This window comes from Ligilactobacillus ubinensis, assembly GCF_024160875.1.
Classification (GTDB): Bacteria; Bacillota; Bacilli; order Lactobacillales; family Lactobacillaceae; genus Ligilactobacillus; species Ligilactobacillus ubinensis.
Genome location: NZ_JAIULA010000014.1, coordinates 1 through 57,671 on the forward strand (window position 1 = coordinate 1; position 57,671 = coordinate 57,671).

Annotated in this window: 55 protein-coding genes and 1 riboswitch (1 of these 56 running past the window's edge); of the genes, 9 read left to right on the forward strand and 46 right to left on the reverse strand. The window is 34.6% G+C overall.

What is annotated here, in order from left to right:
• Positions 1–395: 395 nt before the first annotated feature.
• From LB941_RS07605 to LB941_RS07640, 8 genes are all read right to left on the reverse strand, one after another.
• Positions 396–1,019 carry a histidine phosphatase family protein gene (locus LB941_RS07605; RefSeq protein ID WP_253360863.1) on the reverse strand — a complete coding sequence of 208 codons (624 nt, stop codon included), beginning with the start codon at positions 1,017–1,019 and terminating at the stop codon, positions 396–398.
• Between the two features lie 100 nt (positions 1,020–1,119).
• Positions 1,120–2,391: a serine--tRNA ligase gene (serS, locus tag LB941_RS07610; RefSeq protein WP_253360865.1), complete on the reverse strand. Its 1,272-nt coding sequence runs from the start codon at positions 2,389–2,391 to the stop codon at positions 1,120–1,122.
• Between the two features lie 306 nt (positions 2,392–2,697).
• Positions 2,698–4,104, reverse strand: coding sequence for an amino acid permease (locus tag LB941_RS07615; RefSeq protein ID WP_425270529.1), 1,407 nt, complete (start codon positions 4,102–4,104; stop codon positions 2,698–2,700).
• A gap of 185 nt (positions 4,105–4,289) precedes the next feature.
• Positions 4,290–4,469, reverse strand: a riboswitch (Lysine riboswitch).
• A 63-nt stretch (positions 4,470–4,532) separates the two neighbouring features.
• Positions 4,533–5,255, reverse strand: coding sequence for an acetolactate decarboxylase (gene budA / locus LB941_RS07620; RefSeq protein ID WP_253360870.1), 723 nt, complete (start codon positions 5,253–5,255; stop codon positions 4,533–4,535).
• Positions 5,256–5,271: 16 nt separating this feature from the next.
• A complete protein-coding gene (gene alsS, locus LB941_RS07625; protein WP_253360872.1) occupies positions 5,272–6,954 on the reverse strand; it encodes an acetolactate synthase AlsS in 1,683 nt (560 codons plus the stop codon).
• A gap of 279 nt (positions 6,955–7,233) precedes the next feature.
• A complete protein-coding gene (locus LB941_RS07630; RefSeq protein WP_253360874.1) occupies positions 7,234–7,710 on the reverse strand; it encodes a GNAT family N-acetyltransferase in 477 nt (158 codons plus the stop codon).
• Between the two features lie 29 nt (positions 7,711–7,739).
• Positions 7,740–8,543: a zinc-ribbon domain-containing protein gene (locus LB941_RS07635; RefSeq protein ID WP_253360875.1), complete on the reverse strand. Its 804-nt coding sequence runs from the start codon at positions 8,541–8,543 to the stop codon at positions 7,740–7,742.
• 17 nt (positions 8,544–8,560) lie between these two features.
• Complete coding sequence (locus LB941_RS07640) at positions 8,561–9,427, reverse strand: LysR family transcriptional regulator (protein ID WP_253360876.1); 867 nt, start codon at positions 9,425–9,427, stop codon at positions 8,561–8,563.
• Positions 9,428–10,200: 773 nt separating this feature from the next.
• On the opposite strand from LB941_RS07640, the gene LB941_RS07645 reads away from it, so the two are divergent.
• On the forward strand, positions 10,201–11,289 hold the full coding sequence (locus LB941_RS07645) for an LCP family glycopolymer transferase (protein WP_425270528.1): 1,089 nt from the start codon (positions 10,201–10,203) through the stop codon (positions 11,287–11,289).
• A 181-nt stretch (positions 11,290–11,470) separates the two neighbouring features.
• Here the strand turns inward: LB941_RS07645 and LB941_RS07650 are convergent, their stop codons facing one another.
• From LB941_RS07650 to LB941_RS07695, 10 genes are all read right to left on the reverse strand, one after another.
• Positions 11,471–12,142, reverse strand: coding sequence for an ABC transporter ATP-binding protein (locus LB941_RS07650; protein ID WP_253360877.1), 672 nt, complete (start codon positions 12,140–12,142; stop codon positions 11,471–11,473).
• Between the two features lie 14 nt (positions 12,143–12,156).
• Positions 12,157–13,647 carry an ABC transporter permease gene (locus LB941_RS07655; RefSeq protein WP_253360878.1) on the reverse strand — a complete coding sequence of 497 codons (1,491 nt, stop codon included), beginning with the start codon at positions 13,645–13,647 and terminating at the stop codon, positions 12,157–12,159.
• A 286-nt stretch (positions 13,648–13,933) separates the two neighbouring features.
• On the reverse strand, positions 13,934–14,368 hold the full coding sequence (locus LB941_RS07660; RefSeq protein ID WP_253360879.1) for a threonine/serine exporter family protein: 435 nt from the start codon (positions 14,366–14,368) through the stop codon (positions 13,934–13,936).
• Between the two features lie 11 nt (positions 14,369–14,379).
• Positions 14,380–15,132, reverse strand: coding sequence for a threonine/serine exporter family protein (locus tag LB941_RS07665; RefSeq protein WP_253360880.1), 753 nt, complete (start codon positions 15,130–15,132; stop codon positions 14,380–14,382).
• Complete coding sequence (locus tag LB941_RS07670) at positions 15,113–16,336, reverse strand: MDR family MFS transporter (protein ID WP_253360882.1); 1,224 nt, start codon at positions 16,334–16,336, stop codon at positions 15,113–15,115. The genes LB941_RS07665 and LB941_RS07670 overlap by 20 nt, the downstream gene beginning before the upstream one ends.
• A 130-nt stretch (positions 16,337–16,466) precedes the next feature.
• Positions 16,467–16,667, reverse strand: a complete 201-nt coding sequence (locus tag LB941_RS07675) for a cold-shock protein (protein ID WP_253360884.1) — start codon at positions 16,665–16,667, stop codon at positions 16,467–16,469.
• A 166-nt stretch (positions 16,668–16,833) separates the two neighbouring features.
• The gene (locus tag LB941_RS07680) at positions 16,834–17,481 is read right to left on the reverse strand and encodes a metal-dependent transcriptional regulator (RefSeq protein ID WP_253360886.1); all 648 of its coding nucleotides are present in this window, start codon (positions 17,479–17,481) and stop codon (positions 16,834–16,836) included.
• An 84-nt stretch (positions 17,482–17,565) separates the two neighbouring features.
• Complete coding sequence (locus LB941_RS07685; RefSeq protein WP_253360888.1) at positions 17,566–18,465, reverse strand: RluA family pseudouridine synthase; 900 nt, start codon at positions 18,463–18,465, stop codon at positions 17,566–17,568.
• A 4-nt stretch (positions 18,466–18,469) separates the two neighbouring features.
• The gene (locus tag LB941_RS07690) at positions 18,470–19,342 is read right to left on the reverse strand and encodes a hypothetical protein (RefSeq protein ID WP_253360890.1); all 873 of its coding nucleotides are present in this window, start codon (positions 19,340–19,342) and stop codon (positions 18,470–18,472) included.
• Positions 19,343–19,364: 22 nt separating this feature from the next.
• Complete coding sequence (locus tag LB941_RS07695) at positions 19,365–19,559, reverse strand: hypothetical protein (protein WP_253360891.1); 195 nt, start codon at positions 19,557–19,559, stop codon at positions 19,365–19,367.
• A 273-nt stretch (positions 19,560–19,832) separates the two neighbouring features.
• Between LB941_RS07695 and LB941_RS07700 the strand changes: the two genes are divergently transcribed.
• Positions 19,833–20,498 (forward strand): phosphatase PAP2 family protein, encoded by a 666-nt coding sequence (locus tag LB941_RS07700; RefSeq protein ID WP_253360892.1) that lies wholly within the window; start codon positions 19,833–19,835, stop codon positions 20,496–20,498.
• A gap of 96 nt (positions 20,499–20,594) precedes the next feature.
• On the opposite strand, the gene LB941_RS07705 is transcribed toward LB941_RS07700, so the two are convergent.
• Positions 20,595–21,383, reverse strand: coding sequence for a hypothetical protein (locus tag LB941_RS07705; protein WP_253360893.1), 789 nt, complete (start codon positions 21,381–21,383; stop codon positions 20,595–20,597).
• Between the two features lie 199 nt (positions 21,384–21,582).
• Here LB941_RS07705 and LB941_RS07710 point away from each other — a divergent pair, with 199 nt between their 5' ends.
• From LB941_RS07710 to LB941_RS07720, 3 genes are all read left to right on the forward strand, one after another.
• Positions 21,583–23,277, forward strand: a complete 1,695-nt coding sequence (locus LB941_RS07710) for an oleate hydratase (protein ID WP_253360894.1) — start codon at positions 21,583–21,585, stop codon at positions 23,275–23,277.
• A 236-nt stretch (positions 23,278–23,513) separates the two neighbouring features.
• Positions 23,514–23,720, forward strand: coding sequence for a helix-turn-helix transcriptional regulator (locus LB941_RS07715; RefSeq protein ID WP_253360895.1), 207 nt, complete (start codon positions 23,514–23,516; stop codon positions 23,718–23,720).
• Positions 23,713–24,168, forward strand: coding sequence for a hypothetical protein (locus LB941_RS07720; protein ID WP_253360897.1), 456 nt, complete (start codon positions 23,713–23,715; stop codon positions 24,166–24,168). Before LB941_RS07715 ends, LB941_RS07720 begins: the two co-directional genes overlap by 8 nt.
• Positions 24,169–24,276: 108 nt before the next feature.
• Here LB941_RS07720 and LB941_RS07725 read toward each other — a convergent pair whose 3' ends face one another.
• The 12 genes from LB941_RS07725 to LB941_RS07780 form a co-directional block, all read right to left on the reverse strand.
• Complete coding sequence (locus LB941_RS07725) at positions 24,277–24,618, reverse strand: AzlD domain-containing protein (RefSeq protein ID WP_253360899.1); 342 nt, start codon at positions 24,616–24,618, stop codon at positions 24,277–24,279.
• Positions 24,619–24,620: 2 nt separating this feature from the next.
• Positions 24,621–25,403 (reverse strand): AzlC family ABC transporter permease, encoded by a 783-nt coding sequence (locus LB941_RS07730; RefSeq protein ID WP_253360901.1) that lies wholly within the window; start codon positions 25,401–25,403, stop codon positions 24,621–24,623.
• 291 nt (positions 25,404–25,694) lie between these two features.
• Positions 25,695–25,943 carry a hypothetical protein gene (locus LB941_RS07735; protein WP_253360902.1) on the reverse strand — a complete coding sequence of 83 codons (249 nt, stop codon included), beginning with the start codon at positions 25,941–25,943 and terminating at the stop codon, positions 25,695–25,697.
• Between the two features lie 172 nt (positions 25,944–26,115).
• On the reverse strand, positions 26,116–29,103 hold the full coding sequence (locus LB941_RS07740) for a YhgE/Pip domain-containing protein (RefSeq protein ID WP_253360977.1): 2,988 nt from the start codon (positions 29,101–29,103) through the stop codon (positions 26,116–26,118).
• A gap of 238 nt (positions 29,104–29,341) precedes the next feature.
• Entirely contained in the window at positions 29,342–30,682 is a 1,341-nt protein-coding gene (locus LB941_RS07745) for a D-alanyl-D-alanine carboxypeptidase family protein (protein WP_253360903.1), read from the reverse strand.
• A 113-nt stretch (positions 30,683–30,795) separates the two neighbouring features.
• Positions 30,796–31,959 carry a sensor histidine kinase gene (locus tag LB941_RS07750; protein WP_253360904.1) on the reverse strand — a complete coding sequence of 388 codons (1,164 nt, stop codon included), beginning with the start codon at positions 31,957–31,959 and terminating at the stop codon, positions 30,796–30,798.
• Positions 31,960–31,979: 20 nt separating this feature from the next.
• The gene (croR, locus tag LB941_RS07755) at positions 31,980–32,669 is read right to left on the reverse strand and encodes a response regulator transcription factor CroR (RefSeq protein ID WP_253360905.1); all 690 of its coding nucleotides are present in this window, start codon (positions 32,667–32,669) and stop codon (positions 31,980–31,982) included.
• A 315-nt stretch (positions 32,670–32,984) separates the two neighbouring features.
• Positions 32,985–33,941, reverse strand: a complete 957-nt coding sequence (locus tag LB941_RS07760; protein ID WP_253360906.1) for an ABC transporter ATP-binding protein — start codon at positions 33,939–33,941, stop codon at positions 32,985–32,987.
• Between the two features lie 24 nt (positions 33,942–33,965).
• Positions 33,966–35,009, reverse strand: a complete 1,044-nt coding sequence (locus LB941_RS07765; protein WP_253360907.1) for an ABC transporter ATP-binding protein — start codon at positions 35,007–35,009, stop codon at positions 33,966–33,968.
• An 8-nt stretch (positions 35,010–35,017) separates the two neighbouring features.
• Positions 35,018–36,043 carry an ABC transporter permease gene (locus tag LB941_RS07770; protein WP_253360908.1) on the reverse strand — a complete coding sequence of 342 codons (1,026 nt, stop codon included), beginning with the start codon at positions 36,041–36,043 and terminating at the stop codon, positions 35,018–35,020.
• Between the two features lie 5 nt (positions 36,044–36,048).
• Positions 36,049–36,978, reverse strand: a complete 930-nt coding sequence (opp3b, locus tag LB941_RS07775; RefSeq protein ID WP_253360909.1) for an oligopeptide ABC transporter permease — start codon at positions 36,976–36,978, stop codon at positions 36,049–36,051.
• 143 nt (positions 36,979–37,121) lie between these two features.
• Positions 37,122–38,750, reverse strand: coding sequence for a peptide ABC transporter substrate-binding protein (locus LB941_RS07780; protein WP_253360910.1), 1,629 nt, complete (start codon positions 38,748–38,750; stop codon positions 37,122–37,124).
• Positions 38,751–39,131: 381 nt separating this feature from the next.
• Between LB941_RS07780 and hflX the strand changes: the two genes are divergently transcribed.
• Positions 39,132–40,385, forward strand: coding sequence for a GTPase HflX (gene hflX / locus LB941_RS07785; RefSeq protein WP_253360911.1), 1,254 nt, complete (start codon positions 39,132–39,134; stop codon positions 40,383–40,385).
• 93 nt (positions 40,386–40,478) lie between these two features.
• Here hflX and LB941_RS07790 read toward each other — a convergent pair whose 3' ends face one another.
• Entirely contained in the window at positions 40,479–40,889 is a 411-nt protein-coding gene (locus tag LB941_RS07790) for a GNAT family N-acetyltransferase (protein WP_253360935.1), read from the reverse strand.
• A 288-nt stretch (positions 40,890–41,177) separates the two neighbouring features.
• Between LB941_RS07790 and LB941_RS07795 the strand changes: the two genes are divergently transcribed.
• On the forward strand, positions 41,178–42,512 hold the full coding sequence (locus LB941_RS07795) for an APC family permease (protein ID WP_253360938.1): 1,335 nt from the start codon (positions 41,178–41,180) through the stop codon (positions 42,510–42,512).
• 122 nt (positions 42,513–42,634) lie between these two features.
• On the opposite strand, the gene LB941_RS07800 is transcribed toward LB941_RS07795, so the two are convergent.
• The 7 genes from LB941_RS07800 to LB941_RS07830 form a co-directional block, all read right to left on the reverse strand.
• A complete protein-coding gene (locus LB941_RS07800; RefSeq protein WP_253360940.1) occupies positions 42,635–43,288 on the reverse strand; it encodes an amino acid ABC transporter permease in 654 nt (217 codons plus the stop codon).
• Between the two features lie 14 nt (positions 43,289–43,302).
• On the reverse strand, positions 43,303–43,941 hold the full coding sequence (locus LB941_RS07805; RefSeq protein ID WP_253360942.1) for an amino acid ABC transporter permease: 639 nt from the start codon (positions 43,939–43,941) through the stop codon (positions 43,303–43,305).
• The gene (locus LB941_RS07810) at positions 43,938–44,768 is read right to left on the reverse strand and encodes a transporter substrate-binding domain-containing protein (RefSeq protein WP_253360944.1); all 831 of its coding nucleotides are present in this window, start codon (positions 44,766–44,768) and stop codon (positions 43,938–43,940) included. The genes LB941_RS07805 and LB941_RS07810 overlap by 4 nt, the downstream gene beginning before the upstream one ends.
• Positions 44,769–44,782: 14 nt before the next feature.
• Positions 44,783–45,523 (reverse strand): amino acid ABC transporter ATP-binding protein, encoded by a 741-nt coding sequence (locus LB941_RS07815; protein ID WP_275980015.1) that lies wholly within the window; start codon positions 45,521–45,523, stop codon positions 44,783–44,785.
• A 446-nt stretch (positions 45,524–45,969) separates the two neighbouring features.
• Positions 45,970–46,872 carry a DUF6681 family protein gene (locus LB941_RS07820; RefSeq protein ID WP_253360946.1) on the reverse strand — a complete coding sequence of 301 codons (903 nt, stop codon included), beginning with the start codon at positions 46,870–46,872 and terminating at the stop codon, positions 45,970–45,972.
• Between the two features lie 24 nt (positions 46,873–46,896).
• The gene (locus LB941_RS07825) at positions 46,897–47,367 is read right to left on the reverse strand and encodes a hypothetical protein (protein WP_253360948.1); all 471 of its coding nucleotides are present in this window, start codon (positions 47,365–47,367) and stop codon (positions 46,897–46,899) included.
• A 102-nt stretch (positions 47,368–47,469) separates the two neighbouring features.
• Positions 47,470–47,919, reverse strand: coding sequence for a Fur family transcriptional regulator (locus LB941_RS07830; RefSeq protein ID WP_253360950.1), 450 nt, complete (start codon positions 47,917–47,919; stop codon positions 47,470–47,472).
• A 188-nt stretch (positions 47,920–48,107) separates the two neighbouring features.
• Here LB941_RS07830 and LB941_RS07835 point away from each other — a divergent pair, with 188 nt between their 5' ends.
• Entirely contained in the window at positions 48,108–49,508 is a 1,401-nt protein-coding gene (locus LB941_RS07835; protein ID WP_253360952.1) for an APC family permease, read from the forward strand.
• 152 nt (positions 49,509–49,660) lie between these two features.
• Here the strand turns inward: LB941_RS07835 and aroD are convergent, their stop codons facing one another.
• The 6 genes from aroD to LB941_RS07865 all read right to left on the reverse strand — a co-directional run bounded on the left by aroD (position 49,661) and on the right by LB941_RS07865 (position 56,095).
• A complete protein-coding gene (gene aroD, locus LB941_RS07840; protein ID WP_253360954.1) occupies positions 49,661–50,416 on the reverse strand; it encodes a type I 3-dehydroquinate dehydratase in 756 nt (251 codons plus the stop codon).
• A gap of 11 nt (positions 50,417–50,427) precedes the next feature.
• On the reverse strand, positions 50,428–51,312 hold the full coding sequence (locus LB941_RS07845; protein ID WP_253360956.1) for a shikimate dehydrogenase: 885 nt from the start codon (positions 51,310–51,312) through the stop codon (positions 50,428–50,430).
• Positions 51,313–51,352: 40 nt separating this feature from the next.
• Positions 51,353–53,053: an FAD-dependent oxidoreductase gene (locus LB941_RS07850; RefSeq protein ID WP_253360959.1), complete on the reverse strand. Its 1,701-nt coding sequence runs from the start codon at positions 53,051–53,053 to the stop codon at positions 51,353–51,355.
• Between the two features lie 18 nt (positions 53,054–53,071).
• Positions 53,072–54,259, reverse strand: a complete 1,188-nt coding sequence (locus LB941_RS07855) for an MFS transporter (RefSeq protein WP_253360961.1) — start codon at positions 54,257–54,259, stop codon at positions 53,072–53,074.
• Between the two features lie 141 nt (positions 54,260–54,400).
• Complete coding sequence (locus LB941_RS07860; RefSeq protein ID WP_253360964.1) at positions 54,401–55,228, reverse strand: SDR family NAD(P)-dependent oxidoreductase; 828 nt, start codon at positions 55,226–55,228, stop codon at positions 54,401–54,403.
• A gap of 24 nt (positions 55,229–55,252) precedes the next feature.
• On the reverse strand, positions 55,253–56,095 hold the full coding sequence (locus LB941_RS07865; protein ID WP_253360966.1) for a sugar phosphate isomerase/epimerase family protein: 843 nt from the start codon (positions 56,093–56,095) through the stop codon (positions 55,253–55,255).
• Positions 56,096–56,272: 177 nt separating this feature from the next.
• Here LB941_RS07865 and LB941_RS07870 point away from each other — a divergent pair, with 177 nt between their 5' ends.
• On the forward strand, positions 56,273–57,175 hold the full coding sequence (locus LB941_RS07870) for a LysR family transcriptional regulator (RefSeq protein WP_253360967.1): 903 nt from the start codon (positions 56,273–56,275) through the stop codon (positions 57,173–57,175).
• 94 nt (positions 57,176–57,269) lie between these two features.
• Here LB941_RS07870 and LB941_RS07875 read toward each other — a convergent pair whose 3' ends face one another.
• Positions 57,270–57,671, reverse strand: partial view of a peptide ABC transporter substrate-binding protein gene (locus LB941_RS07875; RefSeq protein WP_253360968.1) — the 3' portion only. Its footprint extends 1,215 nt past the window's final position; 402 of the gene's 1,617 nt are visible here — the last part of the coding sequence; its start codon lies beyond the right edge, outside the window — the gene reads right to left on this strand; it ends in the stop codon at positions 57,270–57,272.

Consider the following 57,671-nt stretch of genomic DNA (forward strand, 5'->3'; position numbering starts at 1 on the left):
GCCAGGATCAAACTCTCATTTTAGAATTTGTGACTCATTAATTTGTTACTAGCGAATTGACTTCGCAAATGTTTGTACCTATTCTTTCGAATAGATAGCCCTACACATTTGATTTGTCTAAAAACTTTGTTCAGTTTTCAAAGATCTACTTGTTAAAAACCAACTGCTAAATTATATCACCTATAAAAAGAAAGAGTCAATAGCTTTTTATAAAAATATTTTTGTATATCATCATCAATATTATAGTAAATAATCTTTACTTTTGTAGCATACCAACAGCTTATAAATTGCGATGTAATGTAACAGCAACGTTTACTATAATATCAATTATTGCAGTCTTGGTCAACTATTTTATTAACTTTTTTTATTTTTGTATAAAAACCGAATATTAGATTTTACAAATGCAAGAAATCAGTTTTATTCCACTCTTCTAATTGAAATTCAGAAAAATCATTCGTACTTAAAATAGTTACACTCGTATTATCAACTAAGCCTTCACGTCTAATATCATTAAACTTTTCTCCAGTTAATGTTTTTGCAGCAAAAGAAATCACTAATGCATGTGCTGCAATTAAAACATTATCATCTTTTTTTGAATACTGTTGAAAGATACCTTCCAACCCATTTTGTATTCGTTGAACAAATTCGTAGTAATCTTCACCACCGTTAGACTTATAGTTTTCTGGATTGTTCATAAATGTATTAAATATTGGATCAGTAATATATTTCTTAACTACATCACCATCCCATTTACCAAAACGCATTTCTCTTAAATTTGGTGAAATAGTCAACTCAACATTTGTTCTCAAATTCATGATAATGTTCTTTGCTGTTTCAACTGCTCGATTTTGTGGGCTGCAAAATGCATGACTGAATTTAATATTACTTAAATAACTACCAACTTTTTGCGCATTTTTTATACTTTCAGGCAATAATGGAGAATCAACATCTCCCCCCTGAAACCGTCCTTGTTGGTTAAACTCTGTTTTTCCATGACGCACAAGATAAAATTTAGTCATTTATATTCTTCCTTTCTAAATCTAATTATCTTAATCTTAACATTTTCACAAAAAAAATAGGAAACTAGTACACCTAAATGTACTAACTTCCCTATTAAATTCATTTCGTAATCTTTTTTAGTCCGCCTAGATAAGGAACGAGTACATCTGGCACTGTCACGCTTCCATCTTCATTTTGATAGTTTTCTAAAATAGCAGCTACCGTACGTCCTACAGCTAATCCAGAGCCGTTTAATGTATGCACAAATTGTAATTTACCGTTTTCGTCGCGATATTGAATATGTGCTCTACGCGCTTGGAAATCTTCACAGTTTGAACAACTAGAAATTTCACGATATGTGTCTTGCGCTGGCATCCAAACCTCTAAATCATGAGTCATAGCTGCACTAAAGCCCATATCTCCTGTAGATAATGTTATTACATGGTATGGCAAGCCTAATTTTTCCATGATATTACCTGCATTTGTTGTCATCTTTTCCAATTCATCATATGAGTTTTCTGGTTTTGTATATTTTACCATTTCAACTTTATGGAATTGATGTAGTCTAATTAAACCTCTAGTATCTCGACCAGCACTGCCTGCTTCTGAACGAAATGATGGTGACATTGCTGTAAAGTATACAGGTAGTTTTTCTTCTGGAATAACTTCATCACGATAATAATTAGTTAAGGGCACTTCTGCAGTAGGAATCAAAGTCATATCTTGATCCTTGATTGAATAAACATCTTCCGTAAACTTAGGAAATTGGCCCGTTCCATACATTGAATTATGGTTAACCACATATGGTGGAATAATTTCTGTATAACCTTCTTTAGCATGTTCATCTAACATAAAGTTATAGATAGCACGTTCTAAGCGTGCTCCCCATCCCTTATAAAAAACAAATCTTGCGCTAGAAACCTTGGCTGCTCGACTAAAGTCTAAAATATCCAAATCTTCGCCAATATCCCAATGTGCTTTAGGTTCAAAATCAAATTTCCGCGGTGTGCCAACCTTACGTAATTCAACATTAGCTTCTTCATCAGCTCCAACTGGAATTGTTGGATTAGGTAAATTAGGTAACCGCGCTGCTATATCGTGTGTTTCATCTTTTATAACAGTCAACTGTTCGTCTAATTGTTTAATCTTAGCGCCAACTTCTTTCATTGCTTGGATTTGTTCACTTGCATCTTGTTTATTACGTTTGGCTTGTGCAATCGCTTCTGAAACTGTATTACGTTCTTGTTTTAGAGCTTCTGATTCAACGACTAATTTACGACGCAAAACATCCTTTTCAATCAATTTATCAATTGTTTCTTCTTTAACCCCTCGCGTAGCAAGACGTTTTTTAATCACATCAGGTTGTTGGCGAATCATCTTTATATCTAACATTTCTAAATATCCTCCTCGATAATAATTTAATAAGATAAAATAAAATGAGCCTTTCATCCCACTGTAATTGGGACGAAAAGACTCATTTCGCGGTACCACCCAAGTTCAATATATTGCTATACTGCCCTCATTAAAAAGATAACGGCTACCCGTGTGGAATTACCCACCCATACACAAATTCACTGGAGTTTCGATATTACAGTTTACACCTACCACTGTATCTCTGATTTTATCTACTTATGGCGAATCATGATGTTTCGATTATTGCTATGTTAATAATAATATTTTTTTTCAAAAATAGCAACTTTATTTATTTGCTTTCTCATCTGACAATTCATGTCTTGTCAAATCAATTTCTTCTAATGGAATTAATTTAGTCTTATATTTAATTTTGTAGTAGAAAAACAAAATCAAAAATAATGGCACTGACATATAGGTCACAGAAATTGCTTGCCAATCGAAGTTTGCGAAAGATTTCAAATCTTGACCTACAATAACTAAAATACAAATTACTAATGCTAGGATTGGTCCGAATGGAAACCACTTTGCTTTATAGCGTAGCATACCTAAATCCTTACCCTGTGCCTTAAATGCTCTTCTAAAGCGATAATGAGCTAACGCGATCCCTATCCATGCTATAAAACCTGTCAACCCACTTGCACTAACTAAGAAAGTATAAATTCTCCCTCCAAAAATACTGGATAAAAATGTCAACAACCCTACAAATGTCGTTACAATTAAAGCTGGCATTGGAATTCCACGCCCGTTAACTCTCCCAAAAATTCTAGGTGCATCGCCAGTTGCACCTAGCGCAAACAGCATTCGAGTAGATGCATACATCCCTGAATTAGCAGCTGAAACAACCGATGTTAAAATAACAGCATTCATGACCGATGCCGCAGAAGCCAATCCCGCCCGTTTAAAAACTAAAGTAAATGGACTAATCGTAATATCACTCGCACTAGAACCTAGTAAATTAGGACTTGTATATGGAATTATACAAGCTATTACGAAAATAGATAGTATATAAAATAATAAGATACGCCAAAAGACCTGTTTGATTGCTTTTGGGATACTCTTAGCCGGATCTTTAGATTCACCTGCCGTTATCCCAATTAATTCCGTTCCTTGAAATGAGAATCCAGCAACTACAAAGACACTTAATACGGTTGGAAGTCCACCCACAAAGGGAGCTTTTTTATAAGTTAAATTGTCAAAAAATGTTGCATGACCACCCATAATTCCAACTATCGTCAAAAAGCCAACCACTAAAAATACAATTACTGTTACTACTTTAATTAGTGCCATCCAATACTCTGTTTCTCCAAAAGAAGACACTGACAACGCATTAATTAAAAAAATTATTATTAGTGCTGCTAAACTGAAAACCCAACCTGGAACATTCGGAAACCAGTAGCGTAGAACAATTGCTGCTGTAGAAATATCAACAGCTAGTGTAATCGCCCAATTAAACCAATAATTCCATCCCATTGCAAAACCTAATGCAGGATCGACAAATCGCCGTGAATAAGTGGCAAATGAGCCCGTTACCGGAAGATAAGTTGCCATTTCGCCTAATGAAGTCATCAAAAAATACACCATTAACCCAATTCCAATATAAGCAACTAACGCTCCGCCTGGTCCAGCAGTTGAAATCGCTGAACCACTAGCTACAAAAAGTCCTGTTCCAATACTTCCACCAAGCGCTATCATCGACAAATGTCTTGTCTTCAACGCTCTTTTTACATTATTATGTTCTGCCACAAGCAAGAACCCTCCTAAATAAAAATATTTAGAGGTATTACACCAACAAGAAAATAACCCTTCAATAAAAACAAAAAAGCGCATCTTTCAAGTAACCGAAAGATGCGCCCATCTATTATCTATCAATTATTAAACATCTCGATAGCGCTCCGCAATATATTATTGCGACAGTCTCTAATTTCTTAAATTAGAGCCCAGCCTGATTAAGGTAAGGTATAATCAAACTTCGGCATTTGTCCCTTTTACTAAAGTCTAACATCACCTTACTGACAATCCTTTAGCTACTCTTAACAAATGCAACCTCTTTTCGATAATATTCATTATAGCTGAGATAATTAAAAAAACAAGTAATTTCTTAATATTTCATTAATAAAATATTATTCTTCCGCTTTTTTAATCTCCTCGCTTAATCCATCCATATCCAATTTATGATGCATAAAATCAGCATTATCCAATGGTAAATGTTGTTCAATTGTTGCAAATGGCTGTAAAAAGACTTTTGCATCTGTAATGCCAAAACTCAAAATATGACCACCCATTGTCTTAGCTTCATCTAAATAATGCAAATGATATCCAGCAGCTGCCATCCCTTGGAATAATTCTGGTGAAAAATAACCAATAACTGTCCCTTTACTGTCTTCTTCGTAGAAAATCGCCTGTTCACTTGCTACTTCCGCCAAAGTTGGATAAGGTTTCTTTTGCCCTTTAACTGCACGTGTTTGCATGTACTTAAAATTACCTACAATCTTAACTGCAAAAAAGATATTGTGATATGGGTAGTTCGCTAAAATATGCTTGCTTAATTGCTTCATATCAAGATCATGAACTTCAAAACCATCTTCAACATTTTGATCATCAAAATGAACTGTCGCAAATGGAATTAATGTATCTGGTCCAAGTACCTTTACTTCTCCAGTACTTCTCACTAAGTACGCTACCCCATCTAACATAATCATTTCGCCATCTAAACCAGTAGCAGTTCCAATTCCTGCATCGCCATGCTTTGCTAACTCATCTAAGCGAATAGTGCCATCTAATAACCCTGGAACTAAAGTTGCTAACGTTCCATGCTGAAAAACTCTTGTTGTATCCTTTGTCATTGTAACTCCCTCTTAATTAATGTAGTTGATCATCTAGAATTTGCTTGCCTAACTCTTGATTATAGCTATAGTCAACCGGAATATCTACAATAACTGGACCCTTTGTTGCAAATGCTGCATCAAGAACTTTTTCTAAATCAGCTGCTTTTTCTACTCGCATACCTTTAGCACCAAAACTCTCAGCATATTTTACAAAATCAACTGGTCCAAAATTAACTGCGGCTGAATCACCATATTTCATTTCTTCTTGGAATTTAACCATATCATAATGCCCATCGTTCCAAATAATGTGCACAATATTAAGATTTAACCGAACGGCCGTTTCAAGATCTTGCGCTGAAAACAAGAAGCCACCATCACCAGACACAGATACAATTTGTGTTCCTGGACGAACTAATGCAGCTGATATTGCCCATGGTAAAGCAACACCCAGCGTTTGCATCCCATTACTAAACAATAAGTGCCGTGGTTCATAACTTCTAAAATGACGTGCCATCCAAATATAAAAGCTACCAACATCAACTGTCACAGTCATATCATCAGTAATTCTATCTTGCATTGCTTGAATAATACTTAATGGATGATTTAAAACTTGACCATCTTCAAGTGCAGGTGGTTCATCACGCAAAGCTGCTTCTTTTCTAATTTCATCCAAAAATGATTGTGACTCAGCTGGTAATTGGTATCCACCCATATAAGGCAATAAGAAATCAAGCGTCTGTGAGATATCACCCACTAATTCTCTTTCAGGTTGGAAATTCTTATCTATCTCTGACCGCATTGAATCAACTACAACAATATGCGATGTTCTTTCATTGTTCCAGTTCCGTGGTTCATATTCAATTGGATCATAACCAATGGCAATAACTAAATCACTCTTTTTAAGCAATTTATCACCTGGTTGATTGCGGAATAAACCTACTCGACCAAAGAAGTCGGCTTCCATATCGCGCGGTATTATTCCGGCACCCTGGAATGTTTCCACAACAGGCAAGTGGGTGGCAGCAATTAAATTACGAATTGATTCTGTTGTTTCAGGATCAGAAGCACGCATTCCTAATAATAAAACCGGCAACTTAGCTGCTTTAATTCGTTGAGAAAGTAGTGTTGCCTCAACTGGACTGGCAGGACCCAACTGTGGTGGTTGGCGTGGTGTAATTACATCTGTTTCAACCTCAGCATCCGTTACATCTTGGGGTACAGATACAAAACTGGCCCCTTGCTTTGATGCTTCAGCTTCTTGGTATGCATTTGCGATAACTTCTGAAATATTTTCAGGTTCTTGTACTTCTGCACTGTACTTTGTAATTGGTGCAAACAAAGCTGCATTATCCATACTTTGGTGTGTTAAACGCAACAAATCCGTTCTTTGTACTTGTCCAGAAATAGCTAGCACTGGATCTCCTTCTGCCGTTGCCGTTACAAGACCTGTTGCTAAATTTGATGCTCCTGGACCAGATGTTGTAATAACAACACCTGGTTTCCCTGTGATTCTACCTATACCTGCAGCCATAAACGCAGCATTTTGTTCATGGCGTGTCACAATAAGTTTGGGTGCCTTAGGGTTAACCGGATGTTCTAAACGTTCAAAAACACGGTCAATCTTAGCACCAGGTATACCAAAAACATATTCCACATCATGATTTGCTAGGCTATCAACAATGGCATCAGCGCCAAAGCGTTTGTTCTCTTTTGTCATTATTTTTCCCTCTAAGTTTAATTTATTTATGAACAGACTTACTATTAATAACTATATAATTTAGTGTTCTTCACAATCTTAGCACCTTGAAAATAATAATTCCAGCCTCAAGAATTCTTGTGAAATACTTAATTATAAAAGTGTTGTTTGCCTTACATACATAGAGAATAAAAGGATTGCAAAACTTTGTGAATTTGTGTAAAATCGCACTTTTTAAGATAGCGGTTTCAAAAATGAATATAGAATAATAAGATTTTTAATTTCATCACTATAAAAATATTATTCTACATTATCTATTTGGCGCGTATACAAAAAAATATTCTGTTTAGTATACGATACTTTTTTAAAATCACATTTTTCAAGAACTCGTATAGATGCTCGATTATTACCCTTAACAAATGCCTCTAACTTATCCACGCCTTCCAACGAACTTTTGCAGATTGCTTGTAATGCTTCGGCCATATAACCATTTCCCCACACTTCTTTATTGAGTGCATATCCAATTTCAAAAACACGTTGTTGTTTTGTGGAATACAAACAAATGTTACCAATAACCCGTTGCTGTCGCTTATTAAAAAGCGCATATGCATCTTGTTTTTGTAAATCATTTAAAAATAAAACACTGGCTTGAATCGTTGTACAAGGGGGAAAGCCTGCTGCATTAGCCACTACAAATTGGCTAGCATAGCTATAAACATCTTGTAAATCATCTAATTCAAATGGACGTAAAATCAAACGTTTAGTTTCTATCTTCATTAGCTTCCCCCATTTGAAAAAAATAAATATTATTTATGCCCCTTTTTTCGTAATTCACGTACCGGATCTATAAACGTATATTTATCATTTGTAACTGATTGCTCTTTTGTAGCCAAAATCAAGGCTAAAATCTCCCCAAAAACCGGCACAAAGTACAACAAAATTGCATACCAAGGCAGCTCAGCATCATGATATCGGCGACATAAGCCTGTTCCAATGGCAATAAAGTAAAAAGCCAAATACAATCTAAAAAGAATTGTATAAACCGTTTCAACTGCGCTTGGCATTATCGCTTGAACAACACTCAGACTTAACTCAAGTAATATTGCAAAAAGAGCTGTGATGATTATCATTCCAACAAAGCCCCACCAAAAATCTGCTCTGCCGACACGCTTATTAATTGTCAGCCAATCTTGCAAAAAAAGCTTTGTAGATGCAACTAAACCCGGTTTCTCAGTTTCATTTTTTGAATTGACCGTACCCTTAATCTTATTTAACTCTTCATTTTCTTCTTTAGCTGTTTGTGCTAGTTTTTCCATAAATGAATTATAATTATCTAAATTTCCCGAAATTGGTTCGTCTACCTGTTCTTTGTCTTCTGACACTTTTTTTGTTTCCTCTTGTTTTGAATCAAAATCCAATGTATAGAGTTTCGCTTGATCAGCGGCACAAAAAATACAATAATTTGAATTCACTGGTATTTGCTTTCGACAGTTTTTACATGGTTTAGTTTCTTCTGTGGTATCAAACCTATCTTGTGCAACACCACAAGAGCTACAGATTCTAGCTTCTGCATCAATTTTTCGACCACATCTTTGACAATAATATTTCAAAATTCTCACTCATTTCTCTAAATGTTTAATTCTTTAAATTGTTCAACAAATTCTTTTAAAATTGGTGTTAATCTTCTTCCTTTACCCCAAATCAAAGCCATTTTTGTTTCCCATTCTTCACAATCAATTTTAGCTACATAATCTACTTTTTCTAACCAAGCAATTGACTCAGGTACAATTGCAATTCCAAAACCTGTTTTTGCCCAGTCAATTGCCATTCGTGCATTTTCGCATTGAACAACCATATTAGGTTCAACACCATACTGTATAAAAGTGCTCCTAAACAACGTTTGAAATGAACGATATATAATAAGCGGGTACCTACTTAGTATGGTAACATCAATTTCTTGTGGTATGTTATCTATTTTATATACTTTTGGGAAAACAGCAACCATCTGTTCATTAGTTAAATATTCAACGTCTAATCCATCTGAATTAAAAGGCGTTCTTATAATGGCTAGATCGAGCTGCCGCCGTTTTATTTTTTCAATAATATCATAAGCGTTATCTTCATAAACATCAAAATTAACCCTTGGCTCCAACTTATGAAACTGCTGTAATTGTTTTTCTGGCAATATCGCACTCGTAAGCAAATCAACACCTAGAGATATTGCTAGATTATCTTGATCGATTTTTCTCACTTTATTTTCTGTTAATTCTGTCAACTCTATTATTTGACGTGCATATTTCTCCAGCAAACACCCAGCATCTGTTAGTTCAATACCTCTTGCCGTCCGCTTGAATAGTTGCACATTAAGATTCTTTTCTAGTTTTTTTAACTGATAACTCAATGGAGGCTGTGCTATATTCAATCTTTTAGATGCTGCTGTAATTTGATGTTCTTCAGCAACCACCAAAAAGTATTGTAATTGTTTTAAGTTCATAAACACTTCCCCCTATGTTAATGACAAACTCATAATATACAATTTTTGTATATCATAAAGTATAAATTAGTATTTTTGATATATCAATTAAAAAGTTGGGATTTGAATATAATTTAAACTAAATAGGAAAGTTTTTTAAGATATGCTAACGACCGCTCTAACTATATTGGCAGTAGTAATATTTACTGGTACAATAAGTTCAATTCTAGGAAGCAATTATCCATATTGTCCTTCCTAGTAATGTGGCTTGATATTAAATATGCAATTAATATAAAATAACCACTGCTATCACTACTGCCTTATAATGTAGCGTTTAACAGTATTATTAATAGTGTTGACTTTTTTTATTTTTAATTACTAACCATCATTACAAAGCATCTCTATATTTCGTAAAAGCAGAAATTGTTACTCAACTTTCATTTTTAGACAAGAAAAGTAACAGCACTTATCATAATGAATGAGGCTAATAATTAGATTAAACATAAAATGCTAGTCTGCCCACTTACCGAGAGCATTCAAACTAAAAATCATAACTTGTTTAATTTAGGGACTAACAAGTCATTTTATACAGTGATAGAATTAATATTTTCCATCACTACTTTTGAGTGCTTTTATTTACTAGCAACACTATTTTGCTACATAGCGATTTTTAATTATTATCTGCGTTTATTTTCATGACAAAACGCAGATAATAACTAACGTTTTTTGCTTATTTTTTAATACAACAAGTCCAATTATATTGGGTATTAGTTTTAAACTAAAGGAGGAATTAGATGTCTGAATCTAATTATCACGACAACGAGGTGCCAAAAAGGCAACATAACCAGACTGATATGCCTGAGCAAAAATTACGACGACCTCAAAAACATCATAAACCTAGACCACATAAAAGTGGTTGCTTTTTTTGGGCACTACTCGTTTTTGTAATCTTAGCCATTATCGGTAGTATCTACATCAAAGATAGATATGATGCTGCCAAAAAAACGGCTAATAAAATTTATAATGCAAGCAATATTACAAAAGCACGTGATGTTAACGCTGTTTTAAAAGAAGGAAAGCCTGTATCGATCCTGTTAATGGGAACTGATACAGGAGCATTAGGCCGAACCTTCCAAGGTAGAACCGATACCCTGATGGTCGTTGTTCTTAATCCCACAAAAAAAACAATGACGATTGTTAGTATCCCTCGTGACGCTGAAGTTGCTGTTTACGGTTACGAACAGTATTTCCCAAGTAAAATCAATTCTGCTTATGCATATGGGGGTTCTGCAACTGCTATTAAAACTGTTCAAAAGTATCTAAATGTTCCAATTGATTTTTACGCAACTGTTAATATGGGAGGCTTAGAGAACCTTGTTAATGCTGTAGGCGGTGTTGATGTTAATCCACTATTAACATTCTCATATGATAATCAGAGTTTCACCAAGGGGACTACAACTCATATGAATGGTACACGTGCTTTAGCCTATGTGCGCATGCGTGATGACGATCCTTTAGGCGATTACGGTCGTCAAGCTAGACAGCGGCAAGTATTAACTAAACTTGCTTTTAAGAGCACTAAGCTCGTCAATTTACTAAATGATGGTTTCTTAAAGACCTTAACTAAACAAATGACTACAGATTTAACGTTTAATGATTTGCTTTATCTAGGTACTAAATATCGTGTAGCTACACATCACATGAAAACATACTCGTTGCAAGGTAGTACCGAGCTTATCGATAGCCAAGACTTTGAAGTTGTTAGTACCTCTGAAAAACAGCATATAACCAATATCTTACGTAAGTCACTTGGTTTGGTTCATGCCACAACTGGCAGTACCTTGTCCAGTTCAAATAGTATTAATACAACAGATAGTAACTAGCCTACTTAAAAGCACTAATCAGTACAGCTTTAGATACTGCATGTTCCTTGTTTACAACTTAATTGTTATTTTAAAATCGACCTCCAAAAGTTAGCTTTCTTTTCTAACTTTCGGAGGTCGATTTATTATTTATGTTATTTTAAACCTAAATTGATTATAACCATATCTATCTAAAATTAGATTACGCTTTAATCGCTGATTTAGTCGTAAATTCTTTATTTTTCAATTCAATCGTTTCATCACACATTTTAGCTACTTCTGGCTCATGGGTAACAATAATTACACATTTTCCTTGTGCATGCGCCAATTCTTGAAAGAGCTCAATTGTTTCTCGTGTGTTGGTTTCATCTAAATTACCTGTTGGTTCATCGGCCACAACTACCTTAGCATCACAACACATTGCTCGTACAATGGCTACACGTTGCTGCTGTCCACCTGAAAGACGTTGAACATTTTTCTTAGCCATATCCTGATCAATCCCTATTTTACTGAGCATATCAATAGCGTATTCTTTATCGCCCTTATGCTGTGAATTAGTAATTGCCATAGCTGTCAAAACATTGTCTAATGCCGACATATACGTAAATAGATTATATGACTGAAAAACAATTGACACGTATTTATTTCGGTAATTGGTTAACCCTATCTTATTTATCGCACGGCCATTATATAAAACCTCACCTTCACTTGGTTTATCTAGACCCGCAATAAGGGATAAGAACGTCGTTTTACCAGATCCACTACTACCCACAATTGCATACGTTTTACCTTCTGCGAATTGGAGATTAACATTACGATATAAAGCATTAGCTTGGTGATCATACCAATAACCGATATCTTTTGTTTCTAGCATTCTCATGCTCCTTTCTAACTAATCAAAATTTTCTTAGGCTCTAAGCGCATAATTCCAATTGAAGCTAACATAATTGACAAGAATATAATTGATAAGCCAAACCCACCTAATTCAGCGAGTGATAATATATCCACATCTGTGCTTAATTGTGATGAAAGTTGACTTGAACTAGTACTTGAGGCTGCTGTTGTCATCATATTACCGCCACCACTTTTACCACTTGGAGCAGAGTTGCCACCGCCGCCACCGCTTGGAGCGCCGCCACCACTTGGTGCACCACCGGTTGAATTGCCTGTCGTTGATGTTGTTGTCGCAGTAGTCGTTGTTTGCTGACTTACTAATTGCTTGCTCAAAGCACTTCCAACAAATTTGCCACCAATACCGGCAATTACAAGTGAGACAATCATAATCATAAACATCTCGGCAAAGAATTGTGCGATAACTTTCCAACGTTTCTCACCCAAAGAGAGAAGAACACCTATTTCGTACCGCCGTTCACGAATCATTAATATTATGATTAATGCTAGGATGATAGTTCCAGCAATTGCTACTAACCAAACAATCTTATTAGCAAAACTCTTAATATTATTCAATGGTGTCAGCATTGATTGATAAGTACTATCATCTTTTGAAACTGAGAACTTGTTTGTATTGATCAAAGACTTAGCATATTTGATGAATTTATTTGCCTTTGCAGGATTGCTTAAATTGAAGACAACAGAATCAGCTGTTCCTGAATATTTGCTACCTTTTAGTTTATTAGCAAATGTATATGCTGTATACAAAGTATTAGACGGATCTGATTGCATCGTACCTGTACTTGTAGATGAAGTTGATGAGGCTTTATAAATACCAACAACTTTTAAAGTATATTTTGTTCCAGATGTTGATTTGATTTTGATTGTACTACCAACAGAAATATTATTTTCCTTAGCCAATTCTTTTTCAATAACAACATTATTTGTCCCTGCATCTGAACTTCTTATTCCACGACCACTAGTGATTTTATATGAGCCACTAGAAAATGAGCTAACTGTACTTGTCGCCGATACACCAGAAATAGTTAGATCACCTGTCGAATTTGAACTTGAACTCGAGTTAGACTTTCCGCCAGGGCCACCACTCATACTGCTATTAGATGAACTAGTCTCAATTGCATCAAATGATTTTGCATTTGCTGTTGTAGAAGTCGTAATATTATACGACTTTATATATGATGAACTAGCAATCTTCTTCGCAGTCTTAACAGAAACACTAGCTAAAGAGAGTTTCTTTGACTTTGAAGATGAGGAGTTTAGTTTTTTAAAGGCATTTTCACGATTTGCAGATAAGGTAACAGTTGCCCCTGCACTTTCCTTTGCATTTTCGGCTGCCGTCGTCGCGGCATTTTGAATCAAAATACCCGCTAAAACAAACATTAAAATTGCCGAAAGCACTAATGTAAGCAAAAGTGTGCGCCCTTTCTTGGCCTTTACATTTAAAAAGGCTCTATTCATAAAATTCATATTTTCGCATCCTCCAAAAAGATAATTTATAATAGCACTGCGTTTTAGCAATAATGTAAGCTTATTTTATAAATATGAAATTTCTTAGAAGTATATACGAACTTATTCGTTATAAAATGCAAAATTTTGCCTAAAATACTTTTTTATAACAAAAATAGGATAAAAAAACGGTTACTTTCACTTAAAAAAAACAATGCATCTAACTGCTTGTTTTTCTAATTAAGTTTCGTAATTCCTTTTTTATCCCATATCTTATGTTTTAAATCTTTTTTATTTGAATCTATAGTCAACGATTGCTAATTTTAAAATAGAGCTGTCCAACTAGTTCAGATAGAAAGAAACCCATAGCTATTGCACCCGCAATCATCGCTACTTGAACAAGATAACTAATTGCTAAAATATTATTGTTTAAAGCAAAAAAGCGGACTGCTTGATAGGCCTGACCCCCAGGTACTAATGGAACTAGGCTTGGAATATTAAATAAAATTGTCGGCATTTTTTGCCAACGAGCAACAAAAATTGAACAAACTCCGATAGCTAAAGCAGAAACTAAGTTAGCCATCATTACTCCACCTTCGATTTGCTTAACAAACATATAAGTCAACCAACCAAACATTCCAACAAAACCACAAGCGTGTAATGCACGTCGTGGAATATTAATAATGACACCAAATGCAATTGATGCTAAGTAACTAAAAAGAGCATTAATAATCCATGTCAATTATTTTCACCTCACATAAAACGTAAAATAAACGCAATGCCTAATCCAAGCGCACAAGCAGACAAAGCTGCTTCAGCACCACGTGCAATACCACTTAAAATATGTCCCGCCAACAAATCACGTACCGCATTAGTAAGTGGAACTCCTGGAACTAGTGGCATCAATGCACCAATTGTGATTTGATTAACAGTTGTACCAAAATGCATTCGGACAAATATCACTGCAAAAAAGCCAATCACTAACGCTGCTATAAATTCACTTACAAAACGAATCTTAAAGCGCGTATTAAAAAAGTAAAAGCAACTAAACCCTAATGCACTAACAATTACGGTTGGCAAGAAATCTTCCCATGATGATCCATACATAATTACAAGCAACGCCCCCATCAATGCGGCTGCGATTAATTGCCAGTAAAAGGCAAAAAAGGGAGCTGCCGTATCAATTTCAACCAACTTATTATAAAATTCCTGTAACGTCATTTTATGCGCTTGGAATGCTCGTGAGGCTTCGTTTACCCGAGAAACTTTTTCTAAATCAATTGTTCTTTTCGTAATTGGTTCAACCTGTGCTTGATATCGCCGTGGAATAGACATGGTAATTCCTGTTGTTGTTTCAAAAATTTTAGGCTCATCAATCCCAGCATTACAAGCAATTCTCTTTAAAGTACTATCAACTCGAGCCATATCAGCCCCATTTTCAACCATAATTTTTCCAGCAAGCATTACTGTTTCAATAATCAAACTATCATCTTGTGTGGTTGCCATGTCTTTCACCAGCTTTTAAATTAATTTTAGTGCAGATTATAAGTGCTACTTCCCCTAAAAGCACTCCCAAAACCATAAGCAAAAACAAAATATTATAAGAAAAAAGTTCAATAATTATTCCACCAAACAACGGACCTACAGCATGACCTAATGAAGATGCAATTGCCAAGCGACCTTGGTACTTTCCCTTTTCGCTTAGACTACTAAATCTATCAACAATCGCCGGAATCGTTGGAAATACACAAACCTCTCCTACGGTTGCCAATACCATCGACAGGATAAACATTATATATGTATGTGCAAAAATTAAAGATCCAAAAGCAACTATAAATATTCCGATTCCAAAATATAATTTATTAAAAATATTAATCTTGTAATGTTCATCTAACCAACTAATAAACGGTTGCAAACAAACAATTATTACCCCATTTATCGTCCATAATAAACTATAGCGTGCTAACGGGATCTTTAAGCTTTCCATATAAACTGACAAATTACTTTGCCATTGTGAATAGCCTAATGAAATCATCAAATAGGTTATCAAGATAGCCATAATTACAATAACAAAACGGCGACTGGTTTTGTCACCAGTTTGACTAACTTGCATTTTCTTCTTTTTAACATGTTCTGGCACTACAAAAAAGGCCGCTGCAATTAGCATAAAAAGAGCAAACATCACAAAGTTTATAACAAAAATCAACCTAATACTAATTTCTACAATAAATCCAACGGATAACGTTCCAATAACAACACCTAAGTTAGCCATAAAATAAAGCAAATTAAAAACATAACGTGAGTCGTATTTTTCAATCGCCGTAGCAAGCGAATTCGTAATCGTTCCTGAAACACCTATCGCAAAACTATTGATTACAATTAATATCGGATAATACGGCCAACCATTCTTAAAAATCAAGATACCTAATGCTAGCAATGATACGCCTAAAGATACAAGCAACGCTTTATATGCATCTTTATTGTCATATATATAGCCCCCTAAATAATTGCCACCAATCATTGACATTGAACTGCAAAATAGAACAATTCCTGCCATCGTTAACGTTTGATGCAAATAATTGTGCATATAGATCGTTGTTAACGGCCACATGAAACTCATACCAGTTGATTCAACCAAATTACCGATTAATAGCCAAATTAGATGCAACTCTCTTTTTTTGCGTATGATAGTCCCCCCCCTTTTTTTCAAATAGTATAACTGATTATATCAGAAACTAAGAAAACGTAAAGACTATGCTACCGTAAAAATATTTTTATACTACAAAAAAGCCAAGGATTACTCCTTGACTTTTTCTTGCTATTAAAATTTAATATTTAAATTAAGCTTTTACAACGTTAACAGCTTGTGGTCCACGATCACTTTGTTCAACGTCAAATGTAACTTTTTGGCCTTCATCTACAGTTTTGAAACCGTCGCCTTGGATAGCTGAGAAGTGAACGAATACGTCACTACCATCTTCGCGTGTGATAAAACCAAAACCTTTGTCTGCATTAAACCATTTTACTGTTCCTTGTTCCATTATAGAAATCCTCCTATTGCGCCAAAAGGCACTTAATAATAATTTTTGTAGTTCTGAATTGGTGCAATGGAGAAAGTTAATTGAAACATCCTAACCACATAACCCATGCAAAAGTACATAAGTAAGTATAGCATATAGATTAAATAAAAGATAGATGTATTTACATTTATTTTACAAAAATATAATGCGCAGCTTTATAGCCAATATCCATTTCTTCATTGGTGTTTTTTACAAATATTTTTACTGGGCCTTCAAACGGTGTATGTTCCAAGATTTTAATCTGATCACCGATATTTAGTTTAACATCTGACAAATACTCCAATAAATCATGATTATCTATAAAACGGTCTACAACTGCTTGCTTTCCATCTTGTAGACTTGCTAACACTTGATGTGTGTCTTCTTCATATTCTCCATCTTTAGTCGGGATAATCCCACCATGTGGACAACGCTTAGGATGACCCAAAAAGTCTTCTAAATGATCCATTAATTCACTACTTGTTATATGCTCTAGCACTTCCGCATCAGTATGCACATCTTGTAGCTTATATCCCAATTTGTCCACTAAAAAAGATTCCCACAGGCGATGACGTCTAACTAAATCTTCTGCTACCTTAGCGCCCTTAGGTGTTAATGATATTCCTGCATAAGGTTCATGTTCTACTAAATCACCTTCAACTAATTTTTTTATCATTTCAGTAACAGATCCTGCAGCTACATTTAAACTAAATGCTACTTGTTTATTGGAAATCTTTTTTCTCTTTCCACCTAGTTCAAAAATAATCTTGAGATAGTCTTCTTTTTTGGGTGTCATCCTTTCACCTCATTTACCAAATCACATTTATCAATACTGTGGCTGTTTGTCATCTTATTTACCTCTCTTGCTAGCAAGTTATCATCAAAGCTCTCTCTTCGCATTTTCTAAAACTATCCGCATGTCCATGGGAAGTTTATCCTTAAAAGTCAATGTTTTTTGCGAAAACGGATCAGCAAAACTTAATTCGTAAGCATGCAAAGCTTGTCTTTTAATTCCCATATTTAATGGGCCTCTATACAGCATATCTCCCACTAACGGGTGACCTATGTATTGAAAATGCACTCTAATCTGATGTGTTCGCCCTGTATGCAGCTTAACGTCAACTAAAGTCATACTTTTACCAAAATGTTGCTTAACCCAATACTCTGTTTTAGCACTTTTCCCCTCTGCTGAAACCTCCTGATAAGCCTCTCCTTCTTTACGTCGCAAGGGTTCTTCAATAAAGCCATGTTCTTTTGCTACATATCCGCTAACAAGTGCATAGTAACGTTTATCAAAACTATGATTAACCACTTGCTTATCAATTAGACCTTGTGCAAAACCGTGTTTAGCTAATAAAACAATTCCACTTGTATATCTATCTAAACGTGTAATAATATGCGGAATCGAATTTTCAGCTTGCTGCTTTATCAGATAATACTTCACCCTATTAACTAAAGTGTCAGTCCGATTGCTTGGTCCAGGAACACTAGTCAATCCAGCTGGTTTAGAAACAACTAACCAATTTTGATCTTCATACAAAACGTCAATGTTTTTTTCACTTGGCTGAATAGCAACAACTTCCTTTTCTACTGGCAATTCTAACGTGATTTTATCACCCTTTGCTAGTATATGCTGTAATTCTTCTTTTTCGTTATTAAGCAAAATAGTTCCTTGACCCCGGCGTATTTTACCAAGTAGTCGATGACTAACACCTTTACTCACCAAAAAGCGTTTTAGTGTTTGCTCTTGTTTATCTTCTTTTTGCCATGTAAACTCCATGCACCTACCTCTTTATTCGTGATCCTACAAGGCCTACTATTAGCACAATAAACGATATAGCTGCAACCCACAAAGAATAAGTTTGGAACACATCCAAAATTGCATTACCAAATTTTTCGAGCATATTGCTAAAGATTCCTGCGGATGTAGGGACAACAGTTCCCACAAAATCAACAGCCTTTAATCCAGTTAGAACAAAAACCGTAGGAATGCCAAACCAGACACCTGCAACACCAAGATAATATAGCCATCTTAAAAAATTAAATGATTGTAAGACCAACAATAGTATTACTAGAATAATACTACCAATCACACCTATCATAAAACTTTTATTTGCAATTGATCTTATTGTCTGAAGCATTGTCTGTAATTTTGTAAGTGGTCCATCACTGGAAAGCTCTGTACTAACTTCACTTTGAATCGTTGTAATAAAGCTACTGCGTAAACTAGTATAGTATTCCCCCGTTATAGATAAGCCCTTTGCTTGAGCCTTTTGATCAATATTTTTTCCAACTTGATTTGCAATTGTAGTTGTATTAAACAACGTTTTTTTATTTGCATATAAATTATTTAATGCTTGTTTAAAATCTATCTTAACTTGTTTTTTCGTAATCAAATCGCTTGTCATACTACTAGGAACTCCTGCTGAACTAGCCGCATTACTAATTTCACTATTTAAATTTTGATATAATTCATTAATATATTTTGATTGAAATAATTGATTAGTTGAAAAATCTGCATCTAATATGGTTTTCTTTAACGAAAATCCAATAAATGTACAGCCTATTGTGATAATCAATAAAAATGTTACAAACCATGTGATCCCCTTATGTGTACCACTATCTTTTGGTATTCTATTGCTTCTTGACATTTGCATAGCAACATTTCCTTCCTAACCATTAACGACGCCAATAACTCATAATTAAAATATCCCCTACCATTACAAACAGTAATAACATGCTCATCAACTGCATATAGCCACTGCTATCAACTACAAACAGATGTTTTAAAAAATCTGGACTAATCGAATACACTACAACCCAAACTAATATCGCTAACATCTCAGCATAATTTCTTCTAGGTAATAGTCGCATTTTTTTCACCTCTAACCCAACTTTAGCATCTTCACATAGTAAATGAAATTAATGTCTAAAACCACGGATGTAATTCTATCCTACTTAAACTAAATTTCAAGAATATGAAAATACTAATTTAGAATTCTATTTTTTATTATACCTTATTTTTTATTATCAACAAGTTTTTTAAGTTCATTAAATCCTGACTAAGATTACTCTATACTGTCATTTTTTTAGAATAACTATGCTAGAATTTTTAGGATACATCAAAAAAAGGGGATTATTTTTATAATGTACACTACAAGATCTATGAATAAGTTTCGTCTAGGTTTAATCGCCAGTTACTTATTTTCTTTTTTGGTTTTAGCTTTCTTAGTAAAAAACAGCAATACACTCATTTCAACATTTGATTCAAAAATTCAAAATGTATTTGTGCCTTTTACTACTCCAACGACTACTAAAATTGTTCACTTTATTAGCAATTTAGGTAGTCCAGCTGTTTCGTTTATCTTTTCGCTATTTGCCTTAACTTTTACATACATTATGTATTCAAAAAAAGAGGCTATCTGGGCCTTAATTGTTTTAATAAGCGGAGAATTGCTCGTCCATATTATTAAAAATTTAATGGCACGTCCACGTCCTTCTGATAAATTAGTTTCAGCTACTGGTTTTAGCTTCCCTAGCGGGCATACATTCGGGACGGCACTTCTAGTCTTAATTGCCATTTACTTATTAGTACCTCATCTACACAATAAAACCCTACGCATTTCTTTAATTATTGGGGGACTTGTTTGGATTGGTATAATTGGTCTAACCCGTATCTACCTACATGACCACTATCCAACCGATGTTTTAGCAAGCTTATTACTAGTTGGAACTATTTGGGAAATTGCACGTATTTATCAACCGCAAGTTTCTAATCTTACTCATAAACACTTTGCTCACTTTAAATACTAGAATATATAAAAAGACAATCTTTCATCTAACTTAAAAGATATATGTAGCTAATACCTATCTCTTTTAAACTAATCGATGAAGAATGTCTTTTTTTTATCACTTATAATAATGTGCAATTTGTTTTACCGTCTTATTTTGACGACGAGCCCGTAAAACAACATCACGTAATTTGGTGGGAGTAAATGTTGTTGTATCGACATTTTGACTCTTTAAATCCTTTTTAGCCTGCTCAATTTCTTTTTGAGTAACTGTAACATTTGGTTTTTGCGAAACCTTGGGACTACTGTTATCAGCGTCACTATCAACTGTATAGCCTAAGCGTCGTAGAATTCTATTATTGTAGGTTTGTAATTTCTTTGCTTTTTTTCTAATTTCTGTATAATAGCTCTGTTTAATGTTCCCATATCCTAAAATAACTGCTAATTTTGTATTCGAAGCCGTATACTGATATTTTTGCGAAAGCTTTTTAGCCTTCGTGTATGTTTTATTAAATAACTTAAGTTCCTTAATTACTTCCTTTAATTCAGTTTGTTTCTCTGAGGCTCGGCGCACTAGCACACTTGATCCTCCATCAATTGATGCAACCACTTGAAAATTCAGTCGGCTCTTGGCATAATCTTTTTTCTTTAATTGCTCTAAACTTTCTTTATAAATTCGAGTTTGTCGTAAATATATCTTTGCCTTTTCGTCAGATTGTTTCTTTTTTAATGCATCCCGAAAATTTAGCATCGCTGCATCATATTGGCCCTTTTCAATGTCTTTTTGGCCTCTTTGCATCATCATGTTGTAATTTTTTTGTGTTTCAATACCTTTGGTATATCCAAATCCTATAAAAACTATAGCAACAGTTATACCCACAATCGTCCACCATAACCAACGTTTCATTTCATCACCTCGGTTTTATATAATGCATCATAATATATTGATTTTATTATACCATTTCAGTGCTATTGTGGAAAAGAAAGTTAACTGGATCTTTATAATGATGCAAAAACGCTTTATTGTCGCAGTGCTTTAGATTTCAACATTTGTTTAAAAAGGATTATAATTAGTTTGTAATCGATATCACAAGGAGGCACTTATTATGAAAAAAAGTAAAGCAGTAATGATAGGCGCTGGATTAGCTAATATGGCTGGTGCAGTTTATCTGATTCAGGAAGGAAATTTCTTAGGAAAAGATATTACATTTTATGCTCTCGATACTCATGGCTCTAATGATGGCTCCAGTGTTTCGCAAGCAACTACCGAATATTGGAATAAAAACCATCCGCTTGATAATACTTTAGGCTATGTCGCACGAGGCGGTAGGATGTTAAATTATCGTACCTATGTTGACTTGATGGACCTACTTAGTCGTATTCCTTCTGTAACTGAAGAGAATATGTCTGCTGCTAAAGATACCCGTGATTTTGATGCCAAGCATCCTACTTATGATAAAGCACGTCTTTTGAAAGCTGGTGTTGGAATTGTTGATGGTCATAAGTTAGGTTTAAACAATACAGATCGTTTATTGTTAACTAAACTTGTAACTATGCCTGATAACGAAGAAACAAAGTTAGATAATGTTTCAATTGCAGAATACTTTAAAGACGATCCGCATATGTTTGAAACAAACTTCTGGTTTATGTGGGAAACAACTTTTGCTTTTAGAGTACAATCTTCTGCTCAAGAATTACGTCGCTATATGCATCAGATGATTTATGAATTTACCCAAATAGAACACTTAGTTGGTGTTAACAGAACCCGCTACAATCAATACGAAAGCATCATGCTTCCTTTGATTAAATATTTGGAAAGTGAAGGCTGCAACTTCGTTATGCACAGTCGTGTAACTGATTTTCAATTTAAAGAAACAACTATGCAAGACGAAATTACAGTAACCGGTCTAGAGATTCTTAACACCGATACGAATGAAGCTCATCATCTAGAAATAGATGATGACACTGCGGTCTTCTTTACAAATGGTTCCATTACTGATTCAGCAACACTAGGTGATTTGAATACTCCAATCGTTGAAAATCCTGATTATGGTGCTGCTGCCAGTCTCTGGAAAAAGGCCTGTGAACACTTCTATAATCTTGGGTCACCTGATAAGTTTTTTGCAGATCGCAATGCTTCTGAATGGATTAGTTTTACTTTAACTACTAAGAATCATCTATTATTAAATGAAATTACTCGGATAACAACTCAACTACCTGGCAACGCACTAAATTCTTTCTTATCAACTAAGCCAGTTACTGAAACAGGTCTCACTGATGTAAATATGTCAATTGTCGTTCATCATCAACCACACTTTACAACTCAAAAACCAAATGAAAGTGTTATCTGGGGATACTTCTTATATCCTCGTCGCACTGGAGAATTTGTCAATAAACCTTATATTGAAATGACTGGTGCTGAAATGGTAGAAGAACTTCTCGGTCAACTCTCAAAAGTTGATCCTGGTCCTGTTAACATAAAAGAAAAAACTGATGCCATTATGGATAGTATCATCAACTGTATCCCTGCATATATGCCATATGCATCAGCATTGTTTAATAATCGTGCCAAAAGTGATCGTCCAGAAGTAATTCCAACACACTCAACTAACCTTGCTTTTACAGGTGAATTTGTTGAGCAACCATATCAAATGGTCTTCACTGAACAAAGTGCGGTTCGTTCAGGTGAGATTGCTGCCTATTATTTCGCTGATGTACCTATGAAAAACTTAGTTAAGAATCCACGTTTTGATAAAGATCCTCGCGTTCTCGCACGTGCCTTAAAACGCATGTTCATCTAAAGTTTGCGAAAACTAGAAAAAACTCTTTGAGTTGAAGTGCCCCATAATTGTTAGTCATGGAAACTAACAATTATGGGGCACTTCAAGTCTAACTTAACTTGAAGAGTTCTTTTATTATTATCATAAAATCTTTCTCAAAATTTCCAGCATAAATGTAAAACATATTTGATATAAAAAGTAAAATATGTTTTACTTTTTATGTGCCTAACATATTAATTCTTAAGGACGGTATTCATATGAGAAATCGAATTAAAGAATTACGCAAAGAAAAACATTATCCCCAAGCACAACTTGCTAAGCTTGTTGGTGTCACTCGTCAGACGATCATTGCCATTGAAAATGACAAATATGACCCATCTTTGAGCCTTGCATTTAATCTTGCTCGTATTTTAAACGTGCGAGTTGATGAGTTATTTATTCAGGAGGAAGAATATCATGATTAATACTAAAAGAAACATTTTATTAACCACACTTTATGGTAGTTGCGATTTAGTTGGTCTCTGTCTTTTACTAGCAACTTTATTTCTAGATTCGTACTATCTATATTTTTTTAGCATATTGCTGATAATTATACCCTTCATTTTCATAGCAACTAAACTACGAAAAAACAAGAAACACTCTATCAAAATATTTGATTTATTGGAAAATGGTTATCCTTTAGATATGGAACACAATGACGAACGCGAATGGCGAATAATGCTAACTGCCACTTATATTAGTTACCGAATCACATTAGCTACCGCTTTGGTATCACTTGTTATTCTGCTATTATTGCTTAAACTTAGTTCTTTATTTTCAGCTTTCTTATTTATCGAATTAGCAGTTGTCGTCCCAATTATTACTGGTCAATGGACTTATCTAATTACATATTACAAGCTTGACCGTTTCTAATAATTATTTTTATCTCCACCAATTGTCTACAATTTTAAAAACACGATTGAAAATGCTCAGCTAATGAGAACTTTCAATCGTGTTTTTTTAATTTTTTATCTACTTAAATTATACAGCCACAAACATTGACAAAATCATTACTGCAACAAGTCCCACCACAACAGATAGACCCATCGACCTCGTTTTGTATGCTACACCTATTACGATAATAGCAGCTATAATTTTTGCAACATTACTAGCACCAACAAAGGTATAGTTGCTCGTATTCATAAACATATCTTTTACAACTAAAGCTGTAAATAAAGAAACAGGTACATACTTCATCCATTCATTAAACCAATTTGGAATTTTACGCGTTGCAAAAATTCTTAATGGTATTAATCGTGGCAAAAACGCTGCTACCATAGAAAACAGGACCAATAAAAAATGATCCATCGTTGAATATCCCATTGTTATTCTCCTTCTGAATCGCTCTTAGGCACTGAAACTCGTCTACCTTTGCTATGGTGCTTAATCTTACCCAACAAAAAGCCTCGTTCATGCCCGTGTTTGACCAAATAATCTTCAACTGCAAAACCTACTAATGAAGCAATCAACGTTGCAATGATCAAACCCATCGTACTTTTTAAAAGACACATTGCAACAATTGCAACAATTGCAGATAATAAGCTTACTAAAATAGTCAATTTGTTTTTTACCTGCATAATTATCATATACAAAAACATTGCAGTTAATGCAAAATCTACAATCGAAAGATTAATCTCAATCAAACTGCCAATAAAACTACCAATCAAGTTTGCGACAGACCAAAATAACAAAGAATAGTGTTCTACCATTAAAGCATCACTGGGTTTCCATTCTTTGTCTGTTGCAAATTTTAAATAGTTAACAGCATAGTTTTCATCATTCATGTGCATCGCAAAAATATAAAGGAATTTTCTGCTAGTCCCCCGTAAGTACTGAGACAAGCTTGATCCTAGCAGTGCATACCGTAATTCAAGGAAGAAAAGCATCAACACTATCGTGTGTATTGGCGCATTAGTTACCAACATTGATGCAATTAAAAATTGCGCTCCACCAGAAAAAACAAGCAGCGAGACCAAGAGTGTCAAAATTGCATTGAAGCCTGCTTTATTCAATAAGATACCGCAAGCCAATCCAATAGGGACATAACTTAAACACAAGGGCAAGGCAACACGTAGTACTTCCACCCAACGTGGTTCTTCTTTTTTCACCAAATTAAGCCTCCATCAAAAAATAAAAAGTTCCCTTAACATTGATTATAACATAGCTATTATCAATAAGTATTAATTCTTTTAAAGTATGAGAATAACTTTAGCTTCATTCTTCCTATACAATTTAAGCATCTCTAGCATTATGTTAAGTACTCTTTTTAAATGAGTTGCTACATTCTTTTATCATTAAATGACACCAAAATAAAAAGCACGCATAATTAGCGATAAATAATTTAAACAATTATTATTAGCAACAACTATTGTGCTTTTATTATGACAATATCATTATAGTTATTTCTCCTCTAAAAACTGTATTTTAGAATAACTAATAACTATTTTTTGTTTCATATCCATTGCCGTCATCGTTTTAGCAAATTCCTTATCAAAAACTAGGATTGCTGAATTCTTTAATTGTTTTTCAACTGTTCCGACAAAGTGATGGCGATGAAAGGTAAATGCCACATGTGAACCCTTGACAAAAGGTTTTCCTAGTTCGCTTACCTCTATCTCTTTGACATTTGTCCTACTTTTTTCGCTCATTAATTTTCCTCCTCGAATATGAAAAACAACTGTAACAATTCTTGTAACCTCTTTATTATAACTCATTTTGCGTGTTAATAGCTATCAATGCGATTTTCTCACTCAAATTGCCAACAAAAAAAGCCGCAGAAAACCTACTTAAATAGATTTTTTACGACATTTTTTACAATTTCTAATTTTGTTTTTGATAGTTGTTAATATCTACTTCTTCAACATAGTTAACACTTGGACGCACAATGTGCATAGCAGCATACAAGAGAATTAACGAAACAATGATAAATATCCACTCGACCGTGAACGACGTCAGCATTTGACCTGAACCTAAACCTGATGTCAGAGCCTGACGGAAGCCATATACAGAATAGGTCATTGGTAAGAATGGGTTAATTGCTTGGAAGAATCCATTCATACCCTTAGTTATTTCAATTGGGAATGAACCACCACTGGCACCTAATTGAAGAACTAATAAGACCATACATACGAAACGACCTGGGTTTTGGAATGCTACCGAGAAGAACATAATCAAGTACATCATCGCAAGTGAGAAGAAGATCCCGTTAGCTAACATTGCTGCTAAATTATCTGGTTTCAATCCAACTGCTACCATTAATAGACTTTCTAACACAGCATTTCCAATAGCAACTAAGCCACCTAATGTTACTTTAGCTAAGAACCATTCTGTTGCTGTTTCATCTTCTGTTTCAAGACGACGAATTGGGTAAACCAAGTTGAAGACCATTGCTCCGACAAATAGAGCTACAGATAACATATATGGAGCAAGAGCATAGCCATAGTTTGGAACATAACTATAATGTTTAGCCGACAAATTAGATGGTGCTGCAAACATTGAAGCATTTTTATTAGTCAATTTAACTGAGTTAATTGTATTTGCACCACTCTTCAAACTCTTAGCTAACTTCTTGTTACCCTTTTGAATTTTCTTAGAGCCTGAAGACAATGTATCATTATTAGCAACTAATTGCGATGTCCCTGAAGCAAGCTGGTTAACACCACTTGATAGAGTTGGAACTTCACTATTCAAGGTACCTAATCCACTGCTTAATTGGTTTGCACCAGATGTTAAAGTACTGTTATTAGATGCTAATGTTGCTGTCCCTGATGCTAATGTTGAGATTCCACTTACAAGGGTTGGCACGTTTGAGTTAAGCGTCCCTAGACCACTTGAGAGTTGTGAAGCTCCACTTATTAAAGCTTGAGAGTTAGCATTTAATGTGCTTGAACCAGCAAATAATGTCGATATTCCAGACGTTAATGTTGGAACTTGACTATTTAATGATGTTAACCCTGAATTAAGTGTAGATGCACCGCTAGATAATTCAGAAGATGTACTATCAAGAGAGCTTGCCCCGCTTGACAATTTATCTACTCCTTCTGTATAGCTATTAACGCCACTAATCAATTCATTTATATTTGTGCCTGTAGCATTTTCAGCTACAGCTGCTGCAATTTTTGATTCATCTGTCAAAGTCGTAATATCAAAATTGGAAGTGTTCCCTACACTTGTATTCAATTTTTCAGCCGTATCTACTGAAGATTGTGAAAGTTTACTTAACTTAGTAACACTTGTAGATAACTTTCCAAGATTATCTGAAGCAGTAGCTAATTCTTCTAATTTTTCTTTCGTTAAATCAGCATTCGCCATCAAAGTATTCAAATCATCTATAGCATTTTTGATATTATCTATATCAATTCCTGATAGACTATTTTGTAAGGTTTGCAATTCCTGTAAATTACTATTATTGCTATTAGCAATAGTTGAAACAGCTGCTTTATCTGAATCACTCAAACTAGAATCTGATTGTAATATTTGAACTGCTGCTGCAATGTTTTTACTATTTGAGCCTATACTTTGTAACCCCGTTGAGACAGTATCTAAACTCTGCTCTAAGTTACTTAAACTACTAAGCGTAGTACTGTATGTTTGATAATAAGTAGCTAGATTTTGTAACATAGTTATAGCTGATTGTAAATCTGCTATATTGCTAGATGATAACCCCTCGTTAATTTGGCTAATACCACTATTTATTAATTCATTAGTAATATATAGTGCAGATGCTGCCTTAGGAAGATCTTCCAAATTAGCAACACCTTTTCTTAAGGACTCAGAATTTGAACTTGCACTTGATAATCCCTTACTAATAGTAGATACACCTGTAAAATACTGATTTAGATAAGAATTTAAATTAGTAGAACCAGTAGCTAAACTACTTATGCCACTACTCAATGCACCCGTTTTACTATTTAATGTACTCAATCCTGAATTTACTTGACTTACTCCATTTGTATATGTTGTAATTCCACTGGATAATGTATTTGAGCCTGTAGCTAGCTTACTTACTCCACTAGCTAGTGTGCCTGTACTACTATTAAGTTTTTGCACACCTGTATTAACAGTTGCGACACCATTTGTATAAGTTGTAAGTCCGCTAGCTAATGTGCTTGCACCTGTAGCCAGTTTTTGCACACCTGTAGCTAGTGGTTCAACACCTGTTTGTAATTCAATAACTCCATCGTTAACCTTTGTTACACCAGCTGTATAGGTATTTATACCATTAGTCAACGTTTTAGAACCATTCGCTAGTTTCTTTGAACCTGTCGCGGCTTTCGTAAACCCTTTACCGACCTTTTTCACTAATGTAAACATCGTATTTGCATATGCTGTTGATACTGTTTTACGAATACCACTATTCAATTGTGTTACTGCTGTTGTTGAAATAACTTTACCAATATAATTTAACGAATCATTTGTTTTATAAGTTAATTTCATTTTTTTAGGATTGCTCTTCAAAACCGTTGTTGCATTTTTAGAGAAATTCTTAGGAATAGTTATTACCATATAATATTTTTTATGGCTTAACCCTTCCTGTGCTTTTTTAGCTGAAACAAAATGCCAATCTAAATCGTCATTCTTTTTCAATTTTTTGACCAAGTTATCCCCAACTTGAAACTTTTTTCCTTTGTAATAAGCCGTCTGGTCCTTGTTGACAACTGCAACTGGTAAATAACGTGTGTTACCATAAGGATTCCAAACTGACTTTAAGAAGAATAATGAATAAAGAAACGGTAACGTCATAATACCCAAAATAGTAGCTATCAATATCTTATGACGTTTTAAATTTCTAAATTCTTCAATAATCATTCTCAAAGCGTATTGCCCCCTCAATTATTTTTTTGTTATCTCTATTAATATATCATAATATACGCTTAATGTTTTAAAAACTCAAAGAACGAAATGAACCATCTGTCGCAAAAATACTTTTTCCATAATAATAAACAAATACTTATTTTAGCTAATAAATAAATGCTTATTTTACACAAAAAAATCTAGGCTGTACTCGAAGTAACTCCAGCCTAGATTCTTTATTGAGTAAATTTTTTTACTTAAATAGTCCAGTAATTGCGCGCCAACCTATTACAAAAATATTTGCTTTACTTGTTGCTGACTTAGTTACTGCATTTGTTTTCAAGCTTGTAGAACCATCTAAGAAGTATAACGACTGTCCTTTAACCTTGAAGGAATATGTTCCAACAGTCTCACCCTTCTTCAACGGTGCTTGTAATCCACTGTCTTTATATAGACTCTTCTTGCCAGAAACTGAAGCTGTCAAGTTTGATGAAGATGTACTATTCTTTAACCAAATATGTGTAGCTGTTCCTGTTGCAACATTTGTTGTCAATGTTTTACCATCATGAACTGGTAATGTCTTAGCAGAGGAATACGTGCTCCCTGAATTAATCTTCGTGTAGGTATAATTATTATATACATATGACATTAATTTTTGCGTTTGAACAAAACGTGATGTATCTGTATCACTTGTATGCTGTGCACCTAAGACAACTGTAATAATACGATGTCCATCCTTGTTAACAGTCCCTGTAAAACATGCACCCGCTGTATCAGAAGTTCCTGTCTTTAGCCCATCAACTGGTAGTTCCGAATATGATTTAGCTAAACCTTTTAACATCCAATTCCAGTTAGACATTAATGTTTTGCCTGTACCGTTGTTAAAGTACTTCTTGGTAATCGAAGTTGTTTTTAAAACTTCTGGATATTTCTTCAATAATTTTGTAGCAATAATTGCCATATCTTTAGCTGAGAATTTGTTTTCTGCTGTACTTGAAGCGCCTGGGTAAGCAGCATCACCTACTTCACCATTAGTTAAACCATTAGCCGTATAGATTGATGCATCTGTAATTCCAAATTCTTTAGCCTGTTTACGCATCATATTAATAAAGTTCTTATATGAGTTGCCGCCTACTTTGTAAGCTAAAGCCATCGTTGCACCATTAGCCGAATAAATCAACATAGCTTGATATAATGATCTTACTGTATAACTATGTCCGCTTTCTAAAGGTACATTAGATAGGCTTGTATCTTGGCTGACTGATTGGGCTGCAGAATCAGGTGTTATTTTTTGATCCCACGATAACTTGCCCGAGTGAATAGCCTTTAAAATAAGGTATGTAGTTAATAGTTTTGACATTGAAGCAACTGGCAATGCGGTTTCCGCGTTCTTTGAGTATAAAACCTGGCCTGTTTTAGCATCAACTGCAATAGCAGCTTTAACATCCAAACTAAGTGAACTATCACTATTTGATGATAATGAAGCTGCCGAGACAGATGCTATTCCTCCAAATCCAGCGGCACCAGCTGTAAATAAGGTTACACCTGTTATTATGCCAATAAATGTTTTTTTCAAATTTTTGAAAAATTTCATAATATTGTTCCTCTCCATAAATGATTTCAAGTACTAGCATACCCAAAAAAGCTCGGGCATTCAAGCTTAAATCGATTAATTAAATAATCTTAATATAAGCTTATCCGAACTTTTTAACTATTATTTTCTTTTCTTACAATTTTATCACTGTGATTAACTGGAAAATGCATAATAAAGCTTGTTAATTTCTCGTTTGAAGTTACATAGATATATCCATGATGCATCTCAACAATTCCATGAGCAATCGCCAAACCCAAGCCCGTTCCTCCAGTTTCCTTTGACCGCGATCTTTCAACACGATAGAAACGTTCAAATACCTGATTTAAAGCTTTCTGTGGAATTGGCTGTCCGTCATTTGAAACACTTACTTCAAGTTCCTTACTAGAAATACTCTCAACTTTAAGAATGATATTCTTTCCACCCTTGCCATACTTCAAGGCATTTGAAACAAGATTATTAAATACGCGTACCAACTTTTCTGGGTCTGCTTCCATCATTACCGGCTTATCTGGAACTTGAACCTTAATTTGCATCTGCTTTTTCTTTGCTTCAAGCTCAAAGCTTATGCTCAATTGTTCTAGCATCGCACCCATATCAATTCTTGTCGTATTCAACGGGCGATCAGCTTGTCTTACTTTAGTATATTCAAATAAATCATCTACTAAAACCTTCATCTGTCCTGCTTTAACATAGGCTGTATGTGTGTATTTTAAGATTTCTTCTTCACTATGATATTGCTTGTTTTCAATCAAACCTAAATAACCAATAATTGAAGTTAAGGGTGTTCGTATATCATGACTAACATTTGTAATTAATTCATCTTTAGAACGCTCAATTTTCCGTTCTTCTTCCATTGACTTAATTGTACTATCTACTAATGCATTCACACTAGAAACTACTCGTTGCATCTGGCCTTTTAAAGTGAAAGGAATTCGATGACTAAAATGTCCTGAAGCAATATAATGCAATTCTACAATAATATGGCGCAACTGCATCTGACTATAACGCCGCATTAAGCGCCAATATAAAATGAAGCAATCAATTACCACCATCACTAACATAAAAATCCAACCCCAACTCCAAATCTGAATATTGTTAGGGCCAAATTTTAAAGACATTTTTATCTGAAAAATGCCGCTACGCAATCCTGGATTACTCGCAATTATTTGATTCAAGATTACATATATTGACATATTTAAAAGTAACAGCAAGATAATAGTAACAACACCTTCACCAAACAACTCACTTTTCTCACGTGCTGTTAATTTAAACTTCACTTAAAAAAGCCTCCCCTTTTTTAACGTGCTTCGATTTTATAACCAACACCCCAAACAGTTTGGATAACCTTTTCACCATTTGTAGCTTCTTCAATCTTATCCCGCAAATGACTAACATGAACCATAACCGTCTTAGCTGAAACAACAGATTCTTGTTGCCAAACACGTTCAAAAATTTCATCTGCTGAAAATACTCTATTAGGATGGCTCGCCAATAAGTATAAAATTCCAAATTCAAGTGCTGTTAATTGGATAGAATTACCACCAACTGTTTCGACTTCATGTGAGTCTTTTTTGATAACCAGTGGCCCAATTTCAATTTGGTCCGGTTCATCATTTTTAACATCATGCTGTGATCGTCTTAATAATGAACGTACTCGTGCCATTACTTCTAGTGGATTGAATGGTTTAGTAACATAGTCATCGGCGCCTTGAATTAATCCTTGAATTTTATCTAAATCATCCGTTTTAGCAGATAACATCAACACTGGAATTTGTGATTCTTTTCTCACCTCACGGACGACTGAAAGTCCATCCATTTGTGGCATCATAATATCAAGAATCATTAATCCAATATCTGGATTTGTATTTAATTTTGTGATAGCTTCTTTACCGTTATAGGCCTTTTCAACTTCATAGCCTTCATTGTTAATATATATGCTAAGTAATTCAACTATATCTTTGTCGTCATCTACAACTAAAATTTTCATAGTCTGGCTCTCCTTTATATAAACTATCGTAAAAAATCTGCTTTTTAGTACTTTCATTTATTATTTTAACAAATTTCGAAATAATCTTACACAAAGAATCCGTTAAAATCAAGGAATTGCACTGTTATTTCAGAAAAATTTCAAAATATTTACAAAAAATGCATAAAAGTTTAGAGAAAACTTTTATTAATCACTTCTTAAGTATAACCTACTATAACAATTTAAAACAGCTTAGTACCACAATAAATAAAAATATCGCCCCTCCACACGTTAAAAATAACTTTCTGAAAGGACGATATATTTTAAATTAAAATACTATTTTTGTTCAAATTGTGCAGCACGTTCTTTGTACATTGCAATTTCATCTTCTGCACAACGAACAAAGTGATGTGGGGTAATTTCGTGTAATTTACGTGGCTTACCCTCTTTGTCTTCTTCGATTGATGCGTCATATTCTATTTGCTTACGATTTCTTTCGAATTCGGGATCTGGTACCGGTACGGCTGAAATCAAACTCTTCGTATAATCGTGTAATGGTTTTAGATATACATCATCAGCTGGTCCAACTTCGAGAAGACGACCATAATGCATAACACCAATTCGATCAGAAATATACTTAACCATCGACAGGTCATGCGCAATAAACAAATACGTAAGATTACGTTCTTTTTGCAGATCCTTTAATAAGTTAACTACTTGTGCTTGAATCGAAACATCTAAAGCTGAAATAGGTTCATCAGCAATAATAAATTTAGGTTCAACTGCCAATGCGCGTGCTATACCAATACGTTGCCGCTGTCCACCTGAAAATTCATGTGGATATCGACTAGCATGATCTCTATTTAGTCCAACCGTTTCAAGCAACTCTTCTACACGATTGCGTCGTTCTTCTTTGTTCTTCACTAAATGATGAATATCCAAGCCTTCAGCTACGATATCTTCAATTGTCATACGTGGATTAAGCGAAGCATATGGATCTTGAAAAATCATTTGCATTTTGCGTGTGAATTCTAGATATTGCTGTTTTGTGTGCAACTCACTTACATCGTTGCCATCAAAAACAATTTTTCCATCTGTTGGTTTATAAAGATGAATAATACTGCGACCAGTCGTTGTTTTTCCTGAGCCTGACTCACCTACTAATCCAAATGTTTCACCTTCATAAATATCAAAAGTAATATCATCGACAGCCTTGACCATATCAGGCTTGCCCACACCGAAATACTGTTTCAAATGCTTAACTTCGAGAATTTTTTTACGTTGTTCTGGCATGTGGTTTATTCTTCCTTCCTTGGTCTAAATTTCTTTTTTGGCTTCTAATTGTTCAAATAGCTTTTGGCGGCGAACAATTTCTTCTGGTGGAGTTATTTTTGGAGCATCTGGATGTAATAACCACGTAGCTGCATAATGCGTATCTGAAACTTTGAAAAACGGTGGTTGTTTTTCTGCATCAATCTTCATTGCATATGGATTACGTGCTGCAAATGGATCACCAACTGGTGGATCTAATAGATCTGGCGGTGTTCCTGGAATTGCCTCTAAATTAGTACTATCTAATGTTGGCATTGAATTCAATAAGCCCCACGTATATGGATGTTTAGGATTATAGAATATTTCATCAACAGAACCGTATTCAACTATTTGTCCAGCATACATAACAGCTACTCGATCTGCCATCCCTGCAACAACACCTAAATCGTGTGTTATAAAGATAATCGATGTTTCAATCTTTTCTTGTAATTCTTTCATCAAATCCAAGATTTGCGCCTGAATTGTTACATCTAACGCAGTTGTTGGTTCATCAGCAATCAATATTTCAGGATAGCATACTAATGCAATTGCTATCACAATACGTTGGCGTTGTCCACCAGAAAACTGGTGAGGATAGTCATTAATTCTTTTTTCTGCATCGGTAATCCCAACAAGCTTTAAAATTTCTAATGCTTGTGCTAAAGCTTTTTTCTTTTCTACTTTTTTATGCTTCATTAAAGGTTCAGCAATCTGACGGCCAATTTTCATTGTAGGATCAAGTGATGTCATTGGATCCTGAAAAATCATCGCAATATCCTTACCACGAATATTTTGCATTTCTTTTTCGGTCTTTTTCAAAAGATCTTCATCATGAAAAAGTATTTGACCACCTTTAACAAGTGCATTATTAGCTAAAAGCCCCATTAAACTTTTAGTTGTAACTGATTTACCAGAACCTGACTCGCCCACAATTGCAAGTGTTTCGCCCTTATCCAAGTGAAAACTAACATCACGAATAGCTTTAACTTCACCCGCATATGTGTGAAAGTCAATTTCTAGGTTTTTAACATCTAAAATTCTTTCGCCCATAATACAACCTACCTTCTTGTCTTTGGATCAAATGCATCGCGAAGTCCATCACCTAATAGGTTAAAACTAATCATCAAGACACACAACACAATAGCTGGATACCACATCTGATATGGTAAGAACTGGAAATTCTTTTGCCCATCATTTAACAATACACCTAATGATGTTTCTGGAGCAGATATTCCGATTCCAATAAAACTTAAGAAGGCTTCAAAGAAAATAGCCGTTGGAATTGTATACATTGTTTGGATAATAATAATACTCGAAAGATTTGGCACCAAATGTTTGAGCGCAATCTTAACTGGCGATTCTCCTAAAGTTCGTGCTGCTAGAACATACTCTTGCGACTTTAACTGTAAAGTTTCAGCTCTAATCATACGTGCCATCGTTGTCCAGCTAGAAATAGCAATCGCTGCAATAATTGATGTCATACCTGGTTTTAAAACCAACAACATCAAAACAACAATAACTAAGTTAGGTACAGAAGAGATGATTTCAATGATACGTTGCATTACATTATCAACTTTTCCGCCTTTCCAACCAGAAACAATCCCGTAAGTAACCCCAATTGTTAAATCAAAGAATGTCGCAACTAAGGCAACTATTAAGGAAATCTTCGTCCCGTAGATAATACGTTGAGCTAAAGAACGACCTAAATAATCTGTACCAAACCAGAAATATTTATCACTTGCACCATTTTGTGCATATTCATTAACCCAAGTTCCACCAACTTTTAATTTACCATTTAGGCCATTAATAAAATCAAGGCCTGGAATACGCGCTGGTAAGTTAGCATAATTTGGTGCTGACTTAACCAATGTAGCATTATCAATAAAAGGTGTAGATCCAAAAGCAACTACTACCATTATTACAATAATAAATAGTGAAATAACTGCACCTTTATTTTTTTTCAAACGACGCCATGCATCTTGTGTAAACGTTAAAGATGGTGCCGCAATTTTTTCGTTATCCAGTTCTTCTTCCCTTGGTAAAGGTTGAAAACTATCTGGACTTAATTTAATTTTTTCTTCCATATTGTTTAATCCCCATTTCCAGCAAGTCGAATACGTGGGTCAATAATTCCATAGACAATGTCTGTTAACAAAATAATTAGAACTAATCCAACTGAAAACAGCATTGTCACACCCATGATTGTAGGATAGTCATTTGTCAAAATTGATTTAACAAATTGTTCTCCGATTCCTGGAATTGAAAAGATATTTTCAATAACCATAGAACCTGTCATTAAAGCTACTGTATATGGCCCTATCAAAGTAACTAAGGGAATTAAGCTATTACGTAATGCGTGATGGTACACAATTCCAAACTTGCTTAAACCTTTTGCACGTGCAAGTTCAATATAATCAGAATTCAAAACATCTACCATGCCCGTTCGTATAAAACGGGCTGTTTCCGCTAGTGGTCCTACACCAAGTGCAATTGTTGGTAATACCGTATAACTAAAGCTTCCCCAATCAGCAATTGGGAACCAACCTAATTTTAAGGCTATATAATACTGTAATAAAACAGCCAACACAAAGTTTGGTACCGACTTACCAATAATAGAAACAACCGTTGCCGTTGTATCAATCCAAGTGTTGTGGTTGATAGCAGCTACTGAACCAATGATAATTCCGAAAAATAAGCCAAAAACCATAGCTTGGAAACCAAGTTGTGCAGAAGGTCCAATGCGGCTTGAAATCAAGTATGATACTGCTTGATTACTGTATTGGAAAGAAGTTCCTAAATCGCCATGCAACATATCAAATATATAGATTACATACTGTTCCCAAACCGGTTTATTCAACCCGTATTGTTCATTCATAATCTTAATCTGTGCTGTTGTCATTTTTTCTTGATTAGAATATGGTGTACCAGGCATTAACTTCATTAAGAAGAATGTGATTGTTGCTACTAAGAACAACGTTAACACCATATATAAAATCCTTTTTAAAAGGTATTTTCGCATATGATTATCCTTTCATCCTCAGATTCCCTTTAATTTTCGAAATCTTTTATATACTTACTTAATATAAACTTATTATACCACAACAGGAGATTGACAGTTGTAAATCCCCAGTCAATCCCCCGTGTAGTTTTTTTAAAGACTAATTATTTAATATAAGCGTCTTTAAAGTTATAATTAGCACCAGCTGAGTTATAGATAACTCCCTTAACTTTTGTATTAATCATCCATGCTGTAGCTTGGTGATAAATAGGTGTAGTCCCGGCATCTTCCATCAAAATCTTTTCAGCCTTAACCAAATCACTCCAACGTTTAGCAGTATTTCCTGCATCAGTTGTGCTTGCAGCGTCAATCAAGGAATCATATTCCGAGTTGCTCCATCCACCATTGTTATAACTGTTGTCTGACTTGAACAATTCCAAGAAGGAAATTGGATCAGAGAAGTCAGCACCCCAAGCAGAAAGAACAATATCAAAGTCACCACTTGTTGTACGTGATAAACGTGTCTTAAATGGTACGTTTGTCGCTGTAACATGCGCACCCTTAAGGTTAGATTCAATTGCACTTTGTAAGAATTCTGTTGATTGTTTTGCCTTATCTGTATCATCACTTAAGATAGAGAATGATAAGCTAGATACACCAAGTTCTTTCAAGCCTTCTTTCCAAAGCTTCTTAGCCTTAGCAACATTATAACTTACACTATCGCTTGTATAAGCAGCTGTCGCAAAGTCTTTCCCATTGTATGAAGCTAAGCCTGGTGAAACTAAGCCCTTAGCTGCTGTTGACCCATCACCTAAAACTTTATTAACAAATTGCTTACGGTTAATAACAAGTGAGATTGCTTCACGAATCTTCTTGTTCTTGAAGAATGCATCTTTATTTTGGTTATATTGCAAGTAGAAAGTAGATGATGCGTGACGTACAGTATAACCCGTCTTACCGCTTAACTGTTTTGCCTGTTCAGCACTCAAAGGTGTTGCATCCAATTTACCTGACTGATACAAATTGTATGATGTTGTCGTAGATTTATTAACACTGTAATTAATCTTAGACAATTTCACATTTTTAGCATCCCAATAAGATTTATTCTTAGTCAATGACCATGTCAAGTTAGAACCAGTCCAACCTGTAAGCTTAAATGGACCATCATAAACCATATATTTAGCTGCTGTCCCATATTTGCTGCCATATTTTTCAACAGCTGTTTGGTTTTGTGGGAAGAACACTGGGAAGCCCATCAAAAGTTTGAAGTATGGAATTTTCTTTTCCAATGTAACAACTAACTTATACTTACCATCTGCTTTGATACCCAATGTAGAAGCATCTTGCTTGCCATCCATAATAGCATCAGCATTCTTAATTCCACTGAATAAATATGAATATTCTGATGCAGTCTTAGGATTTACAGTTCTACGCCATGAGTAAACAAAATCTTTGGCTGTAACTTCTTCTCCGTTAGACCACTTTGCACCCTTACGCAAGGTAAAGGTATATGTGAGACCATCACTTGATACTTTCGTTTTCGTAGCAATCCCTGGCTCAATCTTACTGTTTTTGCCAATACGGTAAAGACCTTCCATTGTGTTATTTAACATGTCAAAACTGACAACATCAGTAGCAGTTGAAAGATCCATTGTTGACAATTCAGCAGATTCATCCCAATTCAAAACTTGACTTGAACTAGATGATGATGAACTTTTTGAACCGCAAGCTGCCAAGAAAACAGCTGAAAGTGCCACCACAGCACCCAGCTTGAACATCTTTGCAAGTTTCATATTACAAAACAACTCCTTAACAAAACAAAATATAATTTTTACATAACATTTTCTATAATTTTATATTATACTGTCATTAAACACAAGCACTTCTTCTAATTTTATTCATATTTTTTTCGTCAAATATGCATAACATCAGATATAACGTGACTTTTAAGTGCTTTTTTTTTTAATAATTGATGAAAATAAATAGGTAATTTTATAATTTTTATTTTTTTATGCCAAAGCAATGTGAGATTAGTATTTGATAATTTTAATATATAAAATCCAAATTTAATATTATGGGAACTTATTATGTCTATATTCTTCTATTATTAAGTATTCTTAACAAAGAATGGTATACTTTTACATATACTAAATACTTTGAAATGGGTGAAACAGATGTTAGCTATTATTGCCGGAATAGAAAATGAACAAGAAAACTTCGACTACACAATGCAAGAGCTACGTGCTCTAGCCGAAGCAGATAATCTAACTGTAATAAAAGAAGTTAGACAAAAGCTTGATCGTCCCATTGCCGCTACTTACTTAGGTAAGGGAAAGGCAGAGGAAATTCAACAACTCGCACAGATAAATGACGCACAATCACTCATAGTAAACGATGAATTAACACCGACACAAATTCGTAATCTTGAAAACATCACTGGGTTAGATATTCTAGACAGGACTGCTTTGATTTTAGAAATTTTTTCTTCACGTGCACGCTCCAAAGAAGCAAAACTGCAAGTTCAAATTGCCAAATTGCAATATCAGCTTCCCCGCTTGCATACTAGTGCTAGTCAACAATTAGACCAACAAACTGCTGGCAATGCTGGTGGTGGTTATACTAATCGTGGTGCTGGTGAAACTAAACTTGAGTTAAATAGACGTGTAATTCAAAAACGAATTACTCTTTTAAACAAAGAGTTAAAAAACATTGATAAAGATCACGAAACGCAACGCAAACAACGCGAACAAAATAACATTAAAACGGTTGCCCTTGTTGGCTATACAAATTCTGGTAAATCAACCACTATGAACGGTCTACTTCAACTAATTGGTCAAGCTCCTGAAAAACAGGTTTTTGAAAAAGATATGCTTTTTGCAACTCTTGATACTGCGGTTAGAAATATTCATCTGCCTGATAATAAAGAATTCTTATTAAGCGATACTGTCGGTTTTGTTTCAAAATTACCACACCAACTCGTTAAGGCCTTTCGTTCAACACTAGCTGAAGCAAAACAAGCAGATTTGTTAATTCAAGTAATCGATGGTGCCGATGAACATGCAAGTGACATGATTAAAACTACTGAAAAAACATTGCAGGAAGTTGGCGTAACAAATATTCCAATGATATATGCTTACAATAAAGCTGATAAAACCGCTCTCTCTTATCCAACTATTGAAGGTAATCAATTGGTGTATAGCGCTAAGCAACAGGAATCTTTACAACTTCTAATTGAAATAATCAAAGATAATCTTTTTTCCGATTATGAAAAACACACTTACCTAATACCTTTTACAGATGGCAAAGTCGTAGAAGAATTAAATAAACATGCTACTATCTTATCTACTGACTATGTTGCCCAAGGCACTAAACTAGAAGTTGAATTAACTACCCGTTTGGCAGGTAAATTCGCTCAATATCTTGTTTGAAATTAAGACCGGCTACTTTCTATAAAAAATATAGCGACTCGTATCTGTGGCTTACACACGGTACAAGTCGCTATTTATATCAGTAAAATCGTTCTATTTAGCCCGATGATCAACTAAGTATGTTTCTAACCCTCGATCACTTCCAGGGTAAAAACCGAGATATCGGTAAAATTTTTCATCTTCAGTATTAATTAGTGGGGATACAACAACTTGTTCTATTGCACCGAAATAATTAAGTAAATGATGCATCAATGTTTTTCCAACTCGTAGTCCTCGATATTCAGGTACAATAATTAGGTCTTGAATATACACTAAAGTTGAATAATCACTCAATGCGCGCACCATGCCAATTAACTTTTTGTTTTCATACGCAGCTATTACATATGATTTTTTTAACCCCTTACGAAGATTATCTAATTCATCCATATCCATATCACGATTGATTTTTTCAAATAAATTAATTAACTCTGACTTATTTAATTTCGGATTAACCACTATATCCATTCTGCCATCCCCCGTCTAATTTGATTATCATTAAAAATAAATTACAAAAAATACAACTTTATTATATTGTAATTACTTATGTTTTTCAACAAAAACAAGGATTTTTTTGTTTTTATTCTTTTTTTTCTTAAAAATAAACTTGCATTACTTTTGTTTTTAATTAAAATTAATCTTAGACAATTATTATATGGAAAGTTTTTTTACTTTTCATATAGTTACCAATTTGTTAGATTATATAGTTAGACAGTCAAAGAATACGTCTGTTTAAAAAAGATCGGAGTTTTTATTATGAATGATACTAAAAAGGATCAAGTTCAATTACAAAGATCCTTGGGGCTTTTTTCTTCACTCGCACTTGTTATTGGAACTGTTATTGGGTCAGGCATCTTCTTTAAACAAGCATCAGTGCTTGAATATTCCCATTCAACTACAATGGCACTATTAGCTTGGTTTATTGGCGGTGTTATTACATTAACATCAGGCTTAACAATCGCCGAAATTGGAGCTCAAATGCCCCATACTGGTGGATTATACATATATATGGAAAAAATATACGGTAAACTGTGGGGCTTTTTATCTGGCTGGATGCAGATTATTATTTATGGTCCAGCAATGATTGCAGCTTTAAGTGCATATTTATCCGTTTTATTGTTAGCTTTTTTTGGCTTACCACAAAGTTACGCTACGCCATTAGCTATTCTTTCCATAACTTTTGTCGCTATATTCAATTTACTTTCCAATCGTTATGGTGCAGTTTTTCAAATCGTTACCACAATCTGTAAATTTGTACCTATTATAGCAATTATTATCCTTGGACTTTTTTTTGGTGATCATAATGCACTTGGTCAAGTCGCAAGTTCAAATACTGGTTTCACAGGAAGCAACTTTGGTGTGGCCGTTCTTGCCACATTATTTGCATATGATGGCTGGATTTTAATCGCTAATATGGGCGGTGAAATCAAAAACCCGCAAAAAATGTTACCTCTTGCAATAACATTGGGTATTGGCTTAGTCTTAATCGCTTATATGTTAGTAACATTAGGTATTTTTAGGGTAATGCCTGCTGCAATGATTCAACACTATGGTGAAGATGCCACACCTCATTTTGCAACTATGGCATTTGGTGTTCTTGGTGGTAAATTACTTAATATCGGTATCATTATTTCTATAATTGGGTGTATGAATGGCAAGATAATGACCTTCCCTCGTATTATGTACGCGATGGCTCATAATGATGAGCTTCTATTTTCAAAACAACTTAGTTATTTAAATAAAAAAATGCATACTCCTATGGTTTCAACAACTGTTATTTGTTTAATCGCCATGTTAATGGTAGTAACTGTTAATGCCGATCGTTTAACTGAAATATGTATCTTTACCGTCTATGTTTTTTATGTAATGGCATTTTTTGGTCTCTTTAAACTACGCCATAAAAATCCAGATTTACTTCGGCCATTTAACGTTCCGCTTTATCCAATTACACCGATTGTTGCTATTTTAGGTGCTAGTTTTGTTCTTGTTAGTGAGCTTATGTCCGATATTAAAGGGGTTTTGATTTCTTTTATCTTCATAGCAATTGGAATTCCTGTATACTACTACAAACTTCATAAGCGTAAAAGTTAACTCCTAGCATTACATAATCACTAATCTACCACAATTATCACTATAAAAAACAAGGCTATCCAGATCAATTCTCTTAAATCGATCTGAATAGCCTTATTTTTATGTTAATAGCTATTTTCTAACTACCCTAATCTACGTTCTAAATAGCGTGCTGCTAACGACAATATATAGCAAACCACAAAGTACATTAATGCAATCATTACATACATTGGTAACATATACGTTGTATTTTGGCTATATACAATCTGCGCATGATACAGTAGCTCTGGCAAAACAATAATCGTAGCCAATGAAGTATCTTTGATTAATGAAATAAACTGTGATACTAATGGTGGAATCATCTTAGTTAAAGCTTGGGGTAAAATAATATATCTCATCGCTTGAAAATATGTTAATCCATTTGCACGTGCGCCTTCCATTTGGCCTGAATCTACTGCTTGGATACCACTGCGAACAACCTCGGCTAACATCATCGATTCGAAAACAACTAACGCGACAATTGATGCAGACATTGGCGTCATCCGTATGCCTAATTCTGGAATGGCAAAATATGTGAAGAAAATAATCAACAGTAATGGTAGATTGCGAATAATATCAATAATAAAACCTACTACAGCCGAAAAATAAGGCACTTCAATATATCTGATAACTCCAAAGATTAGTCCAAAAATAAAACTAAAAATAATTGAAATTACTGATACTTCAAGCGTAACCGCCAAACCTTCAAATAAAAAACGCATGTTAACAAATGAATATGCTTGTTCTAGTAATGCCATAGTCTATTCCCCCCTTATACCATTTTCTTTTCCAAATAGCGCATATAATAACTCAATGGTAAAGTTATTATTAAATAAAAAATACCTACAATAATGTATGCACTAAATGTTTGGAAAGTTGTAGAAGCAACAGATTGTCCTTGATACATTAAATCAAAGCCCGCCAAAAATGCTAACACGGAGGAATTCTTTACTAGATTAATAAATTGATTCCCTAACGGCGGAATTACTAATTTATACGCTTGTGGTAGCACAATATATCGCATTGCTTGCCAGTATGTTAATCCATTCGCACGTGCGCCTTCCATTTGGCCTGAATCAACCGCTTGAATTCCTGCACGTACTGTCTCTGCAATAAATGACGACGTGTATAACGTTAATCCAATTGTTCCTGCTGTAAAACCATCCATTTTCATTACATATTGTGGAATAACAATATAAAAGAACATTGCTATAACCAAAAGTGGAATATTACGAAAAATTTCAATATAGATATGTGCAATTATCCGGAGAACTTTATTTGGTAAAATCTCCATAATGGCAAACGCTGATCCAATTACTAAACTAAAAATAAGCGCAAGGACACTACATAAAATTGTATTCCAAAAACCGGTCAAATATGTTTGCCAATTATTCATAAATAAAGTTATCATTGCCCTTCCGCCTCCTTCAAATTAAATCCAGCAACATCACCAAACCATTTGTTAGCCAAACGAGCATATGTTCCATCTTCTTTTAACTCAGCTAACGCTTTGTTAATCGCATGTAATAACTGCTTTTGGCCTTTATTAACGGCAATTCCATATGGTTCATTGGTAAATGTTCCGCCAACAACCGCATAGCCTTTGTTTTCCTTAGCAATACCATATAAAATTCCATTATCGGTTGTCATCGCATCACCTTGACCAGACTTTAAGGCCGTGAAAGCTTGTCCATAATCATCATATTCAAGAACCTTTGCCTTCGGTGCATACTTTTCAATATTTGCAACAGCCGTAGAACCTTTAACAGCTAACACCGTTATATTTTTCTTATTCAAATCCTTAATACTTGTTATTGAACTACCTTTTTTCACTAAAAGTGACTGTCCAGCATTAAAATATGGTGTCGAAAAATCAACGTACTCCTTACGTTCTGGCGTAATTGTCATTGCAGCAATTACCGCATCAATATTACCATTTTTTAATAGCGGTATCTTCGTCGTAATCGTCGTTGTTACAAACTTAACCTTTGCATTCTTACCATATATTTTTTTAGTTAACGCTTTGGCCATATCAATATCAAAGCCTTCCGATTGACCGGTTTTAATGTTCATTAAACCAAATAAGCGTGTATCACTCTTAATTCCCCAAGTAATTGTTTTAGTTTTTTTATCAGCTTGATAAATATTCTTTTCTTGTGTATTCGAACAACCACTTAGAAAAAAGATTATAAGTAAAGGTAGCAAAAATAATAAAGACCGTCTTAACTTTTTTCCCATAGTCTTTGCCTCCCCTATTTATGTGTAATAATCTTGCTAAGAAATTGGCGTGCTCTTTCTTCTTTAGGCTGTTTAAAGAACTCTTCTGCTGGATCATCTTCTACAACTTGTCCTTGATCAAAAAAGATTACTCGGTCTGCTACTTCGCGCGCAAACCCCATTTCATGCGTTACAACAACCAAAGTCATGTCACCTTGTTTAGCAATGCTCTTCATAACATTTAACACATCATCAATCATTTCTGGATCAAGCGCGCTAGTTGGTTCATCAAATAAAAGCACCTTTGGTTTCATTGCTAATGAGCGTGCAATTGCAACACGTTGTTTTTGTCCACCTGATAACTGTTTAGGGTATGCATCTGCTTTTTCTGCTAACCCAACTGTATCAAGTAAACGTAATGCAATTTTTTTATTTTCTGCTTCATCCCGTTTCAACACCAAACGTGGTGCTAACATAATATTCTCTATCACCGTTTTGTTTGCATATAAATTAAAATGTTGAAAAACCATGCCAACATTTTTTCTAAGTTCATTTAAATCAGCCTTTTTATCCGCTAAATCCATTCCATTAACAATTAATTGGCCTGATTCAATTTCCTCTAATCCATTGATTGTCCTAATTAAAGTACTTTTGCCTGACCCAGAAGGACCTATTACAACAACAACTTCACCTTGTTGAACTTGTAAATTTATGTCAGTCAAAGCGTGATACTTACCATAGTACTTATCAACATTTTTAAATTCAATCATTGCCATTTATATACCTACTTTCTAAAAACATAAAATTAAATAACGATTACTTATTACTTTAAATTTTAATTTATATTTTATTTTTTTGCAAGTTTATGTCCACAATGAAGAAATATTGTCCTATCTTCCATTCATAAGAATGCCTATGTACAAGGGACCTTAGCCTATATTTTTTTTCAACATATTATTATGCGTCATTTTTTATTAATTATATATTTTTATGCTATATTTATTTTCTAATTTTAGAATGAGATAAATATTTTGTTTCTTATCATTAGGTTAATAAACTTACTTAAGCCATATAGTCTAGTCCTCTTTTTTCTATCTATTCATACTTATTTTTTATTAAAGCTACTAAAAAATCCTTAGTCAAAATGCGCCTATCTTAGGGCTAGAATTTTGTCTAAGGATTGTTATTATCCACATTTAACCTGTATGTTAATTAACGCCTACTATCTTTTCCGTCTACGTCGGGATAAATTAGTTGTATTCGTCTCAAAATTACTTTGTTCATTTCCTTGTCTTAATGTATTATTCTTAGATTTTACTCCCCGTTTACGATAGGCGATTTTTACATCAAGGATAAACGGTTCATCTTTTTCAATCACATCAGATCGTCCGGCTACTTTTACTGGACCACCTGTTAATACAGCTGTTGCCAAATATAAATGATATTTTTTAGCTGCCTCAATTGCAGGCATTAATCCAACAGTTTTAACATGACCAAGCTCATGCCGATTTATCTGGTTTACACCACCATAAACATATAGTTCATTTCCTTCTGGCACTAATTCAAAATAAGGTAATGCTTTTAATTCTCCAATTGCATGTTGTGGTTTTCCTTCTTGAGCTAATTGGTATAACGAATCGTCTGTTTGTCCACTATAATCAAAACTCAAATAGCCAACATTTCTTAAATCTTGCACAACTGCCTGAATATTGGCTTTCTCAATTGGACTAAAATCAATATCTGCTGGTAAAAAATCCTCATTTTTGAAAATACCATTTGTTTGTACAAATCCCATCGTTTGCTGTTTTTTTGCAGCATCTGTTAATGGGTCTTTCGGTTTTAAATGAAACTTTTTTTCAATAAAAGGTGATACATCATATTTCGAACGTTTATCTTTAGTAAAGTAGTATAGCGTGTTCAAATAAGCGAAATATAAAATAACTAAGAAAGCTAAAATAAAGAGAAATCCACGCCATATATAACCATTACTAAAGAAGCGATATGAAACGTAAAGCAGATAAAAATTACCCACAAACGCTAAACAGGTATATATCCGATTCTTAATTTTAACATTTAAGTTAATATATGATAGATAACTATTGATCATACTAAGAATACTAACCATTTTTTTGCAAACTCCTTTCTTTTATTAATTATTGTTTGTCGTATTATCATCAGTATTTGTATTTGTGTTCGTGTTTGTTCCTGTATTTGAAGATGACGTCGACGTATCTGCATCAGCTGATGAGCTTGAACTACTTCTTTGCGAAGATGATGAAGTATCACGATTAGCTGAACTACTATTTGCATCATCAGCACTTGAGGAATTTTTAACCGTTTCTGCTGATGAGGAGTCTTTAGTATCACTGTCATCAGCTGATGAGGATGAACTCATGCTGTCTTTAGAACCACTATCACTACTAGAACTACTATCTACTGAACTTAATACACTAGAGCTTGCTTTTGAACTACTCAAATCGGAACTTCTAACTACAGAACTTGCAGTTTTTCCTTCTGAGGTATTAGTCACTGTATTAACTGCCACATTGGTTGCACCTAATGCTAGTACAGTTGACATAATAGCAAACGGCGTAATAAAGGGCGCTGTTCGATATGCCATTTAAATCTCTCCATTCACACTTTATATTATATTAATTATATGCTAAAAAGCATTTATGTTTTAATCATAGCGCAAAGTCTTTAGAATATTAAGATTAAAGACTTAAATATTTACTAAACTTGCATCATTTTCTTGTTGAGCACATTCTTTACATAATCCATATAATTCGAAACGATGTCCTTCAATTTTACATCCTGGTAACTGACTTTCAAAAACATCCATCGGACACATCTGAACTTCTTGAACTTTGCCACAATTACGACAGATAAAATGATGATGATGTAAATTACTAAAATCACACTGATACTTAACACAGGCACCAGATGCTTTATTTTGCATTTCGATAATCCCAATCTCATTGAATTCACGAATATTACGATAAATGGTACTATGACTCATTCCAGGATATAGCTTACGCATATAGGTGTCAATCTCAATCACATTAATATAGTGTGTTCGGCAATTGCTATACAAACATCCTAGTAGGCTACGCCGTTGTTTTGTGATTTTATAATTATGCGACTTTAACAAATAGAGCGCTTCATCAAGCATTTTTACTCCTCCTAAATAATAACTATTACTAATTAGTAAATTTTAACATATCTTTGCTATTAGTACACTTTTTTTAGCTAGAATTTCCAAAAATGACATTTAGATGTTATAAATTAAAAGTTCTAATTGACATCTAATGTTAAGTTAACGTAAGATAGTCATATATTATCTTTGAGGAGGATTTTTTCATGGGGATTAAAGAGCGGATTTTCAGAAAAGAAAGTCTAGCACGCTACTTAGACCAAGATAAAAAATTTACTAAAACGCTAAATGCTAAAGATTTGATTGGAATGGGGATTGGTGCTGTTATCGGTACTGGGATTTTTATTTTACCGGGAACTGTAGCAGCTTTACATAGTGGACCTGCAATTATCTTATCCTTCGTTCTCGCTGCGTTGGTTTGTTCAACAGCAGCTATGTGCTACGCTGAATTTTCATCGGCGCTACCGATTGCCGGGAGCGCCTATTCGTTTGGAAATGTTATTTTTGGCGAAATAGTTGGTTGGTTTCTTGGCTGGGCTCTTATCTTAGAATATATGCTTGCTGTCGCAGCTGTTTCAACTGGCTGGGCTTCATACTTTAACTCTCTTATTGCTGGTTTTGGGCTTCATTTACCAACTGCCCTAACTGGGAATTTTGATCCAGCCCACGGAACTTACGTTAATTTAGTTGCTATCTTAATTGTATTATTTATCTCATTTATTTTAAGTCGTGGTGTTCGAACATCTATCAGTTTAAATAATATTATGGTTGCTATCAAATTAGCAATTATCATCTTATTCTTAGTAGTTGGTGTTTTTTATGTTAAACCAGCTAATTGGTCACCATTTGTACCATTTGGTTATAAAGGTATCTTGACTGGTGCATCTTTAGTCTTTTTTGCTTATCTTGGATTTGATGTTGTGGCTGCTTCTGCTGCAGAAGTTAAACATCCCGAAAAGAATATGCCTCGTGGTATTATCGGTACTTTAATCATTTGTACAATTTTATATATCCTTGTATCAATGGTTCTAACTGGTATGGTTAAATACACCAAACTTAACGTTGGCGATCCTGTTGCTTTCGCTTTACAATTTGTCCATCAAGACTCAATTGCGGGTATCATCTCTTTAGGTGCTTTAGCCGGTATGTTTACAATGATGGTTACAATGATTTTTAGTTCATCACGCTTAATCTATTCAATTGGAAGAGATGGTCTTTTACCTAAGTTTCTTGGTCATATCAATCCCAAAACACATATACCAGATCACAGTATGGCAATTGTTACAATCATTATTGCTTTTATGGGCGGTTTTGTTTCACTGACACAATTAACTAACTTGGTTAATATCGGCACCTTAATCGCATTTACCTTCGTTTCTCTTGGAATCATACCTTTACGTAAACGCAAAGATATTCCAAATGAAACAGGATATAAAGTTCCTTTCTATCCCATTCTACCAATTATTTCAGTACTATTATGTATCTTCATGCTAACACAGCTTTCGGTTGAAACCTGGATTGCTTCAATTATTTGGTTTATTATTGGAATACTTATCTATTTCACATATGGGATTAAACACAGCCAAATCTCTAGCAATAATGAATAATATTATTTTAATATCTAAAAAAGATTCAAGACTTTTTGTCCTGAATCTTTTTTCTATCTCCACATATTTAGTATTAAACTATACGCCAAAAAGCAACTTATGCTTCTCATAAGTCACCTTTTGTTCCATTCTCATTTTCAGTTTACCAATAACTATTCCAATTTGAGAGCATCCATCATCTCGCGTAAAGTAGGGCTATCTATTTGTCCTGGAGCAGAAGCAGCACCTACTGTCCCAAATGTTAAGCAAGAACCAAATACTTCACCCGCTACTCGCGTAACTTTCCCTAAATCTCCCATCGCCATTGTAATTAATGGTTTATCAAATCTTCCTACGGCTTGATTAGTTGCTGCTAATAAAGTTAAAACATCTTGTGCACTGTTAGGCATAACCGCAACTTTTAAGATATCGGCGCCATATGCATCCATCATTGTAAATCGGCGCTTGATTTCAGTAATTGCTGGAGTCTGTTTAAAATCATGACTACTCATTATTACAAAAACATTCTTTTCATGCGCTAACTGTGTCAGTTTTTTTATTTCACTAGTTTTTCTAAACATTTCTAAATCAACTAAATCAGCCAATTTTTCTGTTATCACATTTTTACAGATTTCAAAGTATTGACTTTCTGCCAATGGCATATTTCCACCTTCAAAATGTGTTCGAAATGTTATTAGAATTACAAAATCAGCTAGTTCTGCTCGCAACTTGCCAGCTACGTCTATTAACTTTTCTTTATCTAAAACATCCTCAAAAAAGTCAATTCGCCATTCTATCAAATCAGCATTCTGATGATTTATCTGTTTAGCAACACTCAAGATTTCTTCAACTGTCTTACCCGTAATTGGAACAGCTATTTTAGGGCGCCCTCCACCAAGGGTTAAGTTTTTCACCTGTAGTACAGACATGCTTTCACCTTCTATTTTTTATCATCATCACTAAAAATTAATTCACGAATATAGTCAATTGGCATATCTTTATCTGTCCATAGTTTAAATGCTTCAGCACCTTGTTCTAGCATCATTCCCAAACCATTGAAAACATGCTCTACTCCAGCTGATTTAGCAATTTTCATTAATTTTGTTTCACGTGGTGAATATACAGTATCATAGACAATCATATCCTTATGGAACCAGCTTGGATCATTAACTAAACTAAGATCCTCTAGTGGCTTCATACCTACACCAGTGGCATCACAATAAATTGCACAATCTGATAATTCGCGCTTGAAAACCTCTTGATCTTCTAGATGATATAATGTAGCTTTACATTTAGTTTCTTCATTAATAATTTTAACATTTCTTTCTGCATTTTCCCATGATGGATCATCTCGATTAAAGAGTGAAATTTCTTTAACGCCATCTAAAGCTGCCTGAATTGCAATTGGCGTTCCTGCACCACCAGCTCCTGAAAGTACCATCTTCTTACCTAAAATATTTAGTCCTTCATCTTCCAACGACTTCATAAAACCTGTACCATCAGTTGTATACCCAGTTAAAACGCCATTATCATTCACAATCGTATTAACTGCATTATTTAGTTTTGCTGCCGGTGATAATTTATCTAAATATTGAATTACCTTTTGCTTGTTAGGCATTGAAATGTTGCTTCCGCGCATATCTAAAGTACGAATTGCGTTTACTGCATCACCTAGTTTATCATTACCTACTTCAAATGCTAAATATGCATAGTTCAAGCCTAGTTTTGCAAAAGCATTATTATGCATCGTTGGTGACATCGAATGCCGAATTGGATAAGCCATTAAACCAATTAAAAGTGTATGTCCATCAATACGTTCTGTCATAATATATCATCCTCAATTCTTTTTTTATTATTATTCTAAATTATTCAACTGAATTTCCTGCAACAAATCCGGAGGAAATTCCCCATGTATTCATCATACTTGGCATAGAATCATGACCATTAGCACCACCAATGACTTCACCTGCACCCCATAGGTTAGCAATTTTCTTGTTATCTTGTGTTTTAAGATGTAAATCTGCATCTGTCACAAAGCCACCTAATGTTGTCGCAAACCTATCACGTTGTTCAACTACATAGAACTCTTCGCCTTCATATGCATGCAAAAACGCACGATCGCGCTTAAATTCTTGATCTTTGCCTTTAGTTGCATATTCATTATAGGTAGTGATGGTTGCTTTCAAATTATCTGCATTAATCCCTGCTTTTTTAGCAACTTCACTCAAGGTTCCCTTAACAAAAATCGGATTTTCTTTACCGTCTTTAGCAAAATACTCAGCAATTTCCTCAGCTGTGAAATCATGTAAAACTAACAGATTGTAAAATTCTTTCCAAGTTCGCTTATCCATTACTAAATACGCAACTCGACCTGGTTGTTTTAAAACCGCATTACGTAATGTTGCATAAACATCTGATTCATCAACAATTCTTTTTCCAAGTTGATTTACATATACAGCTCCTAAATCAGTTGCCTTTTTTGATGCGTATGTTGTTAGTTTTGCAATTCCTGGTTCAGTTTCAACACCATGTGGATACACCTTATACCAGCCAATATTTTTCACTTCAAGGCTAAATGCCTTTAGAAATTCATAAGCATCTCCGGTTGAGGTTAACGGGCCATAATAATTAAGCCCTTCACTTTCTTGACCACGCATCTGCTTATTCGCACCATAACCACCAGTTGCTAAAACAAAGCTATTTGCATAAACAGTAATTTTTTTAGTTCTGCCTTCTGCAACAAAGCCCGTTATCTTACCATTCTCATCGGTTAGAATTTCTTCAACTCGACTATCTAGAAAAATCTTACCACCTTTTTTAACAAAAGCTGCTGCAACTTTCTCAATTAACTCATAACTACTCGAACTTGGTAACTCAACTTGCCGTTCTACTGAGTGCTCTGGCGTCTGAGTTTGAGCTTTTCTATATTCTAAGCCTGCAAAATCACTGATGAAGTCAATTGCATTACCAATATTTTCTGCCATTAACTTTGTCAAAACAGGTATATTAGAATCAAGGCACTCGCGCGCAACATCTGCACTCAAAAGCTCTGGCGTATCTTTTGCAGCTGCGACACCAAAAATTGTACTTGCAACCTTGGAACCTGTTGCTGTAACGTTAGAACCATTCAAAATAGTTGCTCCACCAAGATAGCCATTCTTTTCAAATAACGCCACCTTCTTGCCTCTACTTAAAGCTTTACAAGCAGCAACAAGCCCCGCTTCACCGCCACCAATAACAGCGACATCTGTATGTTCTTCAACATTTTCACGTTCTTTTTTTACAGGAGCAGCCAGCTTAATCCCTGCCTTTTCAATCGCTTCATTTGCGGAGTCTAAAATCGCCTTACTCATAACAGAAGCCCCACTAACTACATCAACACCAAAACTTTGTTCTTCTAGAATTGTATCGCGTAGTTTACCAAATACTTGATTAAAAATTCCTTTTGTTTCTGAATGATGTGTAACTTTAACATCTGTTAGTTGATGACCTTCAAAATCAATCGCTAAATCAATTGGTCCATTGTGCCCTAAAGCACGTGCTTGTAATTCTTTTGTATCACTCATATCTTGAAAGCTCCTCTACTACTCAAAATTATATTTCTTTTTTCTATAAATAAGAATTGCTGCAATTACAACACTTGCCGCTGTAACAACCATATTTATTCCAAAAACAGTTAACACACTTGCAGCTGTATCACTAATAATAAAACTAGAAATTAGTGGTCCGATAAAATAAGTGGTTGAAGCCATTAAACTATAGTAACTAGTCACACGCCCTTTTCCAGATGGAAAATACTTTGTTAAAACTGATAAGCCTAATTGCCAGATACCTCCTGCACCAAAGAATCCAATAGCTAGACTGGCTATTCTGCCTGTTGTTAAGGAAGGTACAACTATCATTGCGATTAACGCTAACGTTGAAACAAATGAATAGATAATGATAATCGTTAATGGCTTAACTTTAGTAACAATCGTAGCTGTCACAAACACTGATATAAGTGATGCCATTGCATACCATGAAACTAATGTTGCTGACGCTGTGGTGCCAATATGCAATACATTACTTCCAAAATATGGAGCATATTGTGAAAAAACGTAAAAAGTAAAGCAAATTGTAAAACCGAGAGCAATTAATAAGACTCCATCAACAGCCATCTTAGGTTGGGGTCGATCATTATCTTTATGAACTTCGGTTGCTGCTACTGTATCTTCTTTTTCATTTTGTGGTGCAAATGGTGTGAAAAAGACAAGTGCAATATCTAATGCCAAAGCAATTACCAAGACAATAACTGTCACCTTAGCATCACTTACCGTTGAAACCCAAAACGGAAAAACAAATTGTGCTAACGACATAGCCGCTTTAACCAATGAAGTCATTGTAGCCGATTTTTCTGGAAAAGCTTCTGTAACCGCTGGATAACATGATGAGTCTCCAAATGAATTCGTCACTCCAAAGAAAAGAGCCGCCACGCATGCCATGACTAAACTATGACTAAATGCAGCACCTAGTAAAAAAAGAATATCTGATGTCATTGCAATAATCATCGTTTTTTTGCGTCCAATTTTATCTGAAATAACACCTGCAAAAAGAATTGTTAAAATCCGACCAATACCAACAACAGATAAAACAGTGGAAATTCCTTTAACGTCAGTATTCCACGCTTTTTGAAAGTATGCACTATACTGCGATAGAATAATTGTGGCCATACCGACAATCGCAAAGTTTACATATACACCCGCTGCAACCCCTGCATAATTGGCTTTCTTCATAACCTATACACCTACTTTTCTTTTGATAAAGTTCTTTAACTAGACCTAATCTTATTAAAAGAAATCAAAGGCAGAATCCATCTATTAGTCATCTTAGCCGTAGCCAATTTAGAGAACATCATTCTGCCTACAAAAAATTATTTATTTTTTATGATGATCAATCGCATACTGGCGACGACCACCTGGCTTTGGTGTCATATCACCCATCATAATACCAAAGCCACCTTCAACTGTTACTTCACCGCCATTTGTATAATCAGATCTATCACTAGCTAAAAACAAAACGGTATTAGATATATCTTGCAAATCACCAATACGCTTGCTTGCAACTAAACGCTTACGGCCTTTTTCAACCTCTGGGTCTTTATAAAAACCAGCTGATAGTGGTGTTTTGACAAAACAAGGAAGGACACAGTTACTCCGAATACCAAATTCACCCCATTCGGCTGCCATTTGACGTGACATCATATTAACTCCTGCTTTGGTTGTACTATATGCGCCACTATATGTTTCTGGAAAACGTGATGCGATAGTTGAGATATGCACCATGGTTCCTTTGCCTTGCTTAATCATTGCTTTACCAAATCTTTGTGACATCAAAAAGTATCCCGTTAAATTAACATCTACCGTTTGTCGCCATTCATCAATGCCTAAATCTTCAAGTGGTGAGAACTTTAAAATAGCCGCTGTATTAACTAAAACATCCACTCGTCCAAATTTATTAATAACAGCTGCAACTGCTGCATCAACTTCTTTTTCATCAGTACTGTTACACTTAACAGCTAATGTTTCTACACCATAGTCATGCTGTAACTTTTCTGCATATGCTTGAGCTTTTTCTTCTAATAGGTCGATAACAACAACTTTTGCTCCTTGTGCAGCAAAGTCTGCACAAAACTTCGTACCCATACCACCAACGCCGCCTGTAACTGCAACAACTTTATCTTTTAATCCTAACCAATTTGTCATAATTAAGCTTTCCTTTCTAAAAAACTATTCAGTCAATAATTCTGGCCATGCTTCTGCAAGAACCTTGCGTGTATTCTTATATGTGTAATCCGCTACCCAGTCAATTCCTTTATCCATGTAATTATCAGAAATAACCTCTACTCCAATAACCTTAGGATCTACACCTGCTTTTTTAAGCATTTTAAGAAACTCAACGGTTCCTAAATCGCCTGTACCGGGAGCTAAACGATCATGCATTGATTCGTCACGTAAAATAGAGTCTGCATATGGACGAGTGTATGCATCATCCAATTGAATTGAAATTACTTTTTTGGCTTGTTCTTTTGTCAATAATCCTTCATATGGTTGATTAGCACGCACCCAATGCCACATGTCTAATAACATCATCGCATTGTCGCATTTGGCTGCTTCTAAAATTTTCCATGTCTTATCTAAGTTTGGCATGCCACTATATGGCATTGGCTCAAGTGCAATGATTAATTCACCAGCACGTGCACATAATTCACGCAATTTTTGGGCTGTATAATCAACTGGATAATCTTCCATTAATCCAGTATTGATATGCTTTACACCAAAAAGTTCGCACATATGAAAACAGGTTTGTTCTTTATATTTTTGTTCATATGAACGTTCTGCTTCACACCATTGCACGATGTATTCAACTTCTGTACATTTAATTTGATATTTATTGAGCAAATTCAATATATCTTGGTCTGTTAACCCTTCATTTAAAGCGTCTACATATGTTTCTGCACGTAGACCGATTGCATCATATCCTGCAGCTGCTGTTGCCTTACACCGCTCTTCAAACGTGCACTTATCGCCTAATGTCCAGGAACTAATTGTGATTGGATACTTTTGTGTCATAATAAATCCACCTCATTTGTGATTTTTTTATCAATGCGCTTACACGTATAATATAACGCCCTTCCTAAAGCGCGTCCAATTGAGATATTAAAAAAATATATAGAAAAATTCTATCATTCGCTTTGATTTACATATATAATTTAACTGTGAATTAGAAAATTAAGGGACTGAATAACTATGAATCTGCAACAACTACAGTACTTATCTGTTTTAGCACAAACTGAAAACTATACTAAAGCTGCTAAAATATTGCATATTACACAACCAACGCTAAGTTACGCTATCAATAATCTAGAGGAACAAATAGGTATTCAATTGTTTGAAAAACACGGTCGCTCAATAAAACTTACACAAAATGGCAAAAGTTTTGCAGCAGAAAGTGCTCAAGCACTAGAAATTCTTAATCAAGCTATTGAACGTGCTCGAAATATTAATTCAACAGACAAAACTATCAAAATTGCTTCATTGCGCACTTTAAATACGTTGTGGCTTCCCAATACAATTAAAGACTTTCTAGAAAAACGTTCTTCAGGTTCTATTGAACCCTACTTTGATTTTGGCTCAGGAACTGGCTTTTCTCTACAGATGACTCAACTTTTACGTGAAGAAAAATTTGATATTTGTTTTTGCTCAAAAATTGATGATAAAGACGATATTGATTACTTTCCTGTAGTAGAACAAAAGTTAGTTCTCATTACCCCATTCGATCATCCGCTAGCTAATAAAAAATCAATTGACTTAACAGAAACCCTTAAATACAATCAAATTACCTTTTCTTCAAATAGTGGCTTATATTTTGAACTAGAACGTCTTTTTTCTATCTGTGGTGGGACACCAAAAAGCATTTATAAAGTAGAAGAAGATGAATCTGTAGCGGGAATGGTTGCCGCTGGATTTGGTATTGCTGTTGTACCAAAGATGAGAATGCTTGATCGAATGGCTGTTAAGATTATTCCTATTCGTTTTCCCAAATGGCATCGTTTCATCTATATGGCAACATTAAAAAAGCACTATCAAAATGCTGTTACACAAGAATTTATTGATTTTGTGCATCAATTTAAAGGTATAAACGATGTTTAAATAATTTATTTGCAACAAAAAAGCCTGGGACTTTTTTTATCCCAGGCTTTCTTATCTTCAAATATTCGGTACTAAGTTTTGTATCAAAAGGCAACTATTTAATATGCACATTTCGATAAAATAGGACAGTTCCATACGGTGAAATCTGTAATCCCTTAACTTTATCTTTCAAAAGATATGCCATCGCTCCCTGATAAACAGGTGCGGTATATGCATCTTTTTTAATAAGTTGTGTTTCTGCCTTAATCAACGTAGACCATCTCTTATTAGTATTGGTTGCATACGTTGTTGCAGCTTCATTTAATAAATTGCGGAAGTTTGTATTATTGTAATCATCATCTAAATGATATTGTCCACCATCACTGATAAAGTTTACTGGATCAGCATAATCCGGTTGCCATGTACCATAAACAATATCATAATCATATGCCGTTGTTGCTGCTAAACGTGATTTTAATGGAATCGAACGTACTGTAACTGTTAATCCTTTAAGATT

What these genes read in the sequence shown, in the direction of transcription:
- LB941_RS07605 (WP_253360863.1), bottom strand. Translation starts at nt 1,019, where the DNA reads ATGACTAAATTTTATCTTGTGCGTCATGGAAAAACAGAGTTTAACCAA.
- serS (WP_253360865.1), bottom strand. Translation starts at nt 2,391, where the DNA reads ATGTTAGATATAAAGATGATTCGCCAACAACCTGATGTGATTAAAAAA.
- LB941_RS07615 (WP_425270529.1), bottom strand. Translation starts at nt 4,104, where the DNA reads ATGATAGCGCTTGGTGGAAGTATTGGAACAGGACTTTTTGTAGCTAGT.
- budA (WP_253360870.1), bottom strand. Translation starts at nt 5,255, where the DNA reads ATGACAAAGGATACAACAAGAGTTTTTCAGCATGGAACGTTAGCAACT.
- alsS (WP_253360872.1), bottom strand. Translation starts at nt 6,954, where the DNA reads ATGACAAAAGAGAACAAACGCTTTGGCGCTGATGCCATTGTTGATAGC.
- LB941_RS07630 (WP_253360874.1), bottom strand. Translation starts at nt 7,710, where the DNA reads ATGAAGATAGAAACTAAACGTTTGATTTTACGTCCATTTGAATTAGAT.
- LB941_RS07640 (WP_253360876.1), bottom strand. Translation starts at nt 9,427, where the DNA reads ATGAACTTAAAACAATTACAATACTTTTTGGTGGTTGCTGAAGAACAT.
- LB941_RS07645 (WP_425270528.1), top strand. Translation starts at nt 10,201, where the DNA reads ATGTCTGAATCTAATTATCACGACAACGAGGTGCCAAAAAGGCAACAT.
- LB941_RS07650 (WP_253360877.1), bottom strand. Translation starts at nt 12,142, where the DNA reads ATGCTAGAAACAAAAGATATCGGTTATTGGTATGATCACCAAGCTAAT.
- LB941_RS07655 (WP_253360878.1), bottom strand. Translation starts at nt 13,647, where the DNA reads ATGAATTTTATGAATAGAGCCTTTTTAAATGTAAAGGCCAAGAAAGGG.
- LB941_RS07665 (WP_253360880.1), bottom strand. Translation starts at nt 15,132, where the DNA reads ATGGCAACCACACAAGATGATAGTTTGATTATTGAAACAGTAATGCTT.
- LB941_RS07675 (WP_253360884.1), bottom strand. Translation starts at nt 16,667, where the DNA reads ATGGAACAAGGAACAGTAAAATGGTTTAATGCAGACAAAGGTTTTGGT.
- LB941_RS07680 (WP_253360886.1), bottom strand. Translation starts at nt 17,481, where the DNA reads ATGACACCCAAAAAAGAAGACTATCTCAAGATTATTTTTGAACTAGGT.
- LB941_RS07685 (WP_253360888.1), bottom strand. Translation starts at nt 18,465, where the DNA reads ATGGAGTTTACATGGCAAAAAGAAGATAAACAAGAGCAAACACTAAAA.
- LB941_RS07690 (WP_253360890.1), bottom strand. Translation starts at nt 19,342, where the DNA reads ATGCAAATGTCAAGAAGCAATAGAATACCAAAAGATAGTGGTACACAT.
- LB941_RS07695 (WP_253360891.1), bottom strand. Translation starts at nt 19,559, where the DNA reads ATGCGACTATTACCTAGAAGAAATTATGCTGAGATGTTAGCGATATTA.
- LB941_RS07700 (WP_253360892.1), top strand. Translation starts at nt 19,833, where the DNA reads ATGTACACTACAAGATCTATGAATAAGTTTCGTCTAGGTTTAATCGCC.
- LB941_RS07705 (WP_253360893.1), bottom strand. Translation starts at nt 21,383, where the DNA reads ATGAAACGTTGGTTATGGTGGACGATTGTGGGTATAACTGTTGCTATA.
- LB941_RS07710 (WP_253360894.1), top strand. Translation starts at nt 21,583, where the DNA reads ATGAAAAAAAGTAAAGCAGTAATGATAGGCGCTGGATTAGCTAATATG.
- LB941_RS07715 (WP_253360895.1), top strand. Translation starts at nt 23,514, where the DNA reads ATGAGAAATCGAATTAAAGAATTACGCAAAGAAAAACATTATCCCCAA.
- LB941_RS07720 (WP_253360897.1), top strand. Translation starts at nt 23,713, where the DNA reads ATGATTAATACTAAAAGAAACATTTTATTAACCACACTTTATGGTAGT.
- LB941_RS07725 (WP_253360899.1), bottom strand. Translation starts at nt 24,618, where the DNA reads ATGGGATATTCAACGATGGATCATTTTTTATTGGTCCTGTTTTCTATG.
- LB941_RS07735 (WP_253360902.1), bottom strand. Translation starts at nt 25,943, where the DNA reads ATGAGCGAAAAAAGTAGGACAAATGTCAAAGAGATAGAGGTAAGCGAA.
- LB941_RS07740 (WP_253360977.1), bottom strand. Translation starts at nt 29,103, where the DNA reads ATGATTATTGAAGAATTTAGAAATTTAAAACGTCATAAGATATTGATA.
- LB941_RS07745 (WP_253360903.1), bottom strand. Translation starts at nt 30,682, where the DNA reads ATGAAATTTTTCAAAAATTTGAAAAAAACATTTATTGGCATAATAACA.
- croR (WP_253360905.1), bottom strand. Translation starts at nt 32,669, where the DNA reads ATGAAAATTTTAGTTGTAGATGACGACAAAGATATAGTTGAATTACTT.
- LB941_RS07760 (WP_253360906.1), bottom strand. Translation starts at nt 33,941, where the DNA reads ATGCCAGAACAACGTAAAAAAATTCTCGAAGTTAAGCATTTGAAACAG.
- LB941_RS07765 (WP_253360907.1), bottom strand. Translation starts at nt 35,009, where the DNA reads ATGGGCGAAAGAATTTTAGATGTTAAAAACCTAGAAATTGACTTTCAC.
- LB941_RS07770 (WP_253360908.1), bottom strand. Translation starts at nt 36,043, where the DNA reads ATGGAAGAAAAAATTAAATTAAGTCCAGATAGTTTTCAACCTTTACCA.
- opp3b (WP_253360909.1), bottom strand. Translation starts at nt 36,978, where the DNA reads ATGCGAAAATACCTTTTAAAAAGGATTTTATATATGGTGTTAACGTTG.
- LB941_RS07780 (WP_253360910.1), bottom strand. Translation starts at nt 38,750, where the DNA reads ATGAAACTTGCAAAGATGTTCAAGCTGGGTGCTGTGGTGGCACTTTCA.
- hflX (WP_253360911.1), top strand. Translation starts at nt 39,132, where the DNA reads ATGTTAGCTATTATTGCCGGAATAGAAAATGAACAAGAAAACTTCGAC.
- LB941_RS07790 (WP_253360935.1), bottom strand. Translation starts at nt 40,889, where the DNA reads ATGGATATAGTGGTTAATCCGAAATTAAATAAGTCAGAGTTAATTAAT.
- LB941_RS07795 (WP_253360938.1), top strand. Translation starts at nt 41,178, where the DNA reads ATGAATGATACTAAAAAGGATCAAGTTCAATTACAAAGATCCTTGGGG.
- LB941_RS07800 (WP_253360940.1), bottom strand. Translation starts at nt 43,288, where the DNA reads ATGGCATTACTAGAACAAGCATATTCATTTGTTAACATGCGTTTTTTA.
- LB941_RS07805 (WP_253360942.1), bottom strand. Translation starts at nt 43,941, where the DNA reads ATGATAACTTTATTTATGAATAATTGGCAAACATATTTGACCGGTTTT.
- LB941_RS07810 (WP_253360944.1), bottom strand. Translation starts at nt 44,768, where the DNA reads ATGGGAAAAAAGTTAAGACGGTCTTTATTATTTTTGCTACCTTTACTT.
- LB941_RS07815 (WP_275980015.1), bottom strand. Translation starts at nt 45,523, where the DNA reads ATGGCAATGATTGAATTTAAAAATGTTGATAAGTACTATGGTAAGTAT.
- LB941_RS07820 (WP_253360946.1), bottom strand. Translation starts at nt 46,872, where the DNA reads ATGGTTAGTATTCTTAGTATGATCAATAGTTATCTATCATATATTAAC.
- LB941_RS07825 (WP_253360948.1), bottom strand. Translation starts at nt 47,367, where the DNA reads ATGGCATATCGAACAGCGCCCTTTATTACGCCGTTTGCTATTATGTCA.
- LB941_RS07830 (WP_253360950.1), bottom strand. Translation starts at nt 47,919, where the DNA reads ATGCTTGATGAAGCGCTCTATTTGTTAAAGTCGCATAATTATAAAATC.
- LB941_RS07835 (WP_253360952.1), top strand. Translation starts at nt 48,108, where the DNA reads ATGGGGATTAAAGAGCGGATTTTCAGAAAAGAAAGTCTAGCACGCTAC.
- aroD (WP_253360954.1), bottom strand. Translation starts at nt 50,416, where the DNA reads ATGTCTGTACTACAGGTGAAAAACTTAACCCTTGGTGGAGGGCGCCCT.
- LB941_RS07845 (WP_253360956.1), bottom strand. Translation starts at nt 51,312, where the DNA reads ATGACAGAACGTATTGATGGACATACACTTTTAATTGGTTTAATGGCT.
- LB941_RS07850 (WP_253360959.1), bottom strand. Translation starts at nt 53,053, where the DNA reads ATGAGTGATACAAAAGAATTACAAGCACGTGCTTTAGGGCACAATGGA.
- LB941_RS07855 (WP_253360961.1), bottom strand. Translation starts at nt 54,259, where the DNA reads ATGAAGAAAGCCAATTATGCAGGGGTTGCAGCGGGTGTATATGTAAAC.
- LB941_RS07860 (WP_253360964.1), bottom strand. Translation starts at nt 55,228, where the DNA reads ATGACAAATTGGTTAGGATTAAAAGATAAAGTTGTTGCAGTTACAGGC.
- LB941_RS07865 (WP_253360966.1), bottom strand. Translation starts at nt 56,095, where the DNA reads ATGACACAAAAGTATCCAATCACAATTAGTTCCTGGACATTAGGCGAT.
- LB941_RS07870 (WP_253360967.1), top strand. Translation starts at nt 56,273, where the DNA reads ATGAATCTGCAACAACTACAGTACTTATCTGTTTTAGCACAAACTGAA.